The sequence below is a fragment of the Pseudonocardia sp. NPDC049635 genome, assembly GCF_040659795.1.
In the GTDB taxonomy this organism is placed as follows: Bacteria; Actinomycetota; Actinomycetes; order Mycobacteriales; family Pseudonocardiaceae; genus Pseudonocardia.
Genome location: NZ_JBFAON010000033.1, coordinates 1 through 51413 on the forward strand (window position 1 = coordinate 1; position 51413 = coordinate 51413).

43 protein-coding genes and 1 tRNA gene are annotated in these 51413 nt (G+C 74.5%); 29 read left to right on the forward strand and 15 right to left on the reverse strand.

The features are described 5' to 3' along the window. Positions 1–180: 180 nt before the first annotated feature. The 7 genes from AB0J24_RS25885 (at position 181) to AB0J24_RS25915 (ending at position 8160) form a co-directional block, all read left to right on the forward strand. Positions 181–795, forward strand: coding sequence for a hypothetical protein (locus tag AB0J24_RS25885; protein ID WP_358685970.1), 615 nt, complete (start codon positions 181–183; stop codon positions 793–795). A gap of 122 nt (positions 796–917) precedes the next feature. Further along, positions 918–2351: an FAD-dependent oxidoreductase gene (locus AB0J24_RS25890; RefSeq protein WP_358685972.1), complete on the forward strand. Its 1434-nt coding sequence runs from the start codon at positions 918–920 to the stop codon at positions 2349–2351. A gap of 14 nt (positions 2352–2365) precedes the next feature. Then, a complete protein-coding gene (gene nirB, locus AB0J24_RS25895; protein WP_358685975.1) occupies positions 2366–5005 on the forward strand; it encodes a nitrite reductase large subunit NirB in 2640 nt (879 codons plus the stop codon). Next, positions 5002–5376 (forward strand): nitrite reductase small subunit NirD, encoded by a 375-nt coding sequence (gene nirD, locus AB0J24_RS25900; RefSeq protein ID WP_358685977.1) that lies wholly within the window; start codon positions 5002–5004, stop codon positions 5374–5376. The genes nirB and nirD overlap by 4 nt, the downstream gene beginning before the upstream one ends. A 98-nt stretch (positions 5377–5474) precedes the next feature. Next, positions 5475–6665 (forward strand): uroporphyrinogen-III synthase, encoded by a 1191-nt coding sequence (locus AB0J24_RS25905; protein ID WP_358685979.1) that lies wholly within the window; start codon positions 5475–5477, stop codon positions 6663–6665. Then, positions 6662–7372, forward strand: coding sequence for a sirohydrochlorin chelatase (locus AB0J24_RS25910; RefSeq protein ID WP_358685982.1), 711 nt, complete (start codon positions 6662–6664; stop codon positions 7370–7372). The genes AB0J24_RS25905 and AB0J24_RS25910 overlap by 4 nt, the downstream gene beginning before the upstream one ends. A 26-nt stretch (positions 7373–7398) precedes the next feature. Then, on the forward strand, positions 7399–8160 hold the full coding sequence (locus AB0J24_RS25915) for a putative protein N(5)-glutamine methyltransferase (RefSeq protein WP_358685984.1): 762 nt from the start codon (positions 7399–7401) through the stop codon (positions 8158–8160). Between the two features lie 52 nt (positions 8161–8212). On the opposite strand, the gene AB0J24_RS25920 is transcribed toward AB0J24_RS25915, so the two are convergent. Together AB0J24_RS25920 and AB0J24_RS25925 are read right to left on the reverse strand one after the other, a co-directional pair. Then, positions 8213–9673, reverse strand: coding sequence for a serine hydrolase domain-containing protein (locus tag AB0J24_RS25920; protein ID WP_358685986.1), 1461 nt, complete (start codon positions 9671–9673; stop codon positions 8213–8215). 37 nt (positions 9674–9710) lie between these two features. After that, positions 9711–9992: an MGMT family protein gene (locus AB0J24_RS25925; protein ID WP_358685988.1), complete on the reverse strand. Its 282-nt coding sequence runs from the start codon at positions 9990–9992 to the stop codon at positions 9711–9713. A gap of 67 nt (positions 9993–10059) precedes the next feature. On the opposite strand from AB0J24_RS25925, the gene AB0J24_RS25930 reads away from it, so the two are divergent. Further along, the gene (locus AB0J24_RS25930) at positions 10060–13596 is read left to right on the forward strand and encodes an ATP-dependent DNA helicase (RefSeq protein WP_358685991.1); all 3537 of its coding nucleotides are present in this window, start codon (positions 10060–10062) and stop codon (positions 13594–13596) included. A 143-nt stretch (positions 13597–13739) separates the two neighbouring features. Here AB0J24_RS25930 and AB0J24_RS25935 read toward each other — a convergent pair whose 3' ends face one another. Continuing rightward, positions 13740–14579 (reverse strand): LLM class F420-dependent oxidoreductase, encoded by an 840-nt coding sequence (locus AB0J24_RS25935; RefSeq protein WP_358685993.1) that lies wholly within the window; start codon positions 14577–14579, stop codon positions 13740–13742. A gap of 80 nt (positions 14580–14659) precedes the next feature. Between AB0J24_RS25935 and serS the strand changes: the two genes are divergently transcribed. Beyond that, positions 14660–15910, forward strand: coding sequence for a serine--tRNA ligase (serS, locus tag AB0J24_RS25940; RefSeq protein ID WP_358685995.1), 1251 nt, complete (start codon positions 14660–14662; stop codon positions 15908–15910). Positions 15911–15961: 51 nt separating this feature from the next. Further along, on the forward strand, positions 15962–19336 hold the full coding sequence (locus tag AB0J24_RS25945; protein WP_358685998.1) for an ATP-dependent DNA helicase: 3375 nt from the start codon (positions 15962–15964) through the stop codon (positions 19334–19336). Between the two features lie 254 nt (positions 19337–19590). Here AB0J24_RS25945 and AB0J24_RS25950 read toward each other — a convergent pair whose 3' ends face one another. The 6 genes from AB0J24_RS25950 to AB0J24_RS25975 all read right to left on the reverse strand — a co-directional run bounded on the left by AB0J24_RS25950 (position 19591) and on the right by AB0J24_RS25975 (position 25940). Beyond that, positions 19591–21231, reverse strand: a complete 1641-nt coding sequence (locus AB0J24_RS25950; protein WP_358686000.1) for a cation acetate symporter — start codon at positions 21229–21231, stop codon at positions 19591–19593. Further along, positions 21228–21581 (reverse strand): DUF485 domain-containing protein, encoded by a 354-nt coding sequence (locus tag AB0J24_RS25955; RefSeq protein WP_358686002.1) that lies wholly within the window; start codon positions 21579–21581, stop codon positions 21228–21230. Before AB0J24_RS25955 ends, AB0J24_RS25950 begins: the two co-directional genes overlap by 4 nt. Before the next feature lie 189 nt (positions 21582–21770). Then, positions 21771–23438, reverse strand: a complete 1668-nt coding sequence (locus AB0J24_RS25960; RefSeq protein ID WP_358686005.1) for a cation acetate symporter — start codon at positions 23436–23438, stop codon at positions 21771–21773. Beyond that, complete coding sequence (locus tag AB0J24_RS25965; protein WP_358686007.1) at positions 23435–23971, reverse strand: hypothetical protein; 537 nt, start codon at positions 23969–23971, stop codon at positions 23435–23437. The genes AB0J24_RS25960 and AB0J24_RS25965 overlap by 4 nt, the downstream gene beginning before the upstream one ends. Further along, positions 23968–24813 carry a LytTR family DNA-binding domain-containing protein gene (locus AB0J24_RS25970; RefSeq protein WP_358686010.1) on the reverse strand — a complete coding sequence of 282 codons (846 nt, stop codon included), beginning with the start codon at positions 24811–24813 and terminating at the stop codon, positions 23968–23970. Before AB0J24_RS25970 ends, AB0J24_RS25965 begins: the two co-directional genes overlap by 4 nt. Beyond that, positions 24810–25940, reverse strand: a complete 1131-nt coding sequence (locus AB0J24_RS25975) for a histidine kinase (RefSeq protein WP_358686012.1) — start codon at positions 25938–25940, stop codon at positions 24810–24812. The genes AB0J24_RS25970 and AB0J24_RS25975 overlap by 4 nt, the downstream gene beginning before the upstream one ends. 128 nt (positions 25941–26068) lie before the next feature. On the opposite strand from AB0J24_RS25975, the gene AB0J24_RS25980 reads away from it, so the two are divergent. The 8 genes from AB0J24_RS25980 to nudC all read left to right on the forward strand — a co-directional run bounded on the left by AB0J24_RS25980 (position 26069) and on the right by nudC (position 34968). Next, positions 26069–27067: a potassium channel family protein gene (locus AB0J24_RS25980; RefSeq protein ID WP_358686064.1), complete on the forward strand. Its 999-nt coding sequence runs from the start codon at positions 26069–26071 to the stop codon at positions 27065–27067. A gap of 124 nt (positions 27068–27191) precedes the next feature. Beyond that, complete coding sequence (locus AB0J24_RS25985) at positions 27192–28055, forward strand: exodeoxyribonuclease III (RefSeq protein WP_358686014.1); 864 nt, start codon at positions 27192–27194, stop codon at positions 28053–28055. 102 nt (positions 28056–28157) lie between these two features. Continuing rightward, on the forward strand, positions 28158–29081 hold the full coding sequence (locus AB0J24_RS25990) for a DUF4142 domain-containing protein (RefSeq protein WP_358686016.1): 924 nt from the start codon (positions 28158–28160) through the stop codon (positions 29079–29081). A 44-nt stretch (positions 29082–29125) separates the two neighbouring features. Then, on the forward strand, positions 29126–29725 hold the full coding sequence (locus tag AB0J24_RS25995; RefSeq protein WP_358686018.1) for a class F sortase: 600 nt from the start codon (positions 29126–29128) through the stop codon (positions 29723–29725). A 50-nt stretch (positions 29726–29775) separates the two neighbouring features. Continuing rightward, positions 29776–31074, forward strand: coding sequence for an aldehyde dehydrogenase family protein (locus AB0J24_RS26000; protein WP_358686020.1), 1299 nt, complete (start codon positions 29776–29778; stop codon positions 31072–31074). Between the two features lie 39 nt (positions 31075–31113). After that, on the forward strand, positions 31114–32436 hold the full coding sequence (locus AB0J24_RS26005; RefSeq protein WP_358686023.1) for a pitrilysin family protein: 1323 nt from the start codon (positions 31114–31116) through the stop codon (positions 32434–32436). Positions 32437–32536: 100 nt separating this feature from the next. Next, positions 32537–33922 (forward strand): pitrilysin family protein, encoded by a 1386-nt coding sequence (locus AB0J24_RS26010; RefSeq protein WP_358686025.1) that lies wholly within the window; start codon positions 32537–32539, stop codon positions 33920–33922. Beyond that, a complete protein-coding gene (nudC, locus tag AB0J24_RS26015) occupies positions 33919–34968 on the forward strand; it encodes an NAD(+) diphosphatase (RefSeq protein WP_358686028.1) in 1050 nt (349 codons plus the stop codon). The genes AB0J24_RS26010 and nudC overlap by 4 nt, the downstream gene beginning before the upstream one ends. A gap of 177 nt (positions 34969–35145) precedes the next feature. Here nudC and AB0J24_RS26020 read toward each other — a convergent pair whose 3' ends face one another. Next, entirely contained in the window at positions 35146–35385 is a 240-nt protein-coding gene (locus AB0J24_RS26020; protein WP_358485876.1) for a mycoredoxin, read from the reverse strand. Between the two features lie 104 nt (positions 35386–35489). On the opposite strand from AB0J24_RS26020, the gene AB0J24_RS26025 reads away from it, so the two are divergent. From AB0J24_RS26025 to AB0J24_RS26050, 6 genes are all read left to right on the forward strand, one after another. Continuing rightward, positions 35490–35930 (forward strand): hypothetical protein, encoded by a 441-nt coding sequence (locus AB0J24_RS26025; protein ID WP_358686030.1) that lies wholly within the window; start codon positions 35490–35492, stop codon positions 35928–35930. Next, positions 35920–36291 (forward strand): transcriptional regulator, encoded by a 372-nt coding sequence (locus AB0J24_RS26030; RefSeq protein WP_358686032.1) that lies wholly within the window; start codon positions 35920–35922, stop codon positions 36289–36291. Before AB0J24_RS26025 ends, AB0J24_RS26030 begins: the two co-directional genes overlap by 11 nt. Positions 36292–36568: 277 nt before the next feature. Next, the gene (locus AB0J24_RS26035) at positions 36569–38662 is read left to right on the forward strand and encodes an ATP-dependent DNA helicase UvrD2 (protein ID WP_358686035.1); all 2094 of its coding nucleotides are present in this window, start codon (positions 36569–36571) and stop codon (positions 38660–38662) included. 203 nt (positions 38663–38865) lie between these two features. Beyond that, entirely contained in the window at positions 38866–39117 is a 252-nt protein-coding gene (locus AB0J24_RS26040; RefSeq protein ID WP_358686037.1) for a hypothetical protein, read from the forward strand. A 194-nt stretch (positions 39118–39311) separates the two neighbouring features. After that, a complete protein-coding gene (locus tag AB0J24_RS26045) occupies positions 39312–39671 on the forward strand; it encodes a WhiB family transcriptional regulator (protein WP_358686040.1) in 360 nt (119 codons plus the stop codon). Between the two features lie 65 nt (positions 39672–39736). After that, positions 39737–39997 carry a hypothetical protein gene (locus AB0J24_RS26050; RefSeq protein WP_358686042.1) on the forward strand — a complete coding sequence of 87 codons (261 nt, stop codon included), beginning with the start codon at positions 39737–39739 and terminating at the stop codon, positions 39995–39997. A gap of 91 nt (positions 39998–40088) precedes the next feature. On the opposite strand, the gene AB0J24_RS26055 is transcribed toward AB0J24_RS26050, so the two are convergent. After that, a complete protein-coding gene (locus tag AB0J24_RS26055; protein WP_358686044.1) occupies positions 40089–40514 on the reverse strand; it encodes a VOC family protein in 426 nt (141 codons plus the stop codon). Positions 40515–40593: 79 nt separating this feature from the next. Here AB0J24_RS26055 and AB0J24_RS26060 point away from each other — a divergent pair, with 79 nt between their 5' ends. Next, positions 40594–41184, forward strand: a complete 591-nt coding sequence (locus tag AB0J24_RS26060) for a TetR/AcrR family transcriptional regulator (protein WP_358686046.1) — start codon at positions 40594–40596, stop codon at positions 41182–41184. 43 nt (positions 41185–41227) lie between these two features. On the opposite strand, the gene AB0J24_RS26065 is transcribed toward AB0J24_RS26060, so the two are convergent. Then, positions 41228–42556 carry an AarF/UbiB family protein gene (locus AB0J24_RS26065; protein WP_358686048.1) on the reverse strand — a complete coding sequence of 443 codons (1329 nt, stop codon included), beginning with the start codon at positions 42554–42556 and terminating at the stop codon, positions 41228–41230. Continuing rightward, positions 42553–43530, reverse strand: coding sequence for a hypothetical protein (locus AB0J24_RS26070; protein WP_358686051.1), 978 nt, complete (start codon positions 43528–43530; stop codon positions 42553–42555). The genes AB0J24_RS26065 and AB0J24_RS26070 overlap by 4 nt, the downstream gene beginning before the upstream one ends. A 151-nt stretch (positions 43531–43681) precedes the next feature. On the opposite strand from AB0J24_RS26070, the gene AB0J24_RS26075 reads away from it, so the two are divergent. After that, positions 43682–44302 (forward strand): YgjP-like metallopeptidase domain-containing protein, encoded by a 621-nt coding sequence (locus AB0J24_RS26075; RefSeq protein WP_358686053.1) that lies wholly within the window; start codon positions 43682–43684, stop codon positions 44300–44302. 16 nt (positions 44303–44318) lie between these two features. On the opposite strand, the gene AB0J24_RS26080 is transcribed toward AB0J24_RS26075, so the two are convergent. Together AB0J24_RS26080 and AB0J24_RS26085 are read right to left on the reverse strand one after the other, a co-directional pair. After that, positions 44319–45914, reverse strand: coding sequence for a zinc-dependent metalloprotease (locus AB0J24_RS26080; RefSeq protein WP_358686056.1), 1596 nt, complete (start codon positions 45912–45914; stop codon positions 44319–44321). Positions 45915–46111: 197 nt separating this feature from the next. Next, positions 46112–47143, reverse strand: a complete 1032-nt coding sequence (locus AB0J24_RS26085; RefSeq protein WP_358686058.1) for a S16 family serine protease — start codon at positions 47141–47143, stop codon at positions 46112–46114. Positions 47144–47363: 220 nt separating this feature from the next. Between AB0J24_RS26085 and AB0J24_RS26090 the strand changes: the two genes are divergently transcribed. The 3 genes from AB0J24_RS26090 (at position 47364) to AB0J24_RS26100 (ending at position 51260) form a co-directional block, all read left to right on the forward strand. Then, on the forward strand, positions 47364–50279 hold the full coding sequence (locus tag AB0J24_RS26090) for a UPF0182 family protein (protein ID WP_358686060.1): 2916 nt from the start codon (positions 47364–47366) through the stop codon (positions 50277–50279). Positions 50280–50380: 101 nt separating this feature from the next. Further along, positions 50381–50457: transfer RNA gene (locus AB0J24_RS26095), tRNA-Met, on the forward strand. A gap of 446 nt (positions 50458–50903) precedes the next feature. Beyond that, positions 50904–51260: a hypothetical protein gene (locus AB0J24_RS26100; RefSeq protein ID WP_358686062.1), complete on the forward strand. Its 357-nt coding sequence runs from the start codon at positions 50904–50906 to the stop codon at positions 51258–51260. Positions 51261–51413 lie beyond the last annotated feature (153 nt).

The window sequence follows — 51413 nt, forward strand, 5'->3', positions numbered from 1 at the left end:
CTGCCCGGTCGCCGACGCCGCGGTGAGGATCCCGGACACCAGGCCGCGGCGGGCGACGAACCAGCGGTTCACCACGGTCGCGACCAGCGCGAGGGGTCCGCGGTGGCGCCCGGCGGCCGCAGCGGCCGGACGGCGGCGCGGAGCAGGCTGGTCCCCGCCACCGAACACGGGGAGGAACCGATGACCGCAGTGAATCCGGACCGGGCGCAGGTGCCGGACCCACCACCGGCGCCGCAGCACCGGTCGTGGCCGGGGACCGCCGTCGTCGCCGGCGGACTGACGACCGCGGTCGGCGCGGCCGCCTACATCTCCAGCCACGTCCTGCTCTCCGGGCTGAGCGGCCGGGAGGCGGTGGGCAGCCCGCTGTGCGTGACGGCGAACCTGGTCATGACGGCCGGTCTGGTCACCCTGGTGCTGGCACTGCCGTCGTTCGGCGTGCGCGCCGGGTTGCCGCGGGCCGTGGTGGCCGTGGTGGTGGCGGCGTGCGTGTTCCTGGCCGCCAACGCCTGGTCGATGGGCACCGAGCTGGCGGGGCTCACCGGGCTGGTGACCGACGCCCAGTGGGATGCGCTGGACAACCCGATGGCGCTGCTGAGCCGGGCGCCGAAGATGGTGCTCGGCCTGGTCGGCTTCGGTGCGCTGGCGGTGGCCGGGTGGCGGCGGCGGGCGTTCTCCCGGGGGGCGAGCGTCCTGCTGGCGCTGGGGGCCGTGGTCTGCCTGCTGCCGCCGCACCAGCCGGGCGCACTGGTGGTCGGGGTGGCGCTGGCCTGGGCCGCCCTGACCGTCCGGCGGTGACCGCGCGCAGCGGCGGCCGGTAGCCCGCCTCACGGTCCCCACCTGGGAAGAATGAGGGCCTCGTAACGCCTGTGTCACCCCGGGCCGCCTGCGTGTAACCCCGTATTCCTACCGTCGGGGCCATGAGCAGGCGCGTGGTGGTGGTCGGGCACGGCATGGTCGGTGCCCGGTTCGCCGAGGAGGTCCGCCGGCGCGACCCGGACGGCGAGCGGGTGTCGCTGACCGTCCTGGGCGCCGAGGCCCACCCCGCCTACAACCGGGTGCTGCTGTCCACCGTGCTCGCCGGCGGCCTGGCCGCGCCGATGGTCGCGCTGCCCGCTGCGGACGGCGTCACGCTGCACACCGGCGTCGCCGCGACCGCCCTGGACCGGGCCGCCCGCGTCGTGCACTCCGCCGACGGCGCCGAGCACCCCTACGACGAGCTGGTCCTCGCGACCGGCTGCCGGGCCTGGTTGCCCCCGGTCGACGGGCTCGTCGGACCGGACGGGGCCCTGGCACCCGGGGTGAGCGCGTTCCGGGATCTCGACGACTGTGCGCGGATCCTCGCGGTCGCCGCGCCGGGGGCCCGGATCGCCGTGGTGGGTGGGGGACTGCTCGGCGTGGAGGCGGCCCGCGGGCTCGCCGGCCGGGGTGTCGCGGTCACCCTGGTCCATCCGTGCACGCACCTGATGGAGCGCCAGCTCGACGCCGGTGCGGGGGAGGTGCTGGCCGGTGCGCTGCGCGAGCTCGGCGTCGACGTGTGCTGCGGCGTCGGCGCCAAGGCGTGGACCCCCGAGACCGGCCTGGACTGCGACGACGGCAGCCGGATCGCCGCGGACGCCGTCGTCGTCGCCGCCGGGGTGCGGGCCGAGACCGGGCTCGCCGCGGACGCCGGGCTGGCCGTGGACCGCGGGATCCTGGTGGACGACCGGCTCGCCACCGACGACGGCCGGGTGCACGCCGTCGGCGACTGTGCGCAGCACCCGCACGCCGCGGCCGGGCTGGTCCAGTCCGGCTGGGAGCAGGCCGCGGTGCTCGCCGACCTGCTCACCGGGGCCGATCCGGCCGCCCGGTACCGCGGTACCCGCCCGGTCACCCGGCTGAAGGCGGCCGGCATCGACCTGGCCGCGGTCGGTGACGTCGCCGACGGCGACGAGCGACTGCACGTCTCGGATCCGCGCCGCGGCCGCTACGGCGTCCTCTCGCTGCGCGACGACCGGGTCGTCGGCGCGATCATGCTGGGCCTGCCGGACGCCGCCGCCACCGTCACCGGGCTCTACGACTCGGGCGACCCGGCTCCGGAGGACCGGCTCGCGCTGCTGCTCGGGCGGGCGCTGCCCGGTGAGGCCGCAGCGACCGGCGACCCGGGCGGGTTGCCCGGCACCGCCGTCGTCTGCCGGTGCAACACCGTCACCAAGGACACGCTGGTCACCGCCTGGCGTGACGGCGCACACGATCTCGAAGCGCTGTCGCGCCGGACCCGCGCCACGACCGGTTGCGGCAGCTGCCGGGACACGGTCTGCGGGATCCGCGACTGGCTGGAGCAGGCCGAGCCGCCGCAGGAGAGCGCTGCATGAGGGGGGAACACGCCGTGAGCCGTCTGGTCGTCGTCGGGAACGGCATGGTCGGGCACCGGCTGGTCGCCGCGCTGCGCGACCGGGACACCGCGGGGCACTGGGAGATCACCGTCGTCGGGGAGGAACCCCGCCGCGCCTACGACCGGGTCGCGCTGTCGTCCTATGTGGACGGCAGGTCCGAGGAGGAGCTGCGGCTCGACGACGAGGGCCTGCGCGACGACCCGCTCGTCACCTACCACCTGGGCGACGCCGTCGCGGCGATCGACCGGGACGCCCACCGGGTGCGCACCGCGTCCGGGCGGACGTTCGGCTACGACGCCCTGGTGCTGGCCACCGGCTCCCACCCGTTCGTCCCGCCGGTGCAGGGCCGGGACCTGCCGGGCTGCTTCGTCTACCGCACCCTGGACGACCTGGACGCCATCACCGAGGCCGCCGCGGCGGCCTCGGCGGACCCGGACCGGAAGGGACGCCCATCGGCGGTCGTCGTCGGCGGCGGGCTGCTCGGGCTGGAGGCGGCCCGCGCGATGCGGCTGCTGGGGCTGTCCCCGCAGGTCGTGGAGATCGCGCCGCGGCTGATGCCGGTGCAGGTCGACCCCGGCGGTGGTGCGCTGCTGCGGCGGCTGGTCACCGAGCAGGGGATCTCGGTGCGGACCGGGGTGTCGCTGACCGGCATCACCGCCGCCGACCGCGGTCGGCTGGTGGCGACGCTGTCCGACGGCGTCGAGCTGGACGCCGACCTGGTCGTCTTCTCCGCCGGCATCCGGCCCGCCGACCAGCTGGCCCGTGCCTGCGGCCTGCCCGTCGGGGAACGCGGCGGGGTGCTGGTCGACGACCGCTGCCGTACCCGGGACGAGGCCGTCTGGGCGATCGGCGAGTGCGCCGCCCTGGAGGGCCGCACCTACGGGCTGGTCGCGCCCGGGTACGCGATGGCCGAGGTCGTCGCGGACCGGCTGCTCGGCGGCGCGGCCCGGATGACACCCGGCGAGCTGGACACGTCCACCCGGCTCAAGCTCCTCGGCGTCGACGTCGCCAGCTTCGGCGACGCGCACGCGACGACGGAGGGCGCGCTGGAGATCGTCGTCGACGATCCCGTGGCGGGCACCTACTCCAAGCTCGTCGTGGGCCCCCCGCGTGTCGGGGGCGGAGCGGGCATCGACACCACCGCCCCCACCGGAGCGGGCATCGACACCACCGCCCCCACCGGAGCGGGCATCGACACCACCGCCCGCACCCTGCTCGGCGGGGTGCTGGTCGGCGACGCCTCGCGCTACGGCTCGCTGCGCCCGCTGGTCGGTTCGGCCCTGCCGGCCGACCCGGTCACCCTGATCTCGACGGGCGGGCTCGACCCGGACGCGTCGGCGTTGCCGGACTCGGCGCAGGTCTGCTCCTGCAACGCCGTCACCAAGGGGACGCTGTGCGCGGCGATCGACGACGGCGCGCACGACGTGCCCGCGCTCAAGGCGTGCACCCGGGCCGGCACCACCTGCGGGTCCTGCGTGCCGACCCTGAAGAAGCTGCTGGAGCAGCAGGGTGTCGAGGTCTCGAAGGCCCTCTGCGAGCACTTCGACCGTTCGCGGGCCGAGCTGTTCCAGATCGTCGCCGGGGCCGCGATCACCTCGTTCTCGGAGCTGATCGCGAAGCACGGCCGCGGTACGGGCTGCGACATCTGCAAACCGGTCGTCGCATCGATCCTGGCGTCGCTGGGCAACGGGCACATCCACGACGGAGAGCAGGCGTCGCTGCAGGACACGAACGACCACTTCCTGGCGAACATGCAGCGCAACGGGACCTACTCGGTCGTGCCGCGGATCGCCGGCGGCGAGGTGACGCCCGAGGGCCTGATCGTGATCGGCGAGGTGGCCCGCGACTTCGGGCTCTACACCAAGATCACCGGTGGGCAACGGATCGACATGTTCGGCGCCCGCGTCGACGACCTGCCCGCGATCTGGCGTCGGCTGGTCGACGCCGGATTCGAGTCCGGGCACGCCTACGGCAAGTCGCTGCGCACGGTGAAGTCCTGCGTCGGGACGACCTGGTGCCGCTACGGCGTGCAGGACTCGGTCGGCATGGCCGTCGAGCTGGAGCTGCGCTACCGCGGGCTGCGCTCGCCGCACAAGCTCAAGTCCGGCGTGTCCGGCTGCGCCCGGGAGTGCGCGGAGGCCCGCTCCAAGGACTTCGGGGTGATCGCCACCGAGACCGGCTGGAACCTCTACGTCGGCGGCAACGGCGGGTTCACCCCGCGGCACGCCGAACTGCTCGTCTCCGACGTCGACTCCGAGACGTTGATCCGGACCATCGACCGGTTCCTGATGTTCTACATCCGCACCGCGGACCGGTTGCAGCGCACCGCACCGTGGATCGAGTCGATGGAAGGCGGGCTCGACCACCTCCGGTCGGTGATCGTGGACGACTCGCTGGGCATCTGCGCGGAGCTGGACGCCGCGATGGCCCGGCACGTCGACTCCTATGCCGACGAGTGGGCCGGGGTGCTCGACGACCCGGAGAAACTGTCCCGCTTCGTGTCCTTCGTCAATGCGCCCGATGCGCCCGACCCGACGATCCGGTTCGTGCGGGAGCGGGGGCAGAACGTCCCGGCGCCCGGGCGACCGGACGAACCCGTGCTGATCGGACTCCCGGAGGTGTCCCCGCGATGACCACCGTGCACGCGTCCCCCGTCCCGGCCGGGGTCGGCGAGGAACCCGCCGCCTGGGTCGACGTCTGCGACCTCGACCGGTTGCTGCCGGGCCGCGGTGCGGCGGCCCTGGTCGGTGACGTCGCGGTGGCGCTGTTCCGGCTCGCCGACGGCTCGCTGTACGCCCTCGGGAACATCGACCCGTTCAGCGGGGCCGGGGTCATGTCCCGTGGCATCACCGGCGACCGCGCCGGGGAGCCGACCGTCGCGTCACCGGTCCTGAAACAGGTGTTCGCGCTGCGCGACGGCCGCTGCCTGGACGATCCGACTGTGAGCCTGCCCGCGTTCGCGGTACGCGTCGTGGGCGACTCGGTGCAGATCGGGATACGGTGACCCACCCGACCCACGCTGCCGCGACCACCACCCGCGACATCCCCGGAGTCCGCGCCGCACGCCGGCCGTTGGTGACCGGCCGGAGGAACGGAGGACCGGTGACCCGATCCGCCGCACGAGACGCACGCCCCACCACCGACCCGGCCCTGGTGCCGCCGCTCGCCGGCTTCACCGTCGGGATCACCGCGGCCCGGCGCGCCGAGGAGCTCGCCACCATGCTGGAACGACGGGGGGCGACCGTCCAGCACGGCCCGGCGTTGCGGATCGTCGCGCTCGCCGACGACGACCGGCTGGAGCGCCGCACCCGGGAGCTGGTCGCGGCCCCGCCGGACATCACCGTGGCCACCACCGGGATCGGCTACCGCGGTTGGATCGAGGCCGCCGACGGCTGGGGCATCGGTGAGGAGCTGCTGGCCGCGCTGGCCGGCTCCGAGCTGCTGGCCCGCGGACCGAAGGCGCGCGGAGCGATCCGGGCCTCCGGGCTGACCGACGCCTGGTCGCCGGAGTCGGAGTCGACCGCCGAGGTCCTGGAGCACCTGCTGATGCGCGGCGTCGAGGGCCGCCGGATCGCCGTCCAGCTGCACGGTGAGCCGCTGCCCGATGTCGTCGAGGCCCTGGAGATGGCGGGCGCCGAGGTGATCACGGTGCCGGTGTACCGGTGGGCGCCGCCGCTGGACATCGGCCCGCTGGACCGGCTGATCGACAACACCCTGGCCGGCGGGATCGACGTACTGACCTTCACCAGCGCCCCCGCCGCGGCCGGGATACTGGCCCGGGCCGGGGAGCGCGGGCTGCGCGAGGATCTGCTGACCGCGCTGCGCGGGCCGGTGCTCGCGCTGTGCGTCGGGCCGGTCACCGCGGCGCCGCTGGAGGCGCTGGACGTACCCACCGTGGCGCCGCAGCGGTCCCGGCTCGGCGCGATGGTGCGGACCTGCGAGTCGGTCGCACCGGCGCGGGCCCGCACGCTGCCGGTCGCCGGGCACGTGCTGGAGCTGCGCGGCCACGCCGTCCTGGTGGACGGCAGGCTGTGCCCCCTCCCGCCGACCCCGATGGCGCTGCTGCGGCTGCTCGCCCGCCGGCCGGGACGGGTGGTCTCGCGCGCCGACCTGCTCGCCGCGCAGCCCGGCGGGGCCGGTGACGAGCACGCCGTCGAGAACGCGATCGCCCGGTTGCGGGCCGCGCTCGGCGTGCCCGGACTGGTGCAGACCGTCGTCCGGCGCGGGTACCGGCTGGCGCTCGAACCCGGGCACGACGGGCACTGCGCGGACCTCCCGGCGGACCAGCGGTGACCGGGCTCCCGCTGCTGCTGGTCGCGCACGGGTCGCGGTCCGACGCCGCCGACGCGGTGGTCCGTTCGCTGGCCGACGCCGTCGCGGCGCACGGCCCGCGGGTGGAGATCTGTTACGTCGACGTCCGCGGACCGAAGGTCCTCGACGCGGTGATCGCACTGCAGGACCGGGGTGCCGACGGTGCGGTGGTCGTCCCGGCGTTCCTGGCCGCCGGCTACCACGTGCGGGTCGACCTTCCCGCCCAGCTCGCCGAGGCCGGGGCCGACCCGGCCCGGTTCCGGACCACCCCGGCGGTGGGCCCGGACCCGCTGCTCGCCTCGGCCGCCCTGGACCGGCTCCGCGCCGCCGGGTACCGGGACGGTGACGCCGTCGTCCTGGGGGCGGCCGGATCGTCGGACCCGGCCGCGGTCGCCCAGGTCCGGGTGGCCGCCGGGATGCTGTCCCGGCTGGTCGGCGGCCCGGTGCGGGTCGGGTTCGCCGCGACCGGCGACCCCTGCGCGCCGGCGCTCGTCGAGCAGCTGCACCGGGCGGGTACGCGGCGGGTCGCGGTGGCGTCCTGGCTGCTCGCGCCCGGGGTGTTCCAGAACCGGCTGCTGGACTGCGGCGCGGACGTCGTCGCCGACCCGCTGGGCGTGCACGACGACGTCGTGCGAGCAGTGCTCGCCCGCTACCGGGCCGCTGCCGCCGAGATCGAGCGCGCCGCCTGATCCCGGGATCGGGCACGATGTGCCGGATGAGCGTGCCCCTCGCAGCCAAGCTGCGGGCCGCGGGCTGCGTGTTCGCCGAGGACGAGGCGGCGCTGCTGGAGGCCGCCGCGTCCGGTGCGGAGCTGGACCGGCTGGTGCGGCGCCGGATCGCCGGGGAACCCCTGGAGCACCTGCTCGGCCAGGTCCGGTTCGACGGCCTGGAGGTCCGGGTGGCACCCGGGCTGTTCGTGCCCCGGCGTCGGTCCGAGGCGCTGGTGCACGCCGTCGTCCGGGGTCTGCGGCCCGGTGCGGTCGTCGTCGACCTGTGCTGCGGGTGCGGTGCGATCGGGTCGGCGATCGCCCGGCGGGCACCGGTCGAGCTGCACGCCGCGGACATCGACCCGGCCGCGACCGCCTGCGCCGTGGCCAACCTCGCCGGGGCCGGCACCGTGCACACCGGGGACCTGTTCGACGCGTTGCCGGAGGCGCTGCGCGGGCGGGTCGACGTCGTCGTCGCGAACACGCCCTACGTGCCCACCGGTGAGATCGCCGCGTTGCCGCCGGAGGCCCGCGACCACGAACCCCGGATCGCGCTGGACGGCGGCACCGACGGTCTCGACCCGGCCCGCCGGATCGCCGGGGAGGCGCCGCGCTGGCTCGCTCCCGGCGGGCGGGTGCTGATCGAGACCTCCACGGACCAGGCGCCCGCTCTGGCGGCGGCGTTCGAGCGGGCCGGCCTCACCCCGACGACCGGTCACGACGCAGAACGCGACGCGACCTGGGTGGAGGGTGCGCTGCGGGACGGTTGAGCGTTGCGGGACGGTCGTCGACGGCGCCGTCTCGTCGCTCTCGAGGGCCGGGTCAGGACGCCCAGACCGTCAGGGCCAGCAGGACCGCGGCGAGGAGTGTGGTCGTCAGCTCGGTCGCGGTACGCCGTCCGGGGGTGCGGCCCGGCAGCGCGCGCCATCGCCGGACCGCGAGCCCGACGACGGCGAGCCACCCCGCGGCCGACGCGGTCCACAACGGACCGGGCACGACGACCCACGGGCCCGAGGTCAGCAGCAGCACCAGCGCGAACAGCCCGAGCAGGATCCCGCCACCCAGGTGCGTGCGGCTGCGCACCCGCAGCAGCGAGACGACCGATCCGGCGAGCGCGGCGACCCCGACGGCTGTGACCACCCAGAGCGCGACCCCGGTGTCCGGCCCCTCCTCGGAGCTTCCACCGGTCAGCAGCGCGAGGCCCTGCTCGTCGGCCCAGCGATCGGTGTTGTTCAGCACCACGACGGCCTCGCCGCGCTCGCGGTCCAGCGCGATCAGCGAACGGTGGCCGCCGGTCCCGCCGTTGTGCCAGGTGACGGTGCGGCCGTCGATCTCCGAGACGTACCAGGCCAGGCCGATCCGGTCGGTCCCGCCGGCCGGGGCGAGTGGTTCGAGCGCCGCCGCACCCGGGGCGCGGCCGGCCAGCACGGCGTCGGCGAAGCGGGCCAGGTCCGTGGCCGTCGTCGTGGCGGCCGCCCCGGACGGTGCGAACCCCTCGCCCCACCAGGAGGGGGCCCGCCATCCGTTCGACAGCAGCGGCGCCACCTCGGGATCGGGCCCGTCGGTGCGGATCGAGGTCTCCGTCATCCCGAGCGGGTCCAGCAGGCGTTCGTGCAGCAGCGCCGGCCAGTCGGCGGCACCGGCGGCCCGGGCGTGCGCATGACCCAGGAGCGCGAAACCGAGATTGGAGTAGGCGAAACCGCCGCGCTCGCCCAGCGGGGCGTTGCGGGCGTCGTCGAGCAGCGCGGCGGTCGAGATGTCGTAGGGGTTCTCGTTGGTCAGGACGGGGACCAGCGAGGCCGCGGCGGTCGCCGGCGGCAGACCGGACGTGTGCGTCGCGAGCTCCTGCAGCGTCACCGAACCGGCCGGCGTCCCGGTCAGCTCGGGGAGCCACACCTCCACCCGGTCGGTGAGCCGGAGCTCACCGCGCTCGACCCCGTCGGCGACGAGCATCGCGGTGAAGGTCTTGACGATGGAGCCGGGCTCGTAGCGCGCACGGGGGCCGGGTGTCACCCCGGCGGAACCGAGGGTGGCGACGGTGGTGACGCCGTCCTGGACCCGGGCCGCGGTGACGGCGCCGAACCCGCGTGGGTCTCCGAAGGCAGCGGCGAGGTCGGCGGCCGGGCCCGGGTCGCCGGCGGGCGGTGCCGCACGGGGCCCGTGCGGGCCGACGAGGCCACCCAGCAGTAGCCCGGCCAGGACCGCCGTGACCACCAGGACCCCGGCCACCCCACGGGACCGGGCCGTCCGGGTACCCCGGGCCGGGGTCGCGTGCTGCACCATGACAACAATAGTACGTAGTTACGTAAAAGCTGACAAGTCAGCGACGGCGGTGCTCCCGCGGCAACCGGCCGTCCACCATCAGCACTCCCTCCGCACGGAGCCGCGCCGCCTGCTCGGCGGCGAGGTGCGGGGCCGCGCGGCCGTCCGCGCGCACCACCCGGTGCCAGGGCAGGTCGGCGCCGTCCTCGGCGAGGACCCGGCCCACCAGCCGGGCCGAGCGCAGCCCGGCCAGCTCCGCGACCTCGCCGTAGCTCAGCGTCTGCCCCGGCGGTATCGACCGCACGACGTCCCGGACCCGTTCCACGGTCTGCTCGTCCACCCCCCGATCCTCCCGCCATCCGGGGCGCGCCGGCCCGACCGTCGGTGTCGCGTGGTCGAATCGGTACATGACCCGAGCAGCCGCGGAACAGGCGTCCCCGCGCCTGGTGCGCGTCGGTCCGGTGGTCGAACCGCCGCGGGAGTGGTCGGGCGCTGCCGCCCGCGTCCTGGCGCACGAGCGCGGCCCGCTGCGGGTGCTCGGCGGGCCGGGCACCGGGAAGACCAGCCTCCTGCTGGACGCGGTCGCCGGGCGGCTGCGCGCCGGCGTTCCGCCGGGCTCGGTGCTGTTGCTGGTCGGCAGCCGGCGGGCGGCCGAGGAGCTGCGCGGGCGGCTGACCACCGTGCTCACCGCCGGGGGCGGCGGACCGGCCGGTGACTTCGGTGCCCGCACCACCCGTGAGCTGCTGGTGCGCACGGTGCACTCGTACGCGTTCGGGGTGCTGCGGTTGCACGCCGCCCGGCACGAGGATCCGCCACCCCGGTTGCTGGCCTCCGCCGAGCAGGACGTCGTGGTCCGCGAGCTGCTCGCCGGGGAGATCGAGAACTGGAACGGCAGCGTCCCCGGCTCGGGCTGGCCGGAGCGCCTGGATCCGGCGCTCGGGCTGCCCGGGTTCGCCGCCGAGCTCCGTGAGCTGCTGTTGCGTGCTGCCGAGCGCGGGCTCGGCCCGCACGAGCTCGCCGAGCTGGGCCGGGCGCACGGTCGTGACGAGTGGACGGCGGCGGCCCGGTTCTTCCGCACCTACGAGGAGGTCACCCTGCTCCGCGGCGCCGCCGGTCGGGGCGCCCCGCAGGCGACGGCGCCTGCGCTCGACGCGGCCGAGCTGGTGGCCGCCGCGCTGGACGCGCTGGCCGCCGATCCCGGCCTGCGCGAACTGGAGCGGCAGCGGATCCGGCACCTGCTGGTCGACGACGCGCAGGATCTGGATCCGCAGCAGATGGAGCTCGTCGCCACCCTCGCCGCGGACGCCGGGTCCACCCTGATCGCCGGTGATCCCGACCAGGCGGTGCTGACCTTCCGCGGTGCCGACGCCCGCGGGCTCGACGCGATCGAGGCCCCGACCGAGCTGCTCACCGTCGACCACCGGCAGCGCGCAGAGGTCCGCACGGCCGGGCTGCGGCTGGCCGAGAAGCTGCCCGGCGCCGGGCGCACCCGGGTCCGGCGCGCCCCCGCCGGTCCCGGTGAGCACCCGGCTCCGGCCGGTCCCGGTGAGCACCCGGGCCCGGCCGGTCAGGGTGAGCGACCTGCGGCGACCGGGCCCGGTGGGCGACCCGCCCCGGCCGGGTCCGGTGCCGGCGAGTTCGTCCAGGTGCGCGTCTTCGGCTCCCCGTCCGCGGAGGCGGGCTGGATCGCCGACCGGCTCCGCCGTGCGCACCTGGTCGACGGTGTGCCCTGGTCGGAGATGGCGGTGCTGTCCCGGTCCGCGCGCCGCACGCTGCCCGCGCTGCGGCGGGCGCTCGCCGCGGCGGGCGTCCCGATCGTCGCACCACCGGACGAGGTGCCGCTGCCGCGCCAGCCCGCCGTCGTCCCGCTGCTGCTGGTGCTCCGCGCCGCCGCGAAGCCCGCCTCGATCGACGCCGACCTGGCGAACTCGCTGCTGACCTCGCCGTTCGGCGGCGGTGACCCGATGCGGATGCGGCGGCTGCGGCGCGGCCTGCTGCGGTTGCACGCGGCCGCGGGCGACGCCGTCCGGGTCTTCCCCGACGACGAGGATCCCGAACCCGGCGTGCCCGACCCGGCCACCGCGAGCAGTGACCCGCTCCTGGTCGCGATGCTGCGGGAGGCGGCCGAGGGGCGCCCCGATCCGCTCGCGATGCTGTCACCGGCCGAGGCGGCGCCGATGCGCGACGTGGGCCGCCTGCTCGACACCGCGGCCCGCTCCATCGCGGCCGGCGACTCGGTCGAGGAGACGCTGTGGCGGGTGTGGCGCCGCACCGGCCTGGCGCGGCGCTGGAGCGAGGCGAGCGCGCGGGGCGGCCCCGGTGGCGCCGCCGCCGATCGCGACCTCGACGCCGTGCTGGCCCTGTTCGACGCCGCGGCCCGCTACACCGACCGGTTGCCCGGTGCCGACGTCGGCGGGTTCCTGGAGTACCTCGCCGACCAGCAGCTGCCCGGGGAGACGCTCGCCCCGCAGGCACCGCGCGGCGGTGCCGTCGAGCTGCTCACCGCACACGCCGCGCGCGGCCGGGAGTGGACGGTCGTCGCCGTCCCCGGGGTGCAGGAGGGGCTGTGGCCGGACCTGCGGCTGCGCGGCAGCCTGCTCGGTCACGAGCAGCTCGTCGATCTCGTCGCCGGTGTCGCCGAGCCCGGTGCCGCGGTGTCCCGGACGGCGCCGCTGCTGGCCGAGGAGCGCAGGTTGTTCTACGTCGCCTGCACCCGGGCCCGGTCGATGTTGCTGGTCAGCGCGGTGCAGGGGGAGGACGAGCAACCCTCCCGCTTCCTCGACGAGCTCGACCCGCGGCCGGCCGACGCCGCCGAGGCCCGGCCGGTGCACCGGCCGGAGCGTTCGCTGGTGCTGCCCGAGCTGGTGGGGGAGCTGCGCCGCGCCGTCACCGCACCCGACCGCGGGGACCCCGCGCGGGCGGCCCGGCGGCGCAGAGCGGCGACCCAGCTCGCGCGGCTCGCCGCCGACGGCGTGCCCGGAGCCCATCCGGACGGCTGGTACGGCCTGCCCGAGCTGTCCGACCACGCGCCGCTGCGCACGGACGGCGAGGTGGTGCCGATCTCACCGTCCGACGTGGAGACGATCGCCGGCTGCCCGCTGCGCTGGGTGCTGTCCCGCCACGGCGGCGACGAGTCCGGTGCGCTCTCCGCGGTCACCGGCTCGCTGGTGCACGCGCTGGTGCAGGCCCGCGCCGCCGGGGCCGACCCGGCCGAGCTGGAGCAGGCGCTGCAGTCGGCGTGGCGGCGGCTCGATGCGGGGGCGCCCTGGTTCGGCCGGCGCGAGCTGACCCGGGTACGCCAGATGCTGGCCGCGTTCGACGACTGGGTCCGGCGCAGCAGGGCCGAGGGCCTCACACTGGTCGCGGTCGAGCAGCCGATGCAGCTCGATCTCGACGGCGACCCGCCGCCGGAGGGGCCCGCCGTCGAGGGCGACCGGCCACCACAGGCCGATCCGCTGCTCGAGGAGGTGGCGTCGCCCTCCGGCCAGGGGGGCGGGGCGGCCCGGGCAGCGCGCCGGGTGCGGCTGCGCGGCCGGGTCGACCGCCTCGAACGCGACGACCAGGGCCGGCCGGTGGTGGTCGACGTGAAGACGGGCCGGACGGCCACCTCGGCCAGGGCGACAGCCGAGCACCACCAGCTCGCCGTCTACCAGCTCGCGGCCTCGCTCGGCGCGTTCGACGAGGTCGTCGGCGGCGGTGTCGAGCCGGGGGGTGCGCGGTTGCTGTTCCTCGCCGACCGGAAGGCCGGTGGAGAGGCGAAGGAACCCCGGCAGCCACCACTGAAGCCCGAGGAGATGGGTCACTGGCGGGACGTGCTGATGCGCTGCGCCGAGGACTCGGCGGGCGCGGTGTTCGTGGCCAGGGCGGGGCCGGACTGCGACCGCTGCCCGGTGCGCACCAGCTGCCCGGCCGTCGAGTCCGGGCGGACCGTCGTCGACGGCTGACCGCGCCGCCCCGGACCCGGCCGCGCCGCCCCGGACCCGGCCGCGCCGAGATGCGGACCAGCGGGCGATGGAGATCGACAATTCCCGCTGAGCCGCATCTCGGCGACCGGCGGCGCCCGCGGCGCCGAGGCGGGGCGGGGTGCTCAGCCGATGCCGAGCGCCGCGGCCAGCCGTCGCAGGTCCGCCTCCGGGTCCTTCAGGCCGGGGGTGAGCACCTGGGCGCAGACGTGGTCGGCACCCGCGGCGAGGTGCTCGTCGAGCCGGGCCGCGACCTGCTCGGGCGTGCCGTGCGCGACCAGCGCGTCGATCAGTGCGTCGCTGCCTCCGTCGTCCATGTCGGACTCCGACCAGCCCAGCCGGGCCAGGTTGGCCCGGTAGTTCCGCAGGCCGAGGTAGGGCTTGTGCACGATCGGTCGGCCCAGGCCCCGGGCGGCCTGCGGGTCGTCGTTCAGGACGACCTTGTGCTCGGGGGCCAGCAGCACACCGTCCCCGAGTCGCTCGCGGGCGGTGCGGGTGTGTTCGGGCGTGGTCAGGTAGGGGTGGGCGCCCGCGGTGCGCTCCCGGGCCACGTCGAGCACCTTCGGTCCGAGGGCGGCGAGTGCGCGGCCCGCGACCGGCACGTCCAGCGCGTCGAGCCGGTCCAGGTACTCCACGATCGTCGCGTACGGGCGGCTGTAGTCGCCGATCGCCTCCGGGTGCCCGATCCCGACACCGAGCAGGAACCGGTCCGGGTGCCTGGCGGCGATCCGGTGGTAGGAGCGCGCCACCTCGTCGGCCGGCGCCGTCCACATGTTCACGATGCCGGTCGCCACGACCAGCGACCCGGTGGCGTCGAGCAGGTCCTCGGCGAGCTGCAGGTCCCCGGGCGGGGAGCCGCCGATCCATACCGTGCCGAACCCGAGGGACTCGATCTCGCGGGCGAGTTCCGGGGTGAGGCCGCCCGCGTGTCGCCATACGCCGTACCGGCCGAGGGAAATGGTCATGTCTCCGGTCTACCACCGCGCGGACCCGATCGTGCGCCGCTCTAGGATGGCGACTCCCGACCCGAGAGGCTGGACCCGCTGTGATCGACCTGAAGGCGGCCCGACAGGACCCGGACCGGTTCCGCGCGGCGTTGTCCCGTCGCGGCGCGTCCGCGGACTTCGACGCCCTCCTCGCGGTCGACGTCCGGTGGCGGGAGCTGACCGACCACGTCGGTGGGCTGCGCGCGGCGCAGAAGCAGCGGCCGAAGGGGAAGCCGACCCCGGAGCAGGTCGAGCAGTTCAAGAAGGAGAAGGAGGAGCTGCGCGCCGCGGAGGAGGAGCTCGCCGCGGCCGATGCCGAGCGCACCGCGCTGCTGGCCCGGATCCCGAACCTGCCCGCCCCGACGGCCGCGGACGGCATGGCCGAGGAGGACGCGGTCACCGTCCGGACCTGGGGCGAGCCGCCGTCGTTCGACTTCACCCCCCGCGACCACCTCGACCTGGCGTCGTCCACCGGCCGGGTCGACATGGCCCGCGGTGCCCGGCTGGCCGGTTCGCGCTTCGCCTACCGGTTCGGCGACGTCGCCCGGCTGGAGATGGCGCTGTTCCGCCACGTCATGGACAAGATCGTCGGCGAGGGTTTCGTGCCGGTGCTCGGCCCGGTGCTCGCCAACGAGCGGGCGATGTACGGCACCGGGTTCCTGCCCACCGAGGAGTCGAACCTCTACCGGCTGGAGCGCGACGACCTCTACCTGACGGGCACCTCCGAGGTGGCGCTGGCCGGCATCCACATGGACGAGATCGTCGATCTCGACGAGCTGCCGGCCCGCTACGTCGCGTTCTCGACGAACTTCCGGCGCGAGGCGGGCGCCGCCGGCAAGGACACCAAGGGCATGTTCCGGGTGCACCAGTTCGACAAGGTCGAGATGTACGTCTACTGCCTGCCCGAGCAGTCGCACGAGGTCCACGAGCAGCTCCTCGCGCACGAGGAGTCGATCGTGCAGGAGCTCGGTCTGCCCTACCGGGTGCAGAACATCGCGGTCGGCGACCTCGGCAACCCGGCCGCCAAGAAGTACGACATCGAGGCGTGGTTCCCGGTGCAGCAGCGCTACCGGGAGATCACCTCCTGCTCGAACACCACCGACTACCAGGCACGACGGCTGAACATCCGGTTCCGGCGCGAGCCCGGCGCGCCGACCGAGACGCTGCACACCCTCAACGGCACCGGGGCCACCGCCCGGGCGATGCTCGCGATCATGGAGAACTTCCAGGACGCGAACGGCACCGTCGCCGTCCCGGAGGTCCTGCAGCGCCACGGCGCCCCCGCCACCGTCGGTACGCCGCAGGGCTGAGCCCGGGCACCCCCGGCGGAACCGTCGGGGGAGCCCGGTAGAACACCGGGTATGGATCCGTCCCCGGCCGAGCTCGCCACCGCGCTCGGTCTGCACCCGCCGACCGCGGAGCAGGCCGCGGTGATCGCGGCCCCGGCCGGGCCGGCACTGGTCGTGGCCGGTGCGGGTGCCGGGAAGACCGAGACGATGGCGGCCCGCGTGGTCTGGCTGGTCGCCACCGGCCGGGTGCTGCCCGAGCAGGTGCTGGGGCTCACGTTCACCCGCAAGGCCGCGCAGCAGCTCGGCACCCGGATCCGGTCCCGGCTCCGCCGCCTGGCCGGGTCCCGCCTGCTCGACGATCTCGATCCCGGCGGCTCCCGGCGTGCCGCGCTGCTGGCGGGTGAGCCGACCGTGTCCACCTACCACGCCTACGCCGGCCGGCTGGTCGGCGAGCACGCGCTGCGGCTGCCGGCCGAACCGGCGAACCGGCTGCTCAGCCCCACCGCGACCTGGCAGCTCGCGCACCGGGTCGTCTCCACCTGGGCGGCCGACCTGGAGATCGACCGGGTCCCGGCGACGGTCACCGGGTACCTGCTGGCGTTGGCCGGAGAGCTCGGCGAGCACCTGGTGGACCCGGCGGAGGTCGAGCGGCTCGCCTCCCGGATCCTGCCGGTGCTCGAGCACGCACCACCGGGCAAGCGGCAGCGGGCCGAGCCGTCCGCCGGGTACAAGGCGCGGATCGCCGGGCAGCGGATGCGGCTCGAGCTGTTGCCGCTGGTCGAGGAGTTCGCCCGTCGCAAGCAGGCCGAGCAGGCGATGGACTTCTCCGACCAGATGGCGCTCTCGGCGCGGATCGCCGAGGCCGACCCGGAGGTCGGGCGGATCGAGCGCACCCAGTTCCGGGCCGTCCTGCTCGACGAGTACCAGGACACCGGACACGCCCAGCGGGTCCTGCTGCGTGCCCTGTTCGGCGTGCCGCCGGGGTTCGCACCAGAACCCGACGAGCCCGGCCACCGGTCGGTCACCGCTGTCGGCGACCCCTGCCAGTCGATCTACGGCTGGCGTGGGGCGAGCGCCGGGAACCTCAACCGGTTCCGTACCGACTTCCCGTCCGCAGGCGGTGACCCGGCGCCGGTGCACGGCCTGCTCACCAGCTTCCGCAACCCGGCCGAGGTGCTGGTGCTGGCGAACCGGGTGTCCGAGCCGCTGCGCACGGCACCGGGCGCCGTCCGGGTCGGGGAGCTGCGGCCGCTCGACGGTGCCGAGCCCGGTGACGTGCGGGCCGCGCTGCTGCCCGACGTCGCCGCGGAGATCGCCTGGGTCGCCGACGGCATCGCGGCCCGCTGGCACGCCGGGGCGGGGGAGGAGGGCACCGGCACCCCGCCGACCGCGGCGGTGCTGGTGCGCCGTCGCGCCGACATGGACGCGCTCGCCGCCGCGCTGCGCGACCGCCGCCTGCCGGTCGAGGTGGTCGGCCTCGGCGGGCTGTTGTCCACCCCCGAGGTCCGGGACCTGGTCTCCGCGCTGCGGGTGGTCTCCGATCCGCTGGCCGGCCCCTCGGCGGTCCGGTTGCTCACCGGTCCACGCTGGCGACTCGGCATCGCCGACCTGGCGGCGCTGTGGCAGCGCGCCCGCGAGCTCGTCCCCGGCCGTCCGGCCCGCCCCGGCCCGCTCACCGCGGCCGAGCTGGCGCTCGGGGCGCTCCCCGGTGACCAGGCCGAGCAGGCCGGGCTGGTCGACGCGCTCGACGATCCCGGTGGTCCGGAACGCTACTCGCCCGCCGGGTTCGACCGGATCCGCCGGATCGGCCGCGAGCTGTCCCAGCTCCGGGCCCGGGCGGCCGCCCCGCTCACCGATCTGGTCGCCGACGTCGAGCGGACACTGCTGCTCGACGTGGAGACCACCTCGCGGCCGGGGCCGACCGGTCGCGCGCACCTGGACGCGTTCGCCGACGTGGTGGCCGACTTCGCCGCCGGGGCCGACGTGGCGTCGCTGGACGCGCTGCTCGACTATCTCGACACCGCCGAGCAGGCCGAGGAGGGGCTGACCCCGGGTGAGGTCGAGGTCGCCCCGGGCCGGGTGCAGATCCTCACCGTGCACGCCGCGAAGGGCCTCGAATGGGAGGTCGTCGCCGTCCCGCACCTGGTGGCGCAGGTCTTCCCGGGCCGCAAGATGTCGGGCAGCTGGCTCAAGGACCCGTCCGACCTGCCGGTGCCGCTGCGGGGCGACGCCGACGACCTGCCCGGGCTGGACCTGCCACCGCCCGGTGCGGACCGCAAGGAGGTCGAGCGGGCGCTCGACGCGCACGACGAGGCGCTCGACGAGCGTCGCCTCGCCGAGGAGCGCAGGCTCTTCTACGTCGCGCTGACCCGCGCCGAGCGCACCCTGCTCGTCTCCGGGCACCGCTGGCCCGCCACCGGGGAACGGCCCAAGGAGCCCTCGGTCTTCCTGACCGAGCTCGCCGAGATCCTGCAGGGCCCCGGCGGTTCCGAGGTCGGCGTGCTGGAGGCGTGGGCGCCGCCGCCGGAGGCGGACACCGGCAACCCGGCGCTCGGGGTGGAGCGGACCGCGCAGTGGCCGCCGGACCCGTTCGGGGACCGCAGCGACGAGGTCCGGGCGGGGGCGGACCTGGTGCGCGAGGCGCTGCGAGCCCGGTCCAAGCGGCCGCGGCGGGGCAGGCGCGCCCCCGCCGACCAGCTCACCCTGCTCGACCTGCCCCCGACCGAGCCGGGCCCGGAACCGTCCGTGGCCGACGCCGAGGGTGATCCGGAGGGGTGGGCGGCCGACGTCGACGTCCTGCTCGCGGAGCGGGCCGCGGCCGCGGCCCGGCCCACGGTCGCGCTGCCGGGGCGGCTGTCGGTGAGCCGCCTGGTGGAGCTGGCGGACGACCCGGACGGGCTGGCCGTCCGGCTGCGCCGCCCGGTGCCGATGCCACCCAACCCGTACGCCCGCCGTGGCACCGCCTTCCACGCCTGGCTGGAGCAGCGGTTCGGTGCGGAGCGGCTGCTCGACATCGACGAGCTCCCCGGTGCTGCCGACGACAGCGTCACCTCCGACAGCGACGCCGCCGAGCTGGCCGAGCTGCAGGCCGCGTTCGAGGCCTCGGAGTGGGCCGACCGCAAGCCGGTCGACGTCGAGGTCGCGTTCGAGACCGTGCTGGCCGGGGTCGCCGTGCGCGGCCGGATGGATGCGGTGTTCGCCGACCCGGACGGCGGCTGGACGGTCGTCGACTGGAAGACCGGCAGCCCACCCGGGCCGGAACGCGAGCACGCCGTGGGGGTGCAGCTGGCCGCCTACCGGCTGGCGTGGGCGGCGCTGCAGGGCGTCCCGGCGGACCGGGTGCGGGCGGCCTTCCACTACGTCCGCGACGGGGTGACCCTGCGTCCGGCCGACCTGCTCGACGCCGAGCGTCTGCACGCCCTGGTGGCCGGGGTGCCCGCGGCCTGACCCCGATCGGACCGGGTCCGCCCACTGCAGTGCTCCCGATCCACCGAGATGCACCTGAGCGGGCGTCGAAGATCCACAATTCCCGCTGGGCTGCATCTCGGCGGTGCAGCGCAGTGCGCTGCACCGCGGTGCGGCACGGCACGGCGCGGTGCGGCACGGCGCGGTGCGGCGCGGTGCGGTGCGGCACGGCGACGAGCCCGCGCCCCGGGGTGCCGGGACGCGGGCTCGTGTGGTGTGCGTGGAGGACCGTCCCGCTAGTGCGCGCTCGCCTTCGCGATGCCGGCACCGGTCAGCGACCGGACCTCCATCTCGGCGTACTTGCTGCCGTCGTGCCGCTTCTGGCCGATGTAGGTACCGATGGCACCCAGCAGGAACGATGCCGGGATCGACACCAGGCCGGGGTTGGACAGCGGGAACAGCATGAAGTCCGCGTTCGGGAAGACCGACGGGGTCGGAGCGTCCGGCCCGCGCCCGGAGACCACCGGCGAGAACACGATCAGCAGCAGCGTGACCGCGAGGCCGCCGTAGATCGAGAACAGCGCACCGGTGGTGTTGAAGCGCTTCCAGAACAGCGAGTAGAGGATCGTCGGCAGGTTCGCCGACGCCGCCACGGCGAACGCCAGCGCCACGAGGAACGCGACGTTCTGGTTGCGGGCGAGGATGCCGCCCAGGATCGCGACGATGCCGATCACGATCGCGGTCCGCCGGGCCACCTTGACCTGGGTGGCCTCGGTGTCCTCGACGTCACCGCGCTTGATCACGTTGATGTAGACGTCGTGCGCGAACGACGCCGACGCGGTGATCGTCAGCCCGGCGACGACCGCGAGGATCGTCGCGAAGGCGACTGCCGCGATCACGCCCAGCAGGATCGGCCCGCCCAGCTCGAAGGCCAGCAGCGGGGCCGCGGAGTTGACCCGGCCGGGTGCCTCGAGGATCGTCTCCGGCCCCACCAGGGCGCCGGCAGCGTAGCCGATGACCAGGGTGAACAGGTAGAACAGGCCGATCAGCCAGATCGCCCACTCGACCGACTTGCGGGCCTCCTTGGCCGTCGGCACCGTGTAGAAGCGCATCAGCACGTGCGGCAGGCCCGCGGTGCCGAGCACCAGGGCGAGACCCAGTGAGATGAAGTCGATCTTCGACAGGGTGGTCGCGCCGTACTGCAGGCCCGGCGAGAGCAGGCCTGCGCCGTCCTCCGGGTTGGCCTCGACGGCCGCACCGAGCAGGGCGGAGAAGTTGAAACCGAACAGCGCCAGTGCCCAGATCGTCATGACCAAGGTGCCTGCGATGAGCAGAACCGCCTTGATCATCTGGACCCAGGTGGTGCCGCGCATCCCGCCGATCAGCACGTAGGCGATCATCACGACACCGACGACGGCGATCACCGCGCCCTGTGCGAACGCGCCGGACACACCCAGCAGCAGCGACACCAGCGCACCGGCGCCCGCCATCTGGGCGAGCAGGTAGAAGAACGAGACGGCCAGCGTCGAGGTGGCTGCGGCGGCCCGGACCGGGCGCTGGCGCATCCGGAACGCGAGCACGTCGCCCATGGTGAACCGGCCGGTGTTCCGCAGCAGCTCGGCGACCAGCAGCAGTGCGACCAGCCAGGCGACCAGGAAGCCGATCGAGTAGAGGAACCCGTCGTAACCGTTGATGGCGATCGCCCCGGCGATGCCGAGGAACGACGCCGCCGACAGGTAGTCACCCGCGATCGCGAAGCCGTTCTGGGTGCCGGAGAAGCCACCACCCGCGGTGTAGAAGTCCGCCGCGGTCTTCTTGGCGTGCCGGCTGTTGACGTAGAAGACGATCCCCAACGTCCCGATCACGAATATCAGGAAGATGGAGATGTTGAGGATGGGGCTGGCGGCGGCGCCGCCCTCCTGTGCCAGAACGTTCACGCCGCCCCCTCGATCTCGTCACGGATCTTCGACGACAGCGGATCGAGCTTGCGGTCCGCGAAACGGATGTAGACCACGGTGATCGCGAACGTCGACACGAACTGCAGCAGGCCGAGGATCAGGCCCAGGTTGATGTTCCCCAGGACCGGGATCGCCATGAAGTCGGGGGCGAAGCTGGCCAGCAGGACGTACAGCAGGTACCAGGCCAGGAACCCGGCCGTGACCGGGAAGACGAAGCCACGGAGCCGCTTGCGCAGCTCCTGGAAGTCGGGGCTGGCCTGCACGGCCGCCCAGTCGGGACCTGGCGGTGGTGCCCCGCCGGTCTGCTCGTCGGACTCGGTCGTACTCACGTATGCCTCCTTGCATAAATCCGCGCGCGGCCACGGACTGCGCACTAGGAAAGGGCCTTGTGGGCGGGGGCGGAACCCCGGATGTCGCTCTCATCCGGACCGTGATGCAAACGGCGGACGACCGGACGATCGGGCGCGGGAGAACTCGACCAGCGGTCTTGACACGTAGCAGGGGAGTGTGCGGTCGGCCTACTCGCGATCGGCCAGATGGAGCCGCAACATCGTATCCTCCGCCCACGCGGGGACGGCGTTGGTCCACGAAATCGTGATCATGATGACGAACGCGAGCGGCACCGAGAGCAGCGCCGGCTGGGAGAGGAGCATGCCGACCGTGCCGTCCAGCCCGAGCAGAGCGCCCAGCGCCATCGCGCCCACCGACGCCACCAGCCCGGTGACCATTCCGGCGTACGCCCCGCGTGCCGTCAACCCCTTCCACCACAGGCCGAGCACGAGCAGCGGACAGAAGGTGGACGCGGCGACGGTGAACGCCGAGGTCACCGCGGCGCTGACGTCGATGCGGACCATCAGCAGCGCGGCCGGGACGACAGCTGCCGAGGAGGCCAGGGCGGTGAGCCGCAGCCGTCGCAGGCCCGAGGGCATGAGGTCGTGCGCGAGCGCACCGGACAGCGCCAGGAGCAGGCCCAGCGAGGTGGCGAGGAAGGCGGCGAACGCACCGGCGGTGAGCAGCGCGGTCAGCACCGACGCGGTGCTGCCGTCGGTGATCCGGCCGGGCAGCGTGACGATCGCGGTGTCGGTGCCCTGGGCCAGGTACAGCTCCGGGGTCAGCACCGTCCCGAGCAGCCCGTAGACGATCGTGAACAGGTAGAACGTGCCCAGCATCGCGACCGTGATCGCGGCCGTCCGGCGGGCGCCACGGCCGTCCGGGCTGGTGTGGAAGCGGACGATGATGTGCGGCAGGCCCATCGTGCCGAGCGCGGTGGCCACCAGCACCGACCAGGTCGCGAGCAGTGGCGCCGCGTCACCGGTCCCGAGCAGCGGCAGCGCCCAGTCCGCACCGCCGGGCACCGGCAGCGATGCCCGGTCGCCGCCGAGCTCCGGCACGGCCGCACCGGCCGGGAACGTCCAGACCTGGTCGGCGAGCGCCTCGTAGGCCCCGGGGGCCAGCCGGGTGGGGACGCCGTCCACGGCGACCAGGGTCGGTTCGGTGACCACGAGGTCGGTGTCGAGCCGGAAGTCGACCGGGGTCTGCTGGGTGAAGTGGGTGAACTCCGGCGGTGCGGCCATCTCGGCGCGCAGCTGCGGTCCGGCGAGCAGCAGCAGCCAGATCGCCGGGCCGGCGAACAGCAGCAGCTTCAGCGCGAACTGGAACGCCTGGACGTAGGTGGCGGCCCGCATCCCGCCCAGCGCCAGCGTGACGCCCACGGCCAGCCCGGACATCACCACGCCCACCCAGTAGTCGACACCGGACACCAGGGTCAGCAGCTGCCCGGCGGCGACGATCTGCGGGACGAGGTACAGCATGCAGATCACCACGACGACCACCGCGCAGAACCGGCGCAGCGACCGCGAGCCCAGCCGGGCCTCGGCGAACCCGGGCACGGTGAGCGCGCCCGTCCGCCGCATCGGGGCCGCGACGAGGGCGAGCATCAGCAGGTAGCCGGCGGTGAACCCGACCGGGTACCACAGCGCCCCGGTGCCCTCCTTGATGACGAGCCCGGCGACACCGAGGAACGACGCCGCGGAGAGGTACTCCCCGGAGACGGCGGCCGCGTTGAGCATCGGCGAGGTGCGCCGGGAGGCGACCAGGAAGTCCGACGTGGTCCGCATCGCGGCGACCCCGCGGGCGCCGATCAGGACCGTGACGAACAGCAGCGTGACGACGGCGGCGACGGTCACGTGGACGTGGCCCGGTGCTCGGCGGCCGGTGGGATCGGGGAGTGCGTGCCCGGGGCCGTCGTGTCGGACGTGTCCCGGGTCGCGGTGCCGGCCGGGCCGGCCCCGTCCGACCCCGGCCCGGCCAGCTCGGCCGGCTCGGCCGGGGGCGGCGCGGCGGGGCGGTCGACCGGGCCCGGTTGCTCGCGACCGGCCCGCTCGGCCCGCTCGGCGCCGCGCAGGTGCCACCACGCGAGCAGGGCCAGCAGCGGGTACGGCACCCAGGCGACCAGGATCCAGCCGAGCGGCAGACCGGCGGGCCGCCACTGCGACAGGCCGGGGGCCAGCCGCAGCAGCACGGGCACGCCGAGCAGCAGCAGCGCGCCGCACACGAGCGTGAGCGCGGCCCGTCTCACCTGGGCGCGGCGGGTGCTGCGGGCGAGCTCGGCCCGCGCCGGATCGAGCAGGGTCTCCGGCACCGGCCGGGGCGGCACCGGGCGGGGCCGCACACCGGGATCCGGCGGCGCGGTCACGGCGACCCGGCGCGGGCGGTTCATCGCGGTCCTCGGCCCTCGCGGTCGTCGTCCCCGGTGCCCGCGGCGTGCGGGTCGAGCGCCCCGGAGGTGGCCGCCGCCATCAGCTGGTCGCGCAGCTCGCGGGCGTGCCGGCGGCTGACCGGCACGTCCCCGGCGTCGGTGTGCGCCAGCAGCCCGCCACCGGCGTCGCTGCGCAGCTCCAGCACCGCCGGCAGGTGGAGCAGGAAGCTGCGGTGCACCCGGACGAAGTGGTGCGCGTCCCAGTGCTCCTCCAGCCGCGACAGCGGGATCCGCACCAGGTGCGAACCGCCGGGGGTGTGCAGGCGCACGTAGTCCCCGTGCGCCTCGACGAACCGGACGTCCTCGCGGCGGACGTACCGGGTGCGCCCGGCCAGCTCGACCGGCAGCACGGCCAGCTCGTCGACCCGGGGGAGCGGAGGGCCGCCGTCGGCGGGGCCGGGCGGGGCGGTCGACGAACTCGCGGTCCGCCCGGCCCGGGCGCGGTGCACCCGTTGCAGCGCGTCCGCGAGCCGGTCGGCACCGACCGGCTTGAGCAGGTAGTCGACCGCGCCGAGGCCGTACGCGGCGACCGCGTGCTCCTCGAACGCCGTCACGAACACGATCTCGGGCGGGTTCGCCATGGCGGCCAGCACACCACCCAGCTCCAGGCCGTCCATGCCGGGCATCGTGATGTCCAGCAGCACCGCGTCGAACGATCCGGCCGGGATCATGCGCAGCGCCTCGACCGCGTCCCCGGCCCGCGCGACGTGCCCGACGTCCGGGGCGTCGGCCAGCAGCGCGCAGATCTCGTCGAGCGCGGGCGCGACGTCGTCGACGGCCAGCACGCGGAGCCGATCGGTCATACGACCACCCCCGGCTGGAACCGCGGGATGCGCAGCACGATGCGGGTGCCCGCGCCGGGGGCGGTCTCGATCACGAGCCCGTGCTCCGGCCCGTAGACGGCGCGCAGCCGCCGGTCCACGTTGACCAGCGCCAGCCCGGACCCCTCGGCGGTCCCGGCCAGCACCGCCCTGGCGTGCTCGAGGTTCATGCCGGGGCCGTCGTCCTCGATCGCGACCACACAGACATCGCCCTCCGCCTCCCCGCTGACCTGCACCAGACCGCCGTCCGGGCTCCGTTCGACGCCGTGCTGCACGGCGTTCTCCACCAACGGCTGCAGAGCGAGCACCGGGACCGCCACCGGCAGCACCTCCGGCGCCACCCGCACCTGTACCCGGAGCCGCTCACCGAGCACCGCGCGGGCCAGCGTCAGGTAGGCCTCGACGGAACGGAACTCGTCGGCCAGCGGGGTGTAGTCACCGCGCGCGGCGAGCGAGTGCCGGATGAAGTCGGCGAAGGTCTCCAGCAGGTCCCGGGCCCGGGCCGGGTCCGAGCGGACGAACGACGCGATGGTGGTCAGCGCGTTGTAGACGAAGTGCGGCGAGATCTGCGCCCGCAGCTCGCGCAGGCGGGCGGCCTCGGCGGCCGCGGCGCCGGCGTCCAGCGCGGCGCGTTCGAGGGCGTCGGCGACGAACCCGGCGGCACGCCGCGCGGCGGGGAGGCCGACGGCGCCGTCGAGCACCAGAACCGGGTCGGCGGCGGCGGGATCGGTGCCCACCGGCACGGGGAGCGCGAGCAGGTCGCCGTCGGTCAGTCTGCGGCCGGCGTCGCGGGCGCGCAGCCCGAGCGCGATGCCCTCCTCGCGGCCCGGACCCCACCAGGACTCCGGCTGCCCGGGCAGCAGGAGCCCGGCGGCCTCGGCCCCGCACAGCCCGGCGAGCCGCTGCAGCGCGTCGACCGCGCCCGGGGACCCGGCAGGGCAGCGCAACCCGGCGGCGACGGCGACACCGGCCTCCAGCACCTCGGTCAGGTCCGGCCGAGCGGTCTCGCGGGTCGGCGCGGTGCGGAACCGGTCGGCGAAACGGGGCCGCAGGCCGGTGCGGCCGCCGGACGCGCGTCCACCGCGTACGGAGTCCCCTTCGGCCGGCACCCGGTCAGAATAGGGTGCGGCGGGCCCCCGCGCGGGGCCCGTCACCGGCCCCGGGCGCTAGCCTGCGCCACGTGATCGGTTCGTCCCGCCTCGCCACCCTCGATCCGCAGGTCGAGGGTGCGCTGCGGATGCCCGACGCCCGCTCGGGCCCGGTCCGCTCCCTGGTGACCCGCCTGCTGATCGCGCTGTTCGCGCTCGGCGCGACGACGCTGATCGTGTACGTCGGGCGCGACGGCTACCTCGACAACAACGGTGCCGGCGACATCTCGCTGATGGACGCGCTGTACTACGCCACGGTGTCGCTCTCGACGACCGGCTACGGCGACATCGTGCCCGTCACCCCGACCGCCCGCGCCGTGAACATCACCGTGATCACCCCGCTGCGGGTGCTGTTCCTGATCGTCCTCGTCGGGACGACCGTCGAGCTGCTCACCGAGCGCTCCCGGCAGTCGTTCCGGATCCAGCGCTGGAGGTCCCGCGTGCGTGACCACATCGTCGTCGTCGGCTACGGCACGAAGGGCCGGGCGGCGGTCGAGACGCTGCTGGGCGACGGCGTCGAACCGGAGAAGATCGTGGTGGTGGACACCGACCGGGGCCGGCTCGACGTCGCGTCCGGGCTGGGACTGGTGACGGTCTCGGGCAACGCGACCCGGTCGTCGGTGCTGCGGATCGCCGGGGTGCAGCTGGCGACGACGCTGGTCGTCGCACTGGACCGGGACGACACCGCGGTAATGGTCACGCTGACCGCCCGCGAACTGTCCCGGTCGATCTCGATCGTGGCGGCCGTCCGGGAAGCCGAGAACGTGCACCTGTTCCGCCAGTCCGGTGCGAGCTCGGTGATCGTCTCGGACGAGACCGCGGGGCGGCTGCTGGGCGTCGCGACCCGGTCCCCGGCGGTGGTCGAGGTGGTGGAGGACCTGCTGACCCCCGACGCCGGGTTCGCCATCAGCCAGCGCCAGGTGGAACCGGCCGAGGTGGGCGGTTCACCACGGCACCTGCCCGACATCGTGCTCGGCGTGGTGCGCGGCGAGCAGCTGTACCGGGTCGACGCGCCGGCCGTGGACGCCCTGGAGCGCGGCGACCAGCTGCTCTACGTGCGCAAGGCGACGCTCCCGGACGAGGAGTGACCCGAGCCGGCGGCGCCGGGTGACCTGCGGCACCGGAGGCGGCGTCGGCGAGGCGGGGTCGCGCCGCGCACGGACTCGCGGTGTCCGGCGCCGGTTCCACGGGTCGCTCTCGTAGGGTCGCGGCGTGCGCCTCGCCACCTGGAACGTCAACTCGGCGAAGTCCCGGCTGCCCCGCCTGCTGCCCTGGCTGGACGAGCGGGCCCCCGACATCGTCTGCCTGCAGGAGACCAAGCTCTCCGACAGCGACTTCGACGCCACCTTCGCCGGTGCACTGGCCGAGCGGGGTTACGCGTACGCCCACCACGGCGAGGGCCGGTGGAACGGGGTCGCGCTGCTGTCCCGGGTCGGGCTGGACGACGTCGTGCGTGGCCTGCCCGACGAGCCGGTGTTCGCCGAGGGCGGCCGGACCGGGCCGGACGCCCGCGCCGTCACCGCGACCTGCGGCGGACTACGGGTGACCTCGGTGTACGTGCCGAACGGGCGTACCCCCGACGATCCGCACTACGGCTACAAGCTGCGCTGGCTGGACGCGCTGCGGGAGCTGGTGCTGGCCGGCGACCCGGTGACGACCGTCGTGGCCGGCGACATGAACATCGCCCCGACCGACGACGACGTGTGGGACCGTCCGGCGTTCGACGGCGCCACCCACGTCACGCCCGACGAGCGGGCGGCGCTGGCCGCGCTGCAGGCCACCGGTCTGCACGACGTCGTGCGGGACCGCTGGCCCGGTGAGCGGGTCTTCAGCTACTGGGACTATCGGGCCGGCCGGTTCCACCAGGACCAGGGCATGCGGATCGACCTGGTGCTGGCCGGGGACGGTCCGGCGGCGCGCCGGGCGGCGGCCTGGGTGGACCGCAAGGCCCGCAAGGGGAAGCTGCCCAGTGACCATGCGCCGGTGTTGCTCGACCTCGACGAGGCACCGGACGGTGACATCGGTCCGATGGTGCCGCCGCCCTCGTCACCGGCGCCACTGGTCCGAAAGAAGTAGCCACTCACCGAGACCTGTTGCGACGAAGCGTGGTTCGTGTTGCAACGTTCGGCGTAACGCGATAGCCCACCGCATGTGGATCGCTACTCTCGGGGGAAGACCATGAACCAGAACCGCATCGGCCGCACCGTCGGGGCGTCCGTCGCCGCGTTCGCGCTCGTCGGACTCGCCGCCTGTGGCGGTGAGACCCCGTCGATCCCGACCGAGCTGCCGGAGGTGCCCGGCATCGGGGACCCGCGGCAGGCGTTCGGGGACGCGCACCAGAAGGCCCTCGGACTCGCCGCGCTCGGTGGCATCGGCCTGGAACAGGGCGTCGGCGAGCAGGTCCGCAACCTCGCGCCGCAGGTCCAGCAGGAGGGGCAGCAGCTCAACGAGCGGCTGCGCGGGCTGGCGTCCGGCATCGGGGTGTCGCTGCCGGACCAGGTCTCGCCCGAGATCCAGGCCCAGGTGGACGACCTGGCGGCCCGTACCGGCGAGCAGTTCGACCAGGGTTGGCTGCAGGCCGCCCAGGAGCAGGTCGGGCAGCTGAACGAGCAGGCGCAGGGACTGCTGAACGTGCCCGGCCTCCCGCCGGAGCAGATCGACCAGGCCCGCGCGCAGCTGACCGATCTGGGCGAGCTGAAGACACAGCTGGACGAGGCCGCGACCGCAGCGGGTGCGGCGACCCCCGGTGGCGACGGCGCCGGTGAGGGTTCCGACGGCCAGGCGGCCGGGCCGGAGGCCGGTGGCCAGGGCGGCGACGGTTCCGGTCAGGGCGGCACCGCGGACGGTGGTGCCGGCGACGGGAGCGGCGGCGGTGCCGGTGACGGCTCCGGCAGCGACGCCGGTTCCGGCTCCGGTGACGGGAACGGCAACGGCAACGGCAACGGCGGCGGGTCCGGCCAGGGCGGTGCCCCGGCGGTCGACGCCGGCACCGGCGGCCAGGCGGCGTCGGCGTCCGACGTCGCGCTCCCGGTCGCACTCGGCGGTGCCGGGCTGGCGCTGCTGGTCGCCGGCGCGCTCCGGCTGCGCCGCTCGCGCGCGTGATCCCTCGGCGCCGGAGCCCCAGCGGCCGGGCCCGGGAGGCGGCGGTGCTGCTGCTCCTGGGGACCGCCCTGCTGGGCACCGGCGCCGGGCTCGCCGCCGGCGGCGACCCGCCGCGGCTCGCCGCCGAGGACCTCGGGAACGTCCCGGTGGGCTCGGCGGCGCCGCTTCGTCCGGCCCCGGCGGTCGCGGCGGCGCCCCGCCCGGTGCAGCCGGCGACCCTGGAGCTCCCCGGCCGCGGCGTCACCGCGCCCGTCGAACCGGTCGGCACCGGGCCGGACGGCGGGATGGTCGTGCCCGAGCAGGTCCGGCACGTCGGCTGGTGGGCTCCGGGGGTCCTGCCGGGTGGCGCGGCCGGCAGCGCGGTGCTCGCCGGGCACGTCGACTCGCGCACCCAGGGGATCGGGGTGCTGGCGGTACTGCCGCAGCTCGCGGACGGTGAACCGGTGGTCGTCCGTGGCACGGACGGCCGGACGGCACGATTCCGGGTGGTCGCCCGCCGCGAGTACGGCAAGTACGACCTGCCCCGCGAGGTCTTCCGCCGCGACGGCGCCCCCCAGCTCGTGCTCATCACCTGCGGCGGAACGTTCGATCCGGTCGCAGGCAGCTACGAGTCGAACATCGTGGTCTACGCCGTCCCGGCCTGACCCGGGTGTCCGGCGCCGGGGCCCGGCCGGGAGCGCCTACCCTGACCTGCGTGAGCACCTCCACCGCGACCGACGCAGCCTCGTCCGGAGACGCAGCCCCGACCGGAGGGCCCGAGGCACCGGAGTTCGCCGCCGTCCGGGTCGCCGCGCAGCGGGCCCGGGCCGCCGCGCCGGCCGTCCGGGCCGCCGGTGCGGGGCGTATCGACGACGCGCTCCGGGCCGCGGGCGCGCGGATCCGGGATCGGGCAGCCGATCTGCTCGAGGTCAACGCGGCCGAGGTCGCCGCCGCGCAGCGCAGCGGGATGGCCGCCGGACTGCTCGACCGGCTCCGGCTGGACGAGGAGCGTCTGGCCGGTATCGCCACCCAGCTGGAGGTGCTCGCCGCGACGCCCGAGCCGGCGACCGAACGGCCGGTGCGGACCCTGGAGACCGGCGAGCGGGTGTTCGAACGGCGGATCCCGGTCGGCGTCATCGGCGCGGTGTTCGAGGCCCGCCCGAACGTCACCGTCGACGTCGCCTCCCAGGTGCTCAAGGCGCGCAGCGCGGCCGTCCTGCGGACCGGGTCGGCGGCACTGGCCAGCGCCACCGCGCTCGTCGAGCAGGTGCTGCAGCCCGCGCTGACCGAGGCCGGCCTGCCCGCCGAGGCGGTCCAGCTCGTGCCGCTGCCCGGGCATGCGGGCGCCGAGGCGCTGGTCGGGCTGCCCGACCTGGTCCCGCTGGTCGTGGTGCGCGGGTCGGGCGAGGTCACGCGCAGGCTGACGCTGCTCGGCGCGACCGCGGGGACCCGTGTCCTCGCGCACGCCGACGGCGGTGGCGTGCTCTACCTGGACTCGTCCGCGACCCCGGACGAGGTGACCCGCCTGGTCACCGAGTCGACCGACCGGCTCGGCGTCTGCAACCGGTTGAACCTGCTGCTGGTCGACCGGCCGGTCTACGACACGCTGGTGCCGGTGGCGAAGGCAGCCCTCGACGCCCGTGGCATCACGCTGTCCGAGCCGCCGCACACGCACCGGCTCGGGCACGAGTGGGCGCTCGACCCCGGGGCCGAGGCACACGTGACCGTCGCGCCCGTCGACGGCCCGGACGACGCCGCCGACACCGCCGCCCGGGAGACCTCCGGGCTGGCCGCGACGATCTGTGCGGCCGACGCCGACGTCGCCCACCGGTTCATCGACCGCTACACCGGCACCGGGGTGTTCTGGAACACCACCTCCCGGCTGCTCGACGGCTACAAGCTGCTCGGCCTGCCGGAGACCGGGATCAACGTCGACCACACGCCCGGTCCGCGTGGCCCCGTCACCTACCGTGACCTGGGGTTGCGCCAGTTCGTCGTGCTGCCGCCCGCCTGAGGCCGCCGCGGTGTCGGTGTGCCGGGATAGCCTCGCCGTGTGTCCGTGACTGATCAGCCCGCCGCCACGCTCCCGCTGCACCGGGCCACCCTCCCGAACGGTCTGCGCGTGCTCGTCGTGCCGGATCCGGCGACACCGGTGGTCGGTGTCGCGGTGCACGTCGATGTCGGGTTCCGCTCCGAGCCGGAGGGGCGCACCGGCTTCGCGCACCTGTTCGAGCACCTGATGTTCCAGGGCAGCGAGAGCCTGGAGAAGCTGGAGCACTTCCGCCAGGTGCAGTCCGCGGGTGGGATCTTCAACGGCTCCACCCACCAGGACTACACCGACTACTTCGAGGTGCTGCCCGGCGCCGCACTGGACCGCGCGCTGTTCCTGGAGGCCGACCGGCTGCGCGCGCCGAAACTGACCGAGGAGAACCTGCGCAACCAGGTCGACGTGGTGAAGGAGGAGATCCGGCTCAACGTCCACAACCGCCCCTACGGCGGGTTCCCGTGGATCCTGCTGCCGCCGGTCCTCTACGACACCTTCCCGAATGCGCACAACGGCTACGGCGACTTCTCCGAGCTGGAGCAGGCGAGCCTGGACGACGCGGCGGCCTTCTTCGACACCTACTACGCCCCGGGCAACGCCCTGGTCACCGTGCACGGCGACCTCGGTGAGCACGGGGTCGACGGCACGCTGGCGCTCGTCGAGCGGCACTTCGGCGACATCCCGGCCCGCCCGGTGCCGCAGCGGCGCTCGTTCGCCGAGCCGGTGCCCGGCACCGAGCGGCGGCAGAGCGTGACCGACGTGCACGCCCCGTTGCCGGCGCTCGCCCTCGGTTACCGGGTGCCGGATCCGACCACCGATCCCGACGGCTACCTCGCGCACGCGATGCTGGCGTCCGTCCTGACCGACGGTGAGGCCGCCCGCCTGCAGCGCCGCCTGGTGCACCGCGACGGTTCGGTCACCGACGTGTCGGCGTCGAACGGGCTGATGGGCGGTCCGTTCGACGCCCGCGACCCGGACACGTTCACGATCACCGCGGTGCACCCGGCCGAGGTCGCACCGGACCGGGTGACGTCCGCCGTCGACGAGGAGCTGGACCGGCTCGCCGAGCAGGGCCCGGACACCGCCGAGCTGGCCCGCCAGTCCGCCCGCTGGACGGCGGCACTGCACCGGGAGGACGACCGGGTGATGTACCGGATGCTGGGGCTCGGTGCCCGCGAGCTGCTCTACGGCCGCGCCGAGCTGGCCCTGGAACTGCCCGCCCGCCTGGCCGCGCTCACCACGTCCGACGTGGCCGCCGCTGCGGCGCGGCTGCGCGGCGCCGGCCGCGCGGTGCTGACCGTCGAGCCGGCGTCGCCGGAGGGCGCCGAGTGAACCGGAACCGGTCCGCGGGCGCCCGCGGCGCCTGCTGCCCCGGCCCCACCCGGCCCGCCGGGGGGACCGGCACCATCCACCACCGAGAGGGAGTCACCGCGTGACCGCCGTCCGCACCCACCGCAGTGCCGAGGAGATCGGCCGCACCGAGCGGGGCCCGCGCGAGCTGCCCCCGCTGGGCCGCACCACGCCGGTGCCGCTGCCCGAGGTCGTGACCGCGACCCTCCCGAACGGGCTCACCGTGATCGCCGCGCACCGCCCGGGGGTGCCGCTGGTCGAGACCGTGCTGCGGATCCCGGCGGCGTCGCCCGCCGACACCGCCGACGCCGGATGGACCGCAGGCATGGAGCTCGTCGCCGAGACCATGCTGACCGGTACCGCCTCGCGGGACCGGGTCGGGATCGACGACGACCTGGCCGCGGTCGGTGCCGAGCTGGGTGTCGGGGTCGACCCGGAGTGGCTGCAGATCGGCGGCTCCGCGCTCGCGACCGGGCTGCCGGTCGTGCTCGACGTGCTGGCCGACGTGCTCACCGGCGCCACCCACCCCGACGACGAGGTGGTCCGCGAACGTTCCCGGCTCGCCGAGCGGATCGCGGTGGCCCGGGCGCAGCCGCGCACGGTCGCCCGCGAGGCCCTGATGCGCAAGCGCTTCGGCGACCATCCGATCGTCGCCGAGATGCCCACGGCGGCAGCGGTCGCCGAGGTCACGCCCGAGCGCGTCCGGGAGCTGCACGCCGGCACGGTCGTGCCCGGCGGGGCGCGGCTGGTGCTGGTCGGCGACATCGACCCCGACGCCGCGATCGCCGAGGTCACCACCCGCCTCGGCGGCTGGTCCGGCGAACACCCGGCACGCCGGCTGTCGCCGCCGCCCGCGCCCGTCGCCGGTGATCTCGAGCTGGTGCGCCGGCCCGGATCGGTGCAGTCCCAGATCCGGCTCACCGCGCCCGGCCTGGACCGCACCGACGAGCGCTACACCGCGTTCCAGCTCGCCAACCTGGTGTTCGGCGGCTACTTCTCGTCGCGCTGGATGGAGAACGTGCGCGAGGACAAGGGCTACACCTACGGTGCGCACTCCGGTCAGGAGTTCGTGCCCGGCGGGGCGGTGCTGGGACTCGACGTCGACGTCGCCTCCGACGTCACCGCGGCCGCGCTCCTCGAGACCCGCTACGAGCTGGGCCGGATGGTCGTGGTCCCGCCGACCGAGCAGGAGATCGAATCGGCCCGCCGGTACGCGATCGGGTCGCTGCTGATCTCGCTGGACAGCCAGTCCGCGCTGGCCGGGACGCTGTCCGCGCTGGACGCGGTCGGGCTCGGCGTCGAGTGGCTCCGGGACCGCCCGCAACGGCTGGAGGCCGTCACCGTCGACGAGGTCGCCGAGGCGGCCGCGCAGCTGTTCGCACCGGCCCGGTTCACCGGCGTGGTCGTCGGCGACGCCGAGGCGATCGGCTCCCGGCTCGCGGCGCTCGGCGGGGTGAGCCTGCCGTGAGCGGCGACGCCTCCCGCCGGGGCGACTTCACCCTGGTCGAACAGCCGGTGCTGTCCCGCAACGCGCTGGTCCGTGACGAGAACCTGCGTCTCGACCCGGACTACGTGCGCGACTCCTGGCCCAAGGCCCAGGTGGTCGTCGTCGACGAGTCCGGGCGCACCCCGGTCGACTGGCAGGTCGACCCGGACCATGAGTTCCGCGAGGGCGACGCCGCCGGCTGGGACTCCGCCGCGGGCCGGAACGGGCGGGTCCGCACCCGCCCGGGCACCGACATCGCTGCGGAGCCTCCCGAGGAGGCGGTCCTGCTCGGTGAGGCCGACGACGTCCCCTACTGGGCGGTGCGCATCGGGTCGGCCAAGACCGCGGACAGCGACGTCTTCGCCGGCGGTCCGGGGGAGTGGGCCGACCTGCGTGCGGCGGGTGCCTTCCTGGACCCGCTCGGCGCGGGACTGCTGACCGGTGCGGTCGCGACGTTGAACTGGCACGAGCGGGCGCGGTTCTGCGCGGTCGACGGCACCCGCACCCGACCGCAGAACGCCGGCTGGGCCCGCCGCTGCGACAACGGGCACGAGGAGTACCCGCGCACCGACCCGGCGATCATCTGCCTGGTGCACGACGGCGCCGACCGGGTCCTGCTGGCCCGCCAGCCGGTCTGGCCGGTCGGCCGTTACTCGGTGCTCGCCGGATTCGTCGAGGCGGGCGAGTCGCTGGAGGCCTGCGTGCAACGCGAGATCGCCGAGGAGGTCGGGCTCGACGTCACCGACGTCCGCTACCTGGGCAGCCAGGCGTGGCCGTTCCCGCGGTCGCTGATGGTCGGTTTCCACGCGATCGGCGACCCGGACGTGCCGCTGCAGCCGGCCGAGGGCGAGATCGCCGAGGCGCTGTGGATCACCCGCGCTCGACTGCGGGCCGCGCTCGCCCGCGGGGACTGGGCCAGCCGCGAGGACGACGCCGCCGGCCCCGACACCGACCCGGTCGTCATGCTGCCCGGCACGGTGTCGATCGCCCGCACCATGCTGGAGTCCTGGGCCGCCGCCGGGGACTGATCCCGGACACACCACGGCGGCACGGGCTCGCCCGCGCCGCCGTGCTCCACGACTGCCGGCCTGCCGCTCGCGTGGGGCGACCGCTGCCGGCCTGCCGCTCACCGGGACGCCCGCCCGCCGGGCCGATCGTCGGCTGCGGCCGCTCGCCGGCTTGACCGCTGCTCGCGTGGCCGGGGCTCAGACGCCGAGTCGCTGCCTGACCTCGGCGAAGCTGGGGTTGGTCGCCACCGACTCGTCGGGGAAGACGACGGTGGGGACAGTGCGGTTGCCGCCGTTGGCCTGCTCGACGAACGCCACGGCGTCGGGCTCGCGCTCGATGTCGATCTCCCGGTAGCCGATGCCGGCCTCGTCGAGCTGGAGCTTCAGCCTGCGGCAGAAACCGCACCAGCTGGTCGTGTACATGGTCAGGTCCGCCATGCCCGCTACAACCGCGCCCGCCCCGGGGATCTTCCCGGCGATGTCGCTTTCCGTTCCGGCAAGACTCTTGACTTGCCGTGCTGGCAAATGATTAATTTTCCGGTATGGAAAGTGACTCGTCCGCCCGCGACGCGCTGCGGGACCTCGAGACCGACCGCGCCGCGCTCGCCGGGCGGCTCGCCGCGCCGCCCTGGCTGCACGCCGCGTTCGCCCTGGCGGCTGCCTGGTACGTGGCGCTTCCTGCGTTCGGTGAGGCCGTCCGCAGGCCCGCGGTGTGGGGTCTGGCGTTCGCTGTCGTGGCGCTGCTGTGGGTGCACCGGCGGGTGACCGGGATCCGTCCCCGCGCCGTCGGCCCCCGGGCCTGGGGTGTCTTCGCCGTGGCCTGCGTGGCGGTGCTGGTGCTCCTCGTCGTCTCGCTGGGACTGGCGGCGTCGCTGTCACCGTGGTGGGCGCTGGCCCCGGCGGCCGTCTGCTTCGGCGTCGTGTGGTGGGCCAACGTCGCGTTCGAGCGACTGACCAGGGAGAACGTGCGCCGTGGCAACTGAGCGGGCCGACCCGGCCGGTGCCGGAGCCCGGGGCGGGTTCGACGACACCATCCACGCCCCCGTCCGGCTCCGGATCTCGGGCATCCTGCGGCACGTCGAGCAGATCGACTTCGCAGTGCTGCGGGACACCCTCGGCATCACCGACGCCACCCTGTCCAAGCACCTGAGGGTCCTCGTCGACGCCGGTTACGCCACCACGACGAAGTCCCGCTCGGCGACCCGGTCCGACGCGCGCAGGCTCACCGGGATCGCGCAGACACGCAGCGGCCGGGCCGCGTTCGACGCCCACGTCGCGGAACTGCGCCGGATCGCCGCCGGCGCGATCACCGATCCCGCCCCGCCCCCTGACCCCGCCCCCTGACCCGGATCCGGTCGGCGACACCGGTCGCAGGTGTCCACCCGGTCCGCACGAGATCGAGTCCCGTGCGGGTGAGGCGACCCGGTGCGGCCGGGGTGACCCGGTGCGGACGGGGCGGTGACCCGGTGCGGCCGGGGTGACCCGGTGCCGACGGGGCGAGCCTGCGCGGCCGGGCGGGCCTGTGCGGACGAGCCGTCCCGCGCGCACGCCGTCCGCCGGGTGGCCGCGGATCCGGCGGTGGTCCGGCGGGAGCGTCGGAGGCGGGTGTCAGGATGGGTGCGTGCCGTCCCGAACCTCCCCCCGCCCCGCCCGCGCAGGACAGGACCCGGAGAGCGCGGACGGGCTGGACCCCGAGCAGCGGGCAGCGGTCACCGCGCCGCGCGGGCCGGTCTGCGTCCTGGCCGGTGCCGGCACCGGCAAGACCCGCACGATCACGCGGCGGATCGCGCACCTGGTCGGGCAGGGCCATGTCGCCGCCGGCCAGGTCCTCGCCGTCACCTTCACCGCGCGCGCGGCGGGGGAGCTGCGCACCCGGTTGCGCGCGCTGGACGCTCCGGGGGTGCAGGCCCGCACCTTCCATGCCGCCGCGCTGCGCCAGCTGCGCTACTTCTGGCCCCAGGTGATCGGCGGGCAGCCGTGGGGCCTGCTCGACGGCAAGTTCCGGCTGGTCGGTCAGGCCGCCGCGCGCGCCGGGGTCGGCACCGACTCGGACGCGCTGCGCGACCTGTCCTCGGAGATCGAGTGGGCGAAGTCGTCGCTGGTCGCCCCGGTCGACTACCCGGCCGAGGCGGCGCGGCGCAAGCGTGACGTACCCGGGTCCGCCGAGCAGGTCGCCCAGGTCTACGCGGGTTACGAGGAGCTCAAGAACGCCGCACAGCTGCTCGACTTCGACGATCTGCTGCTGCACACCGCCGTCGCCCTGGAGGAGCACGCCGGGGTCGCCGAGGAGTTCCGGTCCCGCTACCGCTGCTTCGTCGTCGACGAGTACCAGGACGTCACGCCGCTGCAGCAGCGCCTGCTCGACGCCTGGCTCGGCGACCGGGACGATCTGACCGTCGTCGGCGACGCCAACCAGACGATCTACACCTTCGCCGGGGCCTCGCCGCGCTACCTGCTGGAGTTCCCGCGCCGGTTCCCCGGTGCCGCCGTCGTCCGGTTGCAGCGCGACTACCGGTCGACCCCGCAGATCGTCTCCTGCGCGAACCAGCTGATCGGCGCCGCCCGGCACCGTCCGGCGGGGTCGCGCCTGCAGCTGGTCGGGCAGCTCCCGCCCGGCCCGGACCCGGACTTCTCCGAGCACGACGACGAACCGGCCGAGGCCGCCGCGGTCGCCGGCCGGATCCTCACCCTGCTCCGCGACGGCACACCCGCCTCGGAGATCGCGGTGCTGTTCCGGATCAACGCCCAGTCCGAGGCGTTCGAGCAGGCACTCTCCGACGCCGGGGTGCCCTACCAGGTGCGCGGCGGCGAGCGGTTCTTCGCCCGCCCGGAGATCCGCCGGGCGATGGTGGCGCTGCGCGCCGCCGCGCCCGAGCAGCGGCCCGGCACCGATCTCGTCGACGTGACCCGCGCCGTGCTCGGTGCCCGCGCCGGGCTCAGCGACGAGCCGCCGAAGGGGGCCACCCTGCGCGCCCAGTGGGAGTCGCTGCTCGCGCTGGTCGGCGTCGCCGAAGAGCTCGCCGCCGTCGAACCGGCCGCCGACCTCACCCGGTTGTGCGCCGAGCTGGACTCCCGCGCGGACTCCGCACAGGCACCCGTCGTGCAGGGGGTCACGCTGGCGTCGCTGCACGCCGCGAAGGGCCTGGAGTGGGACGCGGTGTTCCTGGTCGGGCTGGCCGACGGGACCCTGCCGATCGGCCACGCCGGGGACGACGAGCACGCGATCGAGGAGGAGCGCAGGCTGTTCTACGTCGGGATCACCCGGGCGCGGCGCGTGCTGTCGATGTCCTGGTCGCTGTCCCGTGCGTCCGGGCGCGGCTCGAAGCGGCGCCGCTCCCGGTTCCTGTACGGGCTGATCCCGGACTCGCACCCGGCGTCGCGGGTGGCGGGGGAGCGCCGCCCAGGCGGCCGGCGTCCACGTTGCCGGGTCTGCGGTACGCCGCTGTTCGGCGCGACCGCGACCAAGCTGATGCGCTGCGCGGACTGCCCGGCCGACGTCGACCTGGAACTGCTCGACCGGCTCAAGCAGTGGCGTGCCGCGGAGGCCAAGAAGCAGGACGTGCCGGCCTTCGTCGTGCTCACCGACGCGACGTTGACCGCGATCGCCGAGCAGCGTCCGGCCGATCCCGCCGCGCTGGTGGGCATCCCGGGGATCGGGGCGGCGAAGCTCGACCGGTACGGCGACGCGGTGCTGGGGCTGCTCGTCGACAGCTAGCGCCGGGCGCGGGGTACCGGTGGACCCCTCTTCGGTCAGCTCCCGGTGAACTTCCGGAGGAGTTCGCGAAAACCGGTTGCAGCGTTGTGCGCGGCACTTCTAGTGTCGACGCCACCGAGTGGACGGCATCGCTCCCTCGGCACATGCACCGCCCGGGAGACCGCCCGGCGGCAGGCACGGAACGCACCGAGGAGGTGGCCGGAATGAGCGACTTCGATCTGATCGTCCGCAACGGCCGCCCCGTGGTGTGCCCGCCCGCGAGCACCGTCGCACACGCGACGCTCGGCGCGCGTTCGTGGCAGCGGCCCGAGGTCGTCGGCGGCCCGAACCGTACCCGGGGAGACGTGTACTCCCGCCCGGCCACCGGGTCCGCCGTGATCGCCATGGACTTCGGTCCGCTCGTCGACGACAAGTCCACATCAGCGTCCGTTCCCGGGCGCCGAGGGGGAACCTGACCCTCAGCGCTCGCGTCGAGTCCCGATCGGGGCCGCGGAACCCACGCACACGGGTTCCACGGCCCCGATTTTTTTGTCCGCACGTCCGTCCCGAGGGAAGCAGATCTGTGCAGAACGCAGGTCCGACAACCGTCCGAGAAGTTCGATCGAGGAGGTCGATCGTGTACGTGAGATCCGCTCCGTGTGACGGCGGAGTGATCCAGACCGAGAGGGGTGGCGGTTGTTCGTCGCCGGCCGGCGGGCGACCCGCTGCCGGCGCGACCGGAACAGCCACCACCGGGCAGTGGTCGGCGCTACCGTGCCGCAACGGCGACGCGGACCTGTGGTTCGCCGAGTCACCGACCGAGCTGGAGCAGGCGAAGGCGCTCTGCACCGGCTGCCCCGTGCGGGACGCCTGCCTGTCCGGCGCGCTGTCCCGCGGTGAACCGTGGGGGGTGTGGGGCGGCGAGATCTTCGACCACGGCCGGGTGATCCCCCGCAAACGGCCGAGGGGCCGTCCCCGCAAGGCCGACCTGGAGCGCGACCGCGCCTACGCGCTGGCCGCGAGCTGCTGAACTGGCCCGGAGCCGGCCGATCCGCCGCTCCACCCCGAGACCCGACCGACGAGGAGACGACCGTGATGAAGCACCTGACGACAGCAACGGCACTGCCGGCCGAACGCCCGGCCCACCGCGACCGCACCACCGGCCTCGTGAACCAGGAGAGCACGATGTCCCTCATCCATGAAGTTCTGGCGAGATCCCGTCAGCAGGAGATACAGCGTGAGGCGGCGCAGTACCGGCTCGCCCGCCGGCTCTCGGCCGCCCGGCGCTGGACCCGGCTCGCCACCTGGGTGTCGGTCCGGGCCGAGCGGGCCCGTGCCCGCGCCCGGGTCACCTGATCCCGTGCCACGACGACACCGCCCCGCCCGGACCGGTTCCGGGCGGGGCGGTGTCATGTTCCGGCGGTGTCACGTTCCGGGGTGCCGCGGATCAGGAGGGTTCGACGGCGACCCCGTCGGCGAAGGCCGCGGCGAACTCCGGTGACGGCGGGATCTCGGTGATCACGTCGACGAGCACCCCGTCCGGCCCGGCGACGACGAAGTGGCGCTGGCCGAAGTCCTCGTCCCGCAGTTCCTGCGCGACCGGGAGGCCGCCCTCGGTGACCAGCCGCGTCCACTCGGCATCGACGTCGTCCACCTCGAGGTTCACCAGCACGCCTGCTGCGGACCTGCCGCGGTAGGCCTCCGGGATCGTCGGGTGGTCCCGGTCGAGCACCGCGATCTCGTGGCCTTCGCGCTGCAGGCTCACGTACCAGTCGGTGTCGAAGGTGATCTCGAAGCCCATCGGGCCGGTCCAGAACGCGCGCGCTGCGGCCACGTCGCCGGTGGTGAGCACGGGGTAGCAGCTGGTCAGCACGATTCCTCCTGCAGTTGGCGTACCATCAGTACGCGAAAAGCTACTGACGTACCCTCGGTATGTCAACGAGGAGGACTGTATGGGTGTGCGGGTCGAGCAGCGGGAGCGGACGCGGCAGGCACTGCTCGACGAGGCGGAGCGGTTGTTCGCGCGCGACGGTTACGGCGCGGTCGGGCTGCCGGCCGTCGTCGGGGGCGCGGGGGTCACCAAGGGCGCGCTCTACCACCAGTTCGACGGCAAGGCGGGCCTGTTCGCCGCGGTCCTGGAACGGGTGCAGGAACGTGTCGCGGAGCAGGTGGTGGCCGCGGCCGGCGAGTTCCCGCACGATCCGTGGCAGCAGCTGCTGGCCGGGTGCCGGGCGTTCATCGACGCCAGCACCGCCCCGGCCGCAGCCCGGATCATGCTGGTCGACGGGCCGGCCGTGCTCGGCTGGCCGGCCTGGCGGGAGCTCGACGAACGCACGTCCGGCCGGCATCTCGCCGAGGCGCTGCGGGCGCTGGTGGACCACGGTGATCTGGCACCGCAGCCGGTCGAACCGCTGGCCCGGTTGCTGTCCGGCGCGATGAACGAGCTGGCCATGTGGCTCGCCGGGCCCGGGACGACCACCGCCGACCGGGCCGCCGCACAGGCCGCGCTCGAACGGACGCTGGCCGGCCTCCGAACCGGGTGACCGGATACCGGGCCCACCGGGCGCGGGGCGCCCGCGTCTCCGCTCAGGAGGCTGCGGGCCCCTCGAACATCTCGGGCTGCCAGCGCTCGATGATCTCCCGCAGCCGCACCCGGGCGTCGAGCTGGCAGAGGATGCCGAGGGTCCCCATCGTCACCCGGTGCACCAGCAGGAAGCGCGGGGGCAGGTTCAGCGACCGTCCGATCGCGGCCTCCGGGCTGCGCAGATCACCGACCCGTTCGGCCTGCGACTGGATCCAGCGCCTGCTGAAGTGGAACTCGTCGGTCTCCAGCGGCTCGGTGAAGGGAGCCAGGTAGCCGAGGATCTGCTCCTGGTCGACCCGGGCGCCGTCGCGGACGAACCCGGCCGAACGCATCAGCGTCATCAGGTCGGCGCTGCGCCCCTCGAGCGCGTACTTGGTCATCGCCACGAGCTCGGGCGGCATGCCGTCCGGCATCCGGGCGACGGCACCGAAGTCGAGCACCAGCAGCCGTCCGTCGTCGAGGATGCCGAAGTTGCCCGGGTGCGGATCGGCGTGCAGCAGGTGCGTGCGGTCCGGCGCCGAGTAGTGGAACCGGGCGAGCCGCTCGCCGGCGTGGTCGCGCTCCTCCCGGGTGCCCTCGCGGATGACCGAGGACAGCCGACGCGCCTGCACCCACTCGGTGATGACGGCCTTGGGCGCGGACCCGACGACCCGGGGGACCTTCACCTCCGGGTCGCCCTCGAAGAAGGCCGCGAACTCGCGCTGATACGCGGCCTCGTCCCGATAGTCGAGTTCCTCCTCCATCCGGTCGCGGAGCTCGTTGACCAGCGGTTTGATCTCCATCCCGGGAACCAGCGGCTGCAGGATCCGGCTCATCCGCCCGAGCTGACGCAGGTCCGAGCGCAGTGCCTCCTCGGCGCCCGGGTACTGCACCTTGACCGCGACCTCACGGCCGTCGCGTTTCCACACGGCACGGTGCACCTGGCCGATGCTGGCCGACGCCGCAGGGGTCTCGTCGAACTCGGAGAACCGGGACCGCCAGGCCCGGCCGAACTGCTGGGTGAGCATGTGGTCGACGTCGGTCATCGGCATCGGCGGTGCCGCGGACTGCAGCTTGGTCAGCGCCTCGCGGTAGGGGGCCGCGTACTCGTCCGGTACCGCCGCCTCGAACACGGACAGTGCCTGGCCGAACTTCATCGCGCCGCCCTTGAGCTCACCGAGCACCGCGAACAGCTGTTCGGCGCTCTTCGCCGCGAGCTGCGCGGAGATCTCCTCCCGGTCTCCACCGGTGAGCCTGCGCCCGAGACCGGCAGCAGCCCGCCCTGCGACACCGAGCGGGATGCCCGCGAGCTTGGCGGTACGCGATGCCGTCCGTCGGGGAATGTCGCTCACCCCACGATTGTCCACCCGGTGCCGGGTGGTGCGCACCTCGCCGTGGGTGTTGTCATGATTCCTGTCACGGCCGTTGTCGCAGCACTGCAGGGGCAGCCCGGGCGTCCGGGCAGCGGCCGGGCGGTGATCGACGCCAGGTCGGTGGCGAGCTCCAGCTCCGTGCGCCAGGACGCGGGCGGCGGATGCCCGCCGACCGGCCCGTCCAGCGCGGCGAGGACCTGTGCCACGGCCAGCGCAGCGGTTGCGGCGACGACGTGCGGTTCGGCCGTGCGCGGGCCCGGGACGACGGCGGATGCATCCGCGACGTCCTCCCGGCACCGCCGGCACGGGCCGCCGCCGGGCAGGACGAGCGGCCCGACCACCCCGCGTCCGTCGCGCAGCGTGACGACGAGCTGGACCACCCCGTCGTCCGGGACGGCTCCCGGAGCGCCGGCGAGGACCACCAGATCGGGTGCGACCCGGCCGGCGGGCCCGGACCGGACGCCCGCGGCGGCGAGCAGGTCGTGCAGTACCCGGGCCCGACGCCCGCCGGTCGGCGGGAGGCCGACGGCGACGTCCGCGCTGCCGAGGGCCCCGGTCACCCGCGGGTGCACGTGCCCGATCCCGGCACGGGCCAGCCCGGCGACGACCGCACAGGCCAGCGCCGAGTCCCCGCGGACCTCCACCAGCGCGGAGCGCCGCCGCCGCCGGGCCCGGTCGGCGAGGTCGGCGTCGACGAGCAGGCCGGCCCGCAGCAGCACGCCGAGCAGCACCAGCAGGTCCGCGCACCGCCCCCCGGGCGGGACGTCCGCCAGCAGGTCGGCCACCGAGCGGGGCCCGGCGCCCAGGCGGTCCAGCGCCCCGGTGGCGGCCGGGGAGAGATCCTCCAGCACCCGTGTCCCGGCCGGGCCGCTGCCGATCCGGCGGGTGCGGGGCCCGGTCGCCGTGACGGTGTGGTGCGGCGCGAGCGCCAGCCGACGGGGGAGTCCGCTCATCCGGGCCACGGTGGCGGCACGGGCGCCCCGGCGTGGGCGGATCCGCGACGACGTTCGCAGGAGCACACAGCCCCCGGCCGCAGCGCCGGGGGCGAATATCGGCCCGTACCAGCGGCTCACATCGGATGTCAGGGCGGCTTACTCTTGTCGTATGGCGAGCTCCCCGGTCGAGGTCCGACGCAGTGCCCGCCGGAAGCGGATGGTCAGCGCGCGCCGCGAGGGCGATCGCGTCGTGGTGTTCATCCCCGGCTGGATGTCCGCCGAGCAGGAGCGCGACTGGGTCGCGGAGATGGTGAAACGGATCGAGGCCAGCGAGGCGCGGCGGCGCTCACCGGGCCGCCGCGGCGACGACGCCCTGCTACGCCGCGCGAACGAGCTCTCGACCCGCTGGCTGGAGGGCCGTGCGCAACCGGTGTCCGTCCGCTGGGTCCCCACGATGCGGACCCGCTGGGCGTCCTGCACACCGGACGACCGCACCATCCGGGTCAGCGAGCGGCTCCGGGACGCCCCCGGCTGGGTGGTCGACTACGTCCTGGTGCACGAGCTCGGCCACCTGCTGTCCGCCGCGCACGACGAGGCCTTCTGGTCGTGGGTGTACCGCTACCCGCGCACCGAGCGGGCCATCGGCTACCTGGAGGGGCTCAACGCCGCGGCGTCGCTCGGGATCACCGGGGTCGACGGCGACCCGGCGACCTCCGATGCGGAGCCCGAGTCCACCGGCTCGGGCCCGACCGCCGTCACCGAGCCCCCGGCGGCCGCCGCGGGCGGCTGAACGCGGGCGGGGCCGCTCAGGAGCCGCGCTCGTCCCCGCCGGGTTCCTGCCCGGGGCCCGTCTCGCCGTCGGTGCCGCTCTCGGGGGCGTCATCGGACGCGGACGCCTCGTCGGCGCCGGAGCCGTCGGCCCGGTCCTTCCGCGCGTCCTCGACCATCTGGCGTTCGAGCTCGGCGATCGGGTCGTCCGGGACGCCCCCGCCGGAGCTGCCGCGGACGAACGCGGCCGGGTCGTCGAGGTCGTCCGCCGAGGGGATGAGGTCGGGGTGCGCCCACACCGCGTCCCGGCCGTCGGTCCCGCGCTCGTCGCGCAGCAGCTGCCACAGCTCGGAGGCGGCCCGCAGCTTGCGCGGGCGCAACTCCAGCCCGACGATCGTCGCGAACGCCTGCTCGGCCGGGCCGCCCGAGGCCCGGCGGCGGCGCATCGTCTCGCGCAGCGCGTCCGCGCCGGGCAGCCGCTCGCCGAGCGCCTCGGCGACCACGGTGTCCACCCAGCCCTCGACGAGCGCGAGCAGGGTCTCCAGCCGGGCCAGCGCCGCCTTCTGCTGCGGGGTGTCCTCCGGCTCGAACATGCCGGACTGCATGGCCTCCTGGATCGACTCCGGGTTCGACGGGTCGATGCCGTGCGCCAGCTCCTCGATCCGGGTGGTGTCGACGGTGATGCCGCGGGCGTAGTCCTCGACCGCGCCGAGCAGGCGCTCGCGCAGCCAGTGGACGTGGGTGAACAGGCGCTGGTGGGCCGCCTCGCGGGCGGCCAGGTAGAGGGTCACCTCACCGGCCGGGCGGTCCAGGCCCTCGGTGAACCGGGCGATCGCCTCGGGCAGCAGCGCCGTCGTCCGTTCCGGGCCCGTCGGGATGCCGAGCTCGGTCGAGGTGAGCACCTCCTTGCCGAGCTGGGCGAGACCCTGACCGAGCTGGCTGCCGAACGCCATGCCACCCATCTGGCCGAGCATCGCCAGCATCGGCCCGGCGGCGTTGCGGACCTCCTCGGGCAGGCCCTCGACCCAGGCCGAGGACAGCCGGCGGGCGACCGGGTCGCACAGCCGCTTCCAGGTGGGCATCCCGGCCCGCACCCAGTCGCTGGGCGTCCAGGCCTTGATCTCCCCACCCGCGGCCGGGAACTCGGTGGCCGGGTCCAGCCACAGCTCGGCGAGCCGGACCGCCTCGGAGACGGCGGTGCGCTGGTCGTCGGTGAGCGAGGACGTCGTCTGCGCGAGCTGCTGGGTGGCGATCTGGGCGGCGAGGTCGTAGTTCACCGGTCCGCCGTCGCCGGAACCGGTGCCCGCGTGGCTGAGCATCTGGCCGAGCTGGGACAGCATCTGCCCGAGCTGGCTCATGTCGAAGTTGCCGCCTGCGCCACCGGGCATCCCGGGCATCCCGGGGAGCCCGCCCATGCCGAACGCGGCGAACGGGTTCTGCTGCGGGCCGGGCTGCTGACCGGCCGGGCCGTCGCCGGACGCCGGGTGCGAGCCGTAGCCGAACGGATCCTGCGGCCCCTCCTGCTCGCCGCCGGGCCCGTCACCGGAGCCGGCGGAGGAGTCGGGGCCGCGCCCCTCCTCGTCCTTGTCACGGTCACGGTCGGCGGGGCCGAAGCCGAACGGGATGTCGCTCATGCGGTCCACCGTACGCGGACGGGGTGGCCGACGCCGCCGCCCGCGGCAGCGCGATCCGGTGTCGGCACAGGTCGCCGGGCCTGTTCGCGGCCGGTGAACCGGCCGGGCCCGCGGGCGCCACCGAGTGTGCGCTGCGGTGTGCTGCTCCGGCTGTGCGGCTCCGCCTGCGTCACTCCGGCTGTGCGGCTCCGGTTGTGTTACGGCGTGCAGGTCGCCGGCGTGCCGCCCGCGTTCAGGGTCTCCAGTGCGTCGACGGCCTCGTCGAGCGTGCCGACCCGGACGAGCTGCAGCCCGTCCGGTGCGTCGGCGGCGGCCTCGGCGCAGTTCGCGGCCGGCACCAGGAACGTCTCGGCGCCGACCTCCTGCGCCTTGATCATCTTGAACCGGATGCCGCTGATCGGGCCCACCTCGCCCTCGGCGTTGATGGTGCCGGTGCCGGCGACGAACCGGCCGCCGGTGAGCGGTCCCGGCGTCAGCTTGTCCACCAGGGCGAGACTGAACATCAACCCGGCCGACGGGCCGCCCACGTCGCCGAGAGTGATCGACAGCCGCTGCCCGTCGGCGGGTGTGGTGGCCGGGGTGATGCCGAGGAACGCGCGATCCGGGTCCGACGGGTGCGGCGCCGGGGTGACGGTGACCTCGTGGGCGGGCCCCCCGCCCCGGACGATCGTCAGCTCCAGCGGCTCGCCGGGGCGGGCGGTGCCGAGCGCGTCGAGCAGCGCCTGGACCGAGGCGACCGGGGCGCCACCGACACCGCGGATCTCGTCCCCGGCCTCGAGCACGCCGGCCGACGGCGAGCCGTCGGTGAGCGCGCCGACCGTCACCCGGGTGGGGAGCCCGAGGTGGTTGAGGGCGGCGGCCTCGGCGTTCGCGATCGACCCGTCGAACTCCTGCTGGTTCTGCGCGGTGACCTCGTCGGTGCTGCGTCCCGGCGGGTAGAGCGACGACCGCGGGGCGAGCCGGTGCGTCCCGGACGCCCACAGTCCGAGCGCGCGGATCGTGGTGATGCCGTCGGTGACGCCGACGGTGGTCATGTTGAGGTGGCCCTCGGTGGGGTAGGTCGGCAGGCCCTCCGCGGAGACGACCGGGGTGCCGTCGACCTCGCCGAGGGTGTCGAAGGTCGGGCCGGGGCCCAGCGCGACGACGGGGGCGGGGAGCGCCGATCCGACGACGGTGAGACCCAGCAGCACCAGCAGCGCCGTCACCCACGTCGATGATCGATGGCCCACGCGCGCACCCTACGGTCGCGATCGCATGGGGACGCCGTTGGGTGCCGTCCGGCCTGTCCGAAGTGTCGTTTTCGTGATGGGATGGCGGAAGCTCCCGGGGCGCCACCGGGAACTCACGCGGTCGCCGTAGAGTTGACGGTCGGAGGATCTGCCGTCGCTCCCCGCCGGCCGAGATCTCTGCGATGTCGTCACCGAGCTGTGGAGCGTGCCCGTGTCGTCCATGCGGCCCCCCGTGGGAGCGCCGTCGCTGACCCGCCGAACCCGGATCCTGCTGGCCGCCGCGGGCGTCCTCGTAGTGCTTCTGCTCGGTGGCTCGCGGCTGCTGAACTTCTATGTCGACTACCTGTGGTTCGGGGAGGTCGGGTTCCGGAGCGTGCAGCTCACCCGGCTGTTCACCCAGATCGTGCTGTTCGGCGTGGTGGGCCTGGTGGTCGGCGGTCTGGTCGCGCTGACGCTGTGGCTGGCCTACCGGTACCGCCCGGTGTTCGTGCCGGTCTCGGGCCCGGAGGATCCGGTCGCCCGCTACCGGACGACGATCATCCAGCGGCTCCGGCTGTTCGCCGTCGGGGTGCCGGCCGCGATCGGCCTGATCGCGGGCCTGGCCGCGCCGGTGCAGTGGCAGACCGTGCAGACGTTCCTGCACGGCACGCCGTTCGGACAGGTCGATCCGGAGTTCGGCAACGACATCGCGTTCTACGCCTTCACCCTCCCGTTCCTGCGGATGGTGCTGAACTGGCTGTTCGTCGCGATCGCACTGTGCTTCGTGCTGGCACTGATCACGCACTACATCTTCGGCGGCATCCGGCTGACCGGCCGGTCCGGTTTCGTCTCCACCGCGGCCCGGGCCCAGCTCGCCGTGCTGGCCGGCGTGTTCGTGCTGCTCAAGGCGGTCGCCTACTGGTTCGACCGGTACGACCTGCTGTGGTCGAACCGGAACTCGCAGACCTTCTACGGCGCCACCTACACCGATCTCAACGCGGTGCTGCCGGCCAAGCTGATCCTGCTGATCATCGCGGTGGTCTGTGCGCTGGCGTTCTTCTACGCGGCGTTCCGGCAGAACCTGCAGATCCCGGCGGTCGCCGTGGTCATGCTGGTGATCTCGTCGATCCTGGTCGGCACGGCGTTCCCGCTGGTGCTGCAGCAGTTCGTGGTCGCGCCGAACGCCAACGAGCGGGAGGCACCGTCGATCGAACGCAACATCGCGGCGACCCGGGACGCGTTCGGGATAGGACCGGACACCGTCAACATCGTGCCCTATGCCGGGGAGTCCGAGGCGACACCGGCGCAGGTCCGCGCCGACACCGACACCATCCCGAACATCCGGCTGCTGGACCCGGGCAAGCTGAACCGGACGTTCACCCAGCTCCAGCAGCGACGGAACTTCTACGGCTTCGCGCCCAACCTGGACATCGACCGGTACACGATCGACGGCGAGACCCAGGACTACGTCGTCGCCGCCCGTGAGATGGACGCGAACGCCCTCGTCGGCAACCAGCAGGACTGGATCAACCGGCACCTGGTCTACACGCACGGCAACGGCTTCGTGGCCGCGCCGGCGAACCAGGTCAACGAGGCGCTGGAGGACGCGGGCGGCCAGGGTGGTCTGCCGCTGTTCACCGTGAGCGACACCCAGACCGAGGGCCGGATCCCGGTCGACCAGCCGCGGATCTACTACGGCGAGCTGCTGGACAACCAGTACTCGATCGTCGGCGCCGAGGAGGGCACCCCGCCGCGGGAGTACGACTCCGACGAGGCGCAGTACACCTACACCGGTGCCGGCGGCGTGCCGGTGGGCGGACTGTTCAACCGGGCCGTGTTCGCGCTGGCCTACGGCGAGCGGAACATCCTGTTCAACAGCTCGATCAACTCCGAGTCGAAGATCATGTACGTCCGGAACCCGCGGGACCGGGTGCAGGCCGTCGCCCCGTGGCTGACGCTGGACAACGACCCGTACCCGGCCGTCGTCGACGGGCGGATCCAGTGGATCGTCGACGGTTACACGACGCTGCAGAACTACCCGTACGCCGAGCGGGTCGAGCTGGGCGACGCCACCGCCGACTCGCGGCTCGGGCCGGACGGCCAGCAGCTGCCGAACGAGACGATCAGCTACCTGCGCAACTCGGTGAAGGCCACGGTCGACGCCTACGACGGCACCGTGAAGCTCTACGCCTTCGACGAGTCCGATCCCGTCCTGCAGACCTGGTCGAAGGCGTTCCCGGGTTCGGTGTCACCGCGCTCGGAGATCAGCCCCGACCTGCAGGCGCACCTGCGCTACCCGGAGGACCAGTTCAAGGTCCAGCGCGAGCTGCTGACCCGCTACCACGTCGACAACCCCGGCGAGTTCTTCTCGACGGTGTCGTTCTGGGACGTTCCCTCCGACCCGACGGCGCCCGGTGGTGCCGAGGGCGGCGTGCAGGACGCGCAGCCGCCGTACTACCTCTACGCCGGGCTGCCGAACCAGGAGGGTGCGTCGTTCCAGCTCACCAGCGCCCTGGTGAGCCTGCGCCGGCAGTTCCTCGCCTCCTACGTGTCGGCGGCCTCCGACCCGGAGAACTACGGCGAGATCACGGTGCTCCAGCTGCCCAACGAGACCCAGACGCTGGGTCCGCAGCAGGTCCAGGCCCAGTTCCTGGGTTCCCCGGAGGTCTCGCAGGAGCTGAACCTGCTCCGGCAGAACCAGACCACGATCGACTACGGCAACCTGCTCACCCTCCCGGTGGCCGGTGGCCTGCTCTACGTCGAGCCGGTCTACATCGAGCGGGCCGGGCAGGACTCGTCCTACCCGCAGCTGGCCCGCGTACTGGTCAGCTACGGCGGTCGGGTCGGTTACAACGCGAGCCTGTCCGCGGCGCTGGACGAGGTCTTCGGAGCGGGCGCCGGTGACGCGGCCGGTGGAGCTGCACCGACCACGGGGGAGCAGCCTTCCCAGCAGGAGCCGCCGGACCCGAACGGCGCGGAGGCCCCTGTTGCTCCGCCGGCCGCACCCACCGGTGCGCAGGCGGCCGCGGCGCAGGAGATCCGTGATGCGCTGAACGACCTGCGGGCCGCCCAGCAGGCCGGTGACTTCGCCCGCCAGGGTGAGGCGCTCGCCGAGCTGGATCGGGCCGTGGAGGCGTTCCAGAGCTCGGGCGGCTGACCGAGGCAGCACCCGGTGGGCCCGGGCCCCTGTGCAGGGGGCCCGGGCCCGCGGTGTATGGTGGGGACACAACACAGACGGGATCACGCGGTCCCGTTCGGCGCGGGGTGGAGCAGCTCGGTAGCTCGCTGGGCTCATAACCCAGAGGTCGCAGGTTCGAATCCTGCCCCCGCTACCACGTGGTGAAGGCCCCCGGGATGTCCCGGGGGCCTTCGCCGTGCGCCTCGGGTCCGACGGCGACCGGTCACGTGGATGCGCCGCGGCCCCGGCGCCCGGCCCGTTGTCTGAGATCTCCTGCTTCCTGACTTCCACGGGGTAGCACGCCGACCCCGCCCTCGCGGCCGTCGGACGTGGGGCCGGCACGTGCATCGGGGTGAAACTGCCGCGGGCAATATGGTTCCGGCAGTGCGCCGCCCGAGTGAAACAGCGGTTTCCTTTCGGTTCGATGCATATCCCGTTGTTTTCCCGGCCGCGAATCTTCTACCTTCGGTTCGCGTGCTTGCCGACCGCTCCCCGGCCGTCGGAACGGGTCCGACGGTTCCGGGTCGGCAGGTCACGAATCCAGCCGGAAAGGTGGTATTCAGGATGTCTCGTACTCCGTCGGGTCCGCTCCGCATCGTCGTCGTGGGCCTCACGCTGCTGGCCGGATTGTCGTTACCGCTGTTCGGGGCTTCGATCGCGGTTGCCCCGAGTGCCATGGCGCAACCTGAGTGTCGCGGGAACCCCAGCTCGGGTCCGGCTGCGTGCCGCCCCGTCGAGTTCTTCATCAGTGGCCCGAACGCGATCTCCATCGAGGCCAACGAACAGGGAAACTACAACCTCGAATACGTTTATCGGAACGCTTCGGGGGATCAGCGGATCGGTTACGGTCAGCTTGCGCTGGCAGCGGGTTATCACGGTGAGACGAGCCCACTGACCGAGCAGGAGGTGCGGGACGGCTATCGACTGGTGGACGTGGACATCTGGCCCGAGCTGAACTGACGCTCCCCGGCCGGTCGGCCCGGGACCCCCTGTGCGGGGGCTCGGGCCCACCGTGTACGGTGGGGACACAACACAGACGGGATCACGCGGTCCCGTTCGGCGCGGGGTGGAGCAGCTCGGTAGCTCGCTGGGCTCATAACCCAGAGGTCGCAG

Bases quoted from the DNA above. Each gene is read 5' to 3' on its own strand.
- AB0J24_RS25885 (WP_358685970.1), top strand. From the start codon at position 181: ATGACCGCAGTGAATCCGGACCGGGCGCAGGTGCCGGACCCACCACCG.
- AB0J24_RS25890 (WP_358685972.1), top strand. From the start codon at position 918: ATGAGCAGGCGCGTGGTGGTGGTCGGGCACGGCATGGTCGGTGCCCGG.
- nirD (WP_358685977.1), top strand. From the start codon at position 5,002: ATGACCACCGTGCACGCGTCCCCCGTCCCGGCCGGGGTCGGCGAGGAA.
- AB0J24_RS25915 (WP_358685984.1), top strand. From the start codon at position 7,399: ATGAGCGTGCCCCTCGCAGCCAAGCTGCGGGCCGCGGGCTGCGTGTTC.
- AB0J24_RS25920 (WP_358685986.1), bottom strand. From the start codon at position 9,673: ATGGTGCAGCACGCGACCCCGGCCCGGGGTACCCGGACGGCCCGGTCC.
- AB0J24_RS25930 (WP_358685991.1), top strand. From the start codon at position 10,060: ATGACCCGAGCAGCCGCGGAACAGGCGTCCCCGCGCCTGGTGCGCGTC.
- AB0J24_RS25935 (WP_358685993.1), bottom strand. From the start codon at position 14,579: ATGACCATTTCCCTCGGCCGGTACGGCGTATGGCGACACGCGGGCGGC.
- AB0J24_RS25945 (WP_358685998.1), top strand. From the start codon at position 15,962: ATGGATCCGTCCCCGGCCGAGCTCGCCACCGCGCTCGGTCTGCACCCG.
- AB0J24_RS25965 (WP_358686007.1), bottom strand. From the start codon at position 23,971: ATGAACCGCCCGCGCCGGGTCGCCGTGACCGCGCCGCCGGATCCCGGT.
- AB0J24_RS25970 (WP_358686010.1), bottom strand. From the start codon at position 24,813: ATGACCGATCGGCTCCGCGTGCTGGCCGTCGACGACGTCGCGCCCGCG.
- AB0J24_RS25980 (WP_358686064.1), top strand. From the start codon at position 26,069: ATGCCCGACGCCCGCTCGGGCCCGGTCCGCTCCCTGGTGACCCGCCTG.
- AB0J24_RS25990 (WP_358686016.1), top strand. From the start codon at position 28,158: ATGAACCAGAACCGCATCGGCCGCACCGTCGGGGCGTCCGTCGCCGCG.
- AB0J24_RS26020 (WP_358485876.1), bottom strand. From the start codon at position 35,385: ATGGCGGACCTGACCATGTACACGACCAGCTGGTGCGGTTTCTGCCGC.
- AB0J24_RS26025 (WP_358686030.1), top strand. From the start codon at position 35,490: ATGGAAAGTGACTCGTCCGCCCGCGACGCGCTGCGGGACCTCGAGACC.
- AB0J24_RS26040 (WP_358686037.1), top strand. From the start codon at position 38,866: ATGAGCGACTTCGATCTGATCGTCCGCAACGGCCGCCCCGTGGTGTGC.
- AB0J24_RS26050 (WP_358686042.1), top strand. From the start codon at position 39,737: ATGAAGCACCTGACGACAGCAACGGCACTGCCGGCCGAACGCCCGGCC.
- AB0J24_RS26060 (WP_358686046.1), top strand. From the start codon at position 40,594: ATGGGTGTGCGGGTCGAGCAGCGGGAGCGGACGCGGCAGGCACTGCTC.
- AB0J24_RS26070 (WP_358686051.1), bottom strand. From the start codon at position 43,530: ATGAGCGGACTCCCCCGTCGGCTGGCGCTCGCGCCGCACCACACCGTC.
- AB0J24_RS26075 (WP_358686053.1), top strand. From the start codon at position 43,682: ATGGCGAGCTCCCCGGTCGAGGTCCGACGCAGTGCCCGCCGGAAGCGG.
- AB0J24_RS26080 (WP_358686056.1), bottom strand. From the start codon at position 45,914: ATGAGCGACATCCCGTTCGGCTTCGGCCCCGCCGACCGTGACCGTGAC.
- AB0J24_RS26090 (WP_358686060.1), top strand. From the start codon at position 47,364: ATGCGGCCCCCCGTGGGAGCGCCGTCGCTGACCCGCCGAACCCGGATC.